Genomic DNA, 57,295 nt, shown 5'->3' on the forward strand with positions numbered 1-57,295 from the left:
TCAAACCAACCAGATGCGCCAGATCCTCTCTTAGCTCAGGCAGCCATCTGTCCCAAAATCCCTGACAACGGACAATCCACAATTGTTGGGTCGTCAGCATTCTGCGGCCCAAGCGGTGAATCGAGCGCGCGATATATAGTCATCCGAGACACACCCAAATCGCGTGCGATCTGGGCCTTTGATAACCCGCTAGCCGCAAGAGATCGAATTTGTGCGTCATCTACTTGTTTTCGTCTGCCACGATAGACACCTCTTTCTTTGGCGGCATCAATACCGGCTCTCTGTCTGTCGCGGATGAATTTCAGTTCCATATCAGCGACCATGCCGAGCACTGTTACCACCATTCGACCTATGTCACCGGCTGTACTCACTTCCGGTTCAAGAACCCGCAGAGAAGCGCCTTTGGCATCCAGTTCATGCACCAGGTTCAAAACATCCCGTGTAGAACGACCAAGGCGATCAAGTCGATGCACAACCAGTTCATCGCCTTCGCGTAAGAATTCGAAGATGGTTTCCAGTTCCGCGCGCCCATCACGCGATGCGCCTGATCCGGTCTCAGACCGTACGATCTCGCACCCAGCTTTCTTCAGTGCTGCAGTTTGAATGTCGAGATCTTGGCTCGTGGTGCTGACTCTGGCGTATCCGATGCGGGGCATTTGGTATCTATCACATTAGGGTAGGGGTGATTTTCAATCTGTCACATAGTTGAATTGACCACCCTAACGGGACGGTGGATCGCGTCACATTTGGGTGTCGTTTTGTGGTGTACCCAATTGTTACATACGGATGTGCAAGCTATCGAAAACGAGGGCACCTTTCTGACAGGGTAGGATGTTTGACTTTTCATGCTCGCCACGTCTTTGCGGATCGCGCGTAGGCGTCCGTTAGTTCAGCTGGTGACAGTTTGTTCAGGTGGCTCTCGTCAAACACAACCACGTCGTTGGATAGAAACTGGTCGATGTTCATTTGTTCCCTGGCTTCGAGGATGAACGGATGTTCAACCGCCAATGCTGCCAGCATGCTTCCCGTTTCGATATGCGCAGCTAAATCTCGCTGTACCGCCTGAAAGCTCAACGTGCGGCCGCCACTGTCGGTACCGGCGACAAAAACTGGGGAGATGAAGCCCATATCGCAAAGATCATTTGCGCCATCTACGTCGACACATCCGTGGAGTTCGAGATTTACGAGGGCCAAGCCGCGTTGTGGGGTGATGTATTCTGGGAAAGCCGTATCCTCTCTTCTGGTTTGTCAATTTGAAGTTTGTACTGGCACACGGACTCCGCGAGTCATTTTCCTGTGGATTTTGTCAGTCGGCAAATCGAATGTGACATGAGACATCGTCATAGCGCGGACCACGATGTTATAGTATTGTCGCCAAAACCTTTTAATAACAAATGGTTGACTCGAATCCACTGACAGCTTTCACTTTGCACAGAAGCTTCGAGATTTCAAGATGAACAACTCATATTCCAAACTGAAAGCCGATCTTGCCGCCGCTGGTGTGACTCTCAGATCCATAGCGAGGGATCTCGAGGTTTCCCACACGGCAGTCACAGACGTAGCTAGGGGAGCTAGGCGCTCCAAGCGTATAGAGCAGGCAATAGCCATCCGTTTGAAAACGACTCCCGCCGCACTTTGGCCTGATCGATATGGGCAAGAGGGAGGTGCGACATGACCTAACGTAGAAAAGCAAAAACCTATGTGCGCCAACACATAGGCTTTCACAAAGATCGAATGGCTTCTCTCAACCGTCATTTCGATCTTCTCCAATCCAATCTCAAAGTCAAGGCTGTCACTCGATTTTTCGAGCCTGTCAGTGTGCCTTGCTACAAGGAGGCGACTATGTCGAAGATCGACGATGCTCGCGATGAACGCGAGTGGGCTAGGGCGTTTGCGCTTCGCAGAGACCTTGCCCCATATCTTCAAATTGGATTTCAGACCAAAGCGGCGGTGCAAGACTTTTGCAGGGCGCACAGTCTTTCGAGATCCGCGGCATACAGGCTACTAAAACGAGCGCAACTTGATGACCGGGCTGCTGCGTTGCTACGTTCCAAACCCGGTCCCAAAAAAATGAGCACCAGGCTCATCAGTGAGCAAGAGGACGTTATCAGTAATTACCTTCGAAAGGAATTTCTCACTAGGAACAAGATATCTCTGAAAAAAGCGGTTAAAGACATCAACCGTGAACTAGCTGCACTTGGTTACCCAGTGATTTCAAAGTCAGCTTTGATCCGCAGGATCGATACGATGCCGGATCGGTTACTCAAGCTGAAACGCGAAGGGGGCAGGGCAGCGCGGCAGGCCTATCAGATCGTTCGAGGCAAATATCTTGTAAAGGATCCGCTAGAGGTTGTTCAGATTGATCATACGAAACTGGACTTGATGGTCATCGATCCAATCACAGGAGAATGCATAGGACGACCATATCTAACGGTTCTGCTGGATATCGCAACGAGGATGCCGACCGGAATATACCTATCGATGGAAGCGCCATCGGCCATCAATCTCATGAAAGCCTTTCATCGATCCGTTTTTCCAAAGGCAGAATACCTTTCGGAAATGGGTATTCCGTATGAATGGCCGGTGTATGGGCTGCCCCTCGTGATCAGCAGTGACAACGGGACCGACCTTAAATCCAAAGCCTTCAATTGGGGGCTGGAACAATACGGCGTCGAGCACATATTTCGCCCCGTGGCGCGGCCGCATCTCGGTGGGCACGTCGAGCGTTTCATAGGAACAATCCAGGCCTTCGTTCAGACCCTTCCTGGAACCACTTTTTCAAACACCGAAAAGAAGGGAACCTATCAACCCGAAAAGCAGGCGAGGCTTGCCTTGTTTGACGTTGAGAGACTCCTGCTCGAGTTCATCCTCCGCGACTACGTCCATGATAAGAGCCGTCGACTGCTGACATCGCCGATGAACGCCTGGAATTTCAGCTGGCGCGAAAGTGAGGCCGGTCCGCGTCTGCCGATGGATCCGGATCGGTTTCGCCTTGATTTTCTCCCGTTTGAGAGACGCAACATCCAGCGGGAGGGTTTGGAATTGTTCGGGATGTTCTATCGCTCAGAACAACTACAAAAGATGAAAAACTGCGGCGTGAAAAGCGTCATGCTCAAGTATGATCCCACTGACATTCGTACAGTACACATCAGTGCCGACGACGAAATCTTTCACGAAGCCCGAAGTGAGTTTTTCCCGCGCGATCCAATGTCCCTCGAAGAATGGAATGAACACAACAAACGGAAGGAAAAAAGGCTGCAAGCGGCAATGGACGCACCTGACCCTGCCGTGGTTCACGATCATCGGAAACAGATCCTGGCGGAAGCAAACCGGCGCAAAAAGGCGACCAGCCATTTCGACAGACACCCTCAAACGCATGGTCGCGACATTCGCGATCTTGGTGACCCACTAAGCTTCTCGGTGCCGAGGAAGTTGTCATGAACAAAACTCCATCTCAACACTTCCCAGATATGTCACAGGCATCGGTTCCAGAGCGTATTCGTTATGTTCGGAACGGCGCGTATTTTGAGACATCAGCCATTCGCGCCCTTCGAAACCGATTGAATGAACTGCTCAATGAGCCGCTGGATTGCGAAAACAAGCTTGTTTTCTTGACCGCCCCGGCTGGAATGGGGCTGACCCGCATTATCAAACAGTTTGCGGCCCAACACCCACCCGCGACTAAGGGACAAAGTGGTCAGCAAACAGTCCCGGTCGTAAACCAACTCATCCATCCAAGCGGCAACTTTATTGACTACTGTGATGCACTTCGTGCGCAGCTTGGCATCCCGGGCTATGGCCCAATGACACGCCGGTCTTCCTACCCCAAAACGCTCGAGTTACTGAGACATCTGAATACGAGACTCGTCATTTTAGAGGACTTTCACCGCACCTATAGCTTTCAGAAACACCAACGAATTTCCTATCAAAACTACGTCCACTACCTGATTTCCGAATACGATATCAGGGTCGTTCTGACGGGTGCTCCACGTATTTGGCGATGGGCGCTGGAAGATGAGCAAACCCTGGGGCGAGCAGTACATTATCAGTATCGTGCCTGGACATCCCGCGAGGATGATTTCATCGAGTTTCTAGGCGGGTTTGAACGATGGTGCCCCGTACAGGAGAAGGGGGCACTGACCCGCGATCCAAAGCTACGCAAGGCCATCATCAGGAAGTCGAATGGTATCTGCAAAAATGTGATGCAGGTGCTCACTGGTTTCGCGATCTATGCGATTGTGTCTGGCAGTGAGCGCTTGGATTTCGACACCTGGGTAAGCCATCGCAGTTAGGAATGGCCGTTATGAACGTCACACCCTATGCGATGGAAAGCCTGAATTCGTTCGTAGGTCGCGCGGCTTCGATGAATTCGACAGATCCCTTATCCTACCTTCGGGAGCTGTTCCCATTAGCGAGACATCAGAGTTTCACTAGACTTCCCGAGGATCTGGATGCACTGGATCATGGTGTCATTTTGGCTGGCTTGAACGATGCACTGGACCCGGAAAAACGCAGGCTGGAACTGCTGACCTTACCAGGCACCAGCCCTAGCGTTCACACAAAGTGGCTGAGGCGGGCAGGGGGGAAACACTTGGGCTCGGACCGCTTCAGCAAGGCGCCTTCGTTTGCGTGGTGCCCGCGTTGCCTGCTTCGCGACCAGCTCAACGGCCATGACCAATTCATGCGGCTGGCTTGGAGGATGACCGCCCGCACATTCTGTGTGGCTCACAGGAGGCCGCTTACCACCCATTGCATGAAATGCCATGATCGTGAAGCCGAACCGGCATTCGTATTTAACGGTAGCAATGTCGTTCTCGCATGTAGTGCTTGCGGCTCACTCTATTCGACGCAGCTTGGACTACCCGACATGTCTTCTTCGACCGTCTTGGAGCTGCGCGACAACCATAATGTGCAGATAGCCTGGAATGAGGTAATCCAACTGGAATTGGCGTTTGAAAAGAGCCTGTCGGAGCGATCAAATACCAAGAACAAAAGCGAATTCAGAGACTTCGCTATGGCATTTGCAAATGTTCTGATGAAATCAATCCGACTCGAACGCGCACCTATAGACCTCTTTTCTAGCGTCGCGTTTCCGGCGCAACCAAACCCTCGCTGCATCACCTCAATGGATCGGCCTTACCGCGCTTCTTCGATCGCTGTACGCCGAAAAACTCACGGTCTGATCGCAACCATTCTAAAACGCCGAACGAACCTGTTTTCAATCAAACGCGTGCACGAGAAGCGTTGGGGCAGGGTGCCTTCGATGCAAGAACTAAGGTCCGAGCTCGAGCCGGAGCAAAACAATGAACTCGACCGGCTATTGCTACGGTTCCCGGCAAAGTGGTTTTGAAACCAGGGCGGAAAGCGGTCTTTCGCTGCTCCTGCAAAAAAACCATTCACAGTCTCGGTAAGCGGCCATTCAACAGCGCTTGCCATAAATTGACTTTTGGTGTGAAGGAAGCTTTTGCTTGGATCTATGTTAGCTACTTGAGCGCTCTAATACGGAAAGCGCGAGACGATTTTCCCCCGACATTCTCAGTAGGACGTACGATTGCCGACTTCGAGGCTTTGAATACCATTTCGCGATCAAGACTCAACTCGGCCGCAACATATTCGAGAGTTTTCAATGGCTTTTATCAATAAGTCGGAAGTCATTAAGGTGCTGTTTTATATACATAGTATCTTCAAATGCAGAGAACTCAATGGTGTTTTCGAATAAGTATTCTTGCTAATTATACAAATTTCGAGCTCATTTTGCGGTGCTATGTTAGCGTTATCGCTTTGAGATTGACGCTTGATCCCACCGGTTAACCGGCATCCAGCACAATTTGCGAAGCAGTTCGTGCTGTCGACCCAAGCGGTCCGGCAGCCAAGGAACATACACTGGAGGAATTATGTCCCTATTGCAGACCATTACCCGTAGAGCTGCCCTGCTTTCTGTTGCCGCTGTCGCATTGACCGCGGGAACCGCAAATGCGGGCGATGTAAAAATTGGGTTCCTGCTGAAAACCATGCAGGAAGAACGCTACAAGCGTGACCGCGCTGCATTTACTGCGAAAGCAGAGGAGTTGGGCGCTGAAGTTATCTTTGATTCAGCAAACAATGATGAACTGACCCAGCTGGCGAAATTCGAAAACATGCTTGCCAAGGGTGCAGAGGTTATTGTGTTGCAGCCTGTGAATACTGGTACTGCCGGAAGCATGGTCAGCATGGCCAACAGCGAGGGCGTCCGCGTCGTTGGGTATGACTCAATGCTGGTGGATGGGCCGTTGGATGCGATGGTTATGCAGGACAGCTGGGCTGTCGGTCGCTTGCAGGGCGAAGCCATGGTTGAATGGCTCACCGACAAGAACGGAGAGGTTTCCGGAAAGATCGCTCTAATTCAAGGCCAGCCTGGCGACTCCAACGCTATTGCCATGAGCAGCGGCGTTCTGGAAATCGTTGAGGCCAATCCAGGATTGGAACTGGTGACCAACCAGGCACACGAAGGGTGGTCGTCGGAAAAGGCCATGGCAACTGCTGAAAACACGCTGACCTCAAACAGCAACGGCATTGATGCCTTTATCGCCAACAACAGTGGCATGGCACGAGGTGTTATCGCGGCGCTGGAAGCACAGGGTCTGGCGTCATCTGATAAGGTGTTTGTCGCTGGTTCTGACGCCGATCTGGCCAATATCCAATACGTTGCGCAAGGCAAGCAGGCGGTTGAAATTTGGAAGCAGATCGATCCGCTGGCCGAAACTGCGGCAGAAGTGGCCGTGGCACTCGCAAAGGACCCGGATACAGCCCCGGCTGATTTGGTTGAAGTCGACAAGGTTATCAACAACGGCTTCGCCGACGTGCCGACGATTGTCACTCCGATCACGCTTGTGACGCAGGACAACATCGATGACACGATCATCGCTGGCGGCTTCTATTCCAAGGAAGAAGTCTACGGGAACTGATCCCCGGGTCTGTTTCCTGAAGGAGGGCGTTTCGCCATTTAGCTCCCAATGCGTGTACTCCCCGCGCGCAGCTAAATGGTGCCCTCCTTCCTTAGATACCTCGGGCAAAATTGCCGCGCAGGGTGGGGATTGTCTGAAACACCTTTCTGAATGTGATGGGAAAAAGCATGTCTGAAGTCGTCCTGAAAATGCAGGGTATCATCAAGGATTTTCCCGGTGTTCGCGCCCTGAACAATGTCAATTTTGAAGCCCGTTCGGGCGAACTTCTGGCGTTGATGGGAGAAAACGGAGCAGGCAAATCCACGTTGATGAAAGTGCTCAGTGGGGTTTGGCCCTATCCAACCTACGAAGGCGATATCTATTTGCGGGGGGAGAGGGTTCGTTTTGCCAACACTAAGGAAGCCGAGGCCGCCGGAATTGGCATCATCTATCAGGAACTCAATCTGATCCCCGGCTTATCCGTTGCGGAAAATATATTTCTTGATCGCCAGTTCACTGATTCCAAAGGCCGGATAAATTGGAACCAGACTTTTGCGGAAACACAGAAGCTGCTGACCGAGTTGGGTATCAATGACATTCGACCGACCGATTTGGTGCAGAACATCACCGTGGGCAAGCAGCAAATGGTCGAGATCGCCAAGGCTCTGTCCCTAAAAGCGGAAATTCTTGTGCTGGATGAGCCGACCTCTGCCCTTACGGACAAGGAAGTCAAAGACCTTTTCCGTATCATCCGCAAGCTGAAGGCAGATGGTGTCTGCATGTGCTACATCTCGCACAAAATGGAAGAGATTGAGCAGATTGCCGACCGGATTGCAGTTCTGCGTGATGGTCAAACCATCGGTGAAGTTACTCCGATCGCAGATATCACTCTTGATCAAATCATCGCCCGAATGGTTGGCCGCGATATCAAAGACATGTTCCCCAAGATCGATTTCACCCCAGGTGAAGTGACCCTGGAAGTTAACGATCTGTCTGTCACGAACCCCGATATGCCGGGGAGTTATTTGGTTAAGAATGCCAGCTTTGTTGCCCGCAAGGGTGAAATTCTGGGTATCTCGGGGCTGATGGGTGCGGGTCGGACCGAATTGGTTGGTGGCGTGTTCGGAGCCTACCCGGACCAGACAACAGGCGAGGTTAAGCTGAACGGGCAGAAGCTGGAGATCAAATCGCCGAAAGACGCGATTGAAGCCGGCATTGCCTTGCTGACCGAAGATCGCAAGGCACTGGGTCTGTTTCTGGACAAGTCCATTTCGTTCAACACGACGATTTCGTCGCTTGAGACGATCAGCTCGAAAGTTCTGGGCATCATCAACACCCAGCAAGAGCGCAAGGTCGTTAAGGAATACGTCGATCAGCTCGGTGTGAAAACGCCGTCAATTGACACGGTTATCGGCACGCTCAGCGGGGGTAATCAGCAAAAGGTCATTCTGGGTAAATGGCTGAATTCCAGGCCGGATGTGTTCATTCTGGATGAACCCACGCGCGGGATCGATATCGGCGCCAAGGTCGAGATTTACAAGCTGCTGAACGAGTTGGTTCAGCAAGGCGTGACCGTCATCATGATCTCATCTGAGCTGCCTGAGGTTTTGGGCATGTGCGACCGGATTCTGGTGATGTGCGAAGGCGAGATTGTGTCGAACTTTGAACGGGACGACGCAAAGAAAGAAGCAATCATGGCGTATGCCACCGGCAGCGCATAAGGGAGGAAGCAAAATGAGTGCTGACAGCAACGTTGCAGGTGTTGGCGTCAACGGCGCCAAGGAAAACCACCTGATAAACTTCGTCAAGGACAACGCGACGCTGATTGCGCTGATCGTGCTGGTCATCGGGCTTAGCTTTGCCGACGATGCGTTCTTTACCGCGCGCAACCTCAGCAACCTGTCCCGTCAGGTGACCATCATCGGGATCATTGCCGTAGGTATGACCATGGTCATCCTCATTGCCGGTATAGACCTTTCCGTGGGCTCTGTCGTCGGCTTATCGGCTGTGGTGTGCACACTGATGATGCAATACGGAGTGCCAACAGTTCTGGCGGTTCCTGCGACGCTTTTGGTCGTTGGCGTTGGTATCGGCGCGTGGAACGGGTTCTGGATAGCCAAGTTCAACATACCACCCTTCATCATAACCCTTGGCATGCTGACCATTGCACGTGGTTTGGCACTGACCTTGACCAACGGCAGTTCTGTACCGGTAACAAGTGACGTGTTTCCGCTAATTGGTGGCGCTTATATCCCGCCGATGATGTCCAGCATCGTTTTGATCGTGTGTGCTGCGCTTGCTGTTTATTCGATCTTCCGGGATGTGCAGCAAAGCCGGGCGCATGGCGTAGAAGTGAACATGCAGGAATTGCTGGTCAATGGTGCCGTTATGATCGGTGGTTTTGCTTTGGCTTTCCACGTGTTCACCAGCTACAAGGGTATCCCTGTTCCCGTTGCGATCTTTGCAGTCATAGCGTTTGCCGGGATCTACACGCTCAATAGCACCCGCTTTGGCCGCCGCCTCTACGCACTTGGCGGAAACGAAGATGCGGCACGCTTGTCCGGTATCAATGTCGTTCGCACCAAGATGATCGTTTACACAGTCATCTCGGTACTGTCGGCACTGGCCGGAATTATCCTTGCCTCGCGTTTGAATGGTGCATCCCCCAACCTGGGTACCATGTTCGAACTGGACGCGATTGCCGCAGTTGTCATTGGCGGCACAAGTCTGGCGGGTGGCTCGGGCAGGGTGAGCGGAACCATCATCGGTGCTTTGCTGATCGGCGTTCTGAACAACGGCATGAGCCTGCTGGGAGTGGTGACGTTCTATCAGCTGATCATCAAAGGCCTGATCATCATCCTCGCTGTGTGGTTCGATGTGATGCAGAAAAAGAAATGAGGTGGAACAGCCCCTGGTTAGCGTACCGGGGGCACCGCCAAAATCCCCGAAATCCTGAATGACAATTGGGAGGTGAGCGATGGTACCGTCCATTACAGCAACCTTACGCACAAATGGCCTTAGAGCGTTGGGCTTGGCCGGCCTTCTATCGGCATCTTTTCCTACGATTGTGGCAGCACAAGACGACGTTACAATCGGTTTTCTGCTCAAGACCATGCAGGAAGATAGATATCAGACTGACAAATCTTTGTTCACTGCACGTGCGGAATCCCAAGGGGCAAACGTGATATTCGACAGCAGCGGCAATGATCCATTGCGCCAGTTGCAGCAGGTCGAGGAAATGCTGGATCTCGGAGTGGACGTCTTGGTTCTGCAACCCGTCAACACCGCGACTGCCGGAGCCCTTGTTGATCTGGCCCATGATCAGGGGGTCAAAGTTGTCGGATATGACTCGATGCTTCAGGGCGGTCCACTTGATGTCATGGTTATGCAGGACAGCTGGGCGGTAGGACAGTTGCAGGCCGAGGCCATGGTTGACTGGTTGAATGAAACACGTGGCGGGGTGGCAGGTCGCATCGCCCTGATCCGGGGTCAACCTGGCGACGCCAATGCTGAAGCACTGAGCAGCGGCGTGCTTAAGGTCATTGCGGATTACCCGGGGTTAGAACTTGTCGCTGATCGCAGCCACGTTGACTGGTCTTCAGATATGGCGCGAGACACCACCGAGAATCTACTGGTCGAATATGACAACGATATCGATGCCTTTATCGCAAATAACAGCGGACTTGCATTCGGTGTTCTGGCGGCATTGTCAGACGAGGATCTGGCATCAACGGAACAGGTTTTTGTCGCCGGATCAGATGCTGACTTGAGAAATGTCAGGCTGGTCGCCACCGACGTACAGGCGCTGGAAATTTGGAAGCAGATAAAACCGTTGGCTTATCGGGCGGCTGATATCGCCGTCAATATCGCGCAATCTCCAGACGCGGAAATCACTGACCTGATTGGTGAACATACACTGATAGACAACGGCTTCGCGGAAATCCCGACGGTAATCACCCCTGTCCTTGCAGTAACGAAAGATACGATCGATGCCACCGTAATCGAAGGTGGGTTCTATACCAGCGAGCAAATCTATCAGAACTGAAGCTGCTATAGTGGCGTTGGCGTCAGTCGGAAAAGCAGAGCAAACGTGTAAGGGACCGAAATGTCGGACAAGATCAATGTCGCAGTACTTGGCCCGATCCCAAGGGACAAGATCACCAGCTACCAAGGTGAGAAATTCGAAAAGTTTGGCTGCGCGGTGTACACGGCGGTCTGCATGTCCTCACTGGCTGGTCACGGATCAAAAATAAATGTGGTCAGCCACGTACGAGAAACAGACGTCGAAAATATCCGGGGCTTACTGTCCGAATTTCGCCATCTTGATGTTAGCCATATTACCGGAGATGCGGATCAGGGCGCAGTGATTGATCTGGTCTATGTCGACCAGAACCGGCGCAACGAGAAGCAAACGGGTTTCATGAATCCAATCTTGCCAGAGGATATTGAAGACCTGATGGATTGCGATGCCTTCGTTTTCGTTCCGATAACCGACTTTGAAGTACCGCTGGAGACAATCCGTTACATCAAGACTAACAGCGATGGTCTGGTTGTGTTTGATGCGCATGGCCCCACCAGCGGCTGCTCGGCGCATGGCGAGCGGTATCACAAATTCTGGATCGACCGAGATCGGTGGCTTCCACATATCGATCTGCTGAAGATGAACCTGGAAGAAGCTCAATGCAGTTGGTTCAAGGGTGAATACGGTTCAGATGAGCTGCAAGACATAAGCGAACTAACGATGGACCAGCTGCCCAAGTTTGCGCGGCACTGCTTGGATCTTGGTGTCAAAGCGCTTTACGTCACGCTGGATCAGCATGGGTGCGCCGTCTACCACAAAGACGAGACCGGCCGGATGCGTGAGCACTTGGTCAAGCGCGTGCTTGTCGAGGATGTAGTCGACACCACTGGCTGCGGCGATAGCTTTGCTGGTGGCTTGGCCTTTGGCTACCTCAAGACCCGCGATTTCGTCAAAGCCTGTCAGTTCGGCAACTGTGCCGGGGCGCAGCGCTGCTCGAGCAGCGAGTTGGACGTCTACGGATCATTGGCAGAAACCGAACGTCAGATTGCCGAAACCTACGGCGACTGAACTTTCCGAAACATCACCGAATGGAGCCTGACATGCAGATAATGCTGAGCAGTCGCGATTGGCTGATCGAAGAAACGCAATTCAGTTTAGACGATGCGAACTTCAAAGAGACCATTTTCACGGTCGGCAACGGTTATCAGGGCACACGCGGATCGCTGGAAGAGGGCCACAAAGGAGAGCTGTCTGGCACCTATCTGGCAGGTGTATACGATCACCATGACTCGACTGTGATCGATCAGGTCAATGTTCCTACCTGGTTGCCACTTCGGGTTCGTGTGGAAGGTGAGGCTCTGGATGTCCAAACGTGCAAAGTTGTCGAACATAAGCGCGTATTGGATCTGCAGACCGGTTTTTTGCATCGCGATACCGTTTTTGAAGACAGTACGGGCCGTCGCACTCGCATTAACAGCATCCGGTTTGCCAGTTTTGCCGATCAGCACATCTGCGGCATTCGTCTGATCGTCACGCCAGAGAACCATTCGTCCGAGATCACTGTCGAAAGCGCGCTTGATGCTCATCGATACAATCTGGACCGCCTGCCAGCATATCAGAGAAACCCTGTCTTCCATCCCGAGGTCAAATGGGAGAAGTGGGCCAAAAGCCGACACCTGAAGGTCACTCAGTCACATGCAAGCAGCGATGCGTCCTATATCGAAGCTCTGACTCTGGACACCGGCATTACGATTGGCATGGCGTCTGCCTTGGATAGTCCTTCCTTCAGCGAGTTCAAAGTCGCAAACCGTGATTATGAACAGGTTTCGCAAGCCGTTTCAGTTGATGCGCTCAACGGACAAAGTCTGACTTTCGAAAAGCTGGTGTCGATTTTCACGTCACGAGACCTGAACGGTGCAGAGGTGGCGGCAAAATGCGAAGCGTTGCTGGAGACAGCACAGGCCAAGGGGTTCTCAACTTGTCTGAGCGAAAGCGCAGCAGCTTGGCGAGCGAAATGGGACGCCTGTGATTGCGTGGTGACGGGTGATCCTGAAGCGACGCGAGCAATGCGTTTCAATATCTATCATCTGTTGATTGCCGCCAACGAAAACGACCCGCGCGCGAACATCGGCGCCAAGTCCATGTCTGGCGAAGGGTATAAAGGCCACGTCTTCTGGGACACCGAAATTTTCCTGCTACCGTTTTACATCTTCACACAGCCGGAGACGGCCAAAGCGCTTCTGAAATACCGTTGCAACACTTTGAAGGGCGCGATTGAAAATGCCCGAATGAACGGATTCGAGGGTGCCCAATACGCTTGGGAATCCGCTGATACCGGGGTGGAGACAACGCCAAAATGGACGGCGGACGGCGCGAACCGGATTTGGACCGGAGAAGAAGAGATCCACGTCACCGCTTGTGTCGCTTATGGGATCCTCAGCTACGTTGCGGCGACGGGTGATCACGAATTCCTTCGTGATTTCGGGGCAGAAGTTTTGTATCAGACCAGCCGGTTCTGGATCAGTCGGCTGGAATGGAATGAAAAAAAGGATCGGTATGAGCTTACCAACGTCATCGGGCCGGACGAGTTTCATGAACATGTCGACAACAACACGTTCACCAACCGAATGGCGAAATGGCATCTTGAGCAATCGGCACGTGTTTTCAGAGAACTCAGTGAAAATTCGTCTGCGGTTCATGACGAATTGCGGATTCGGTTGGATCTAACCGGGAAGGAAGTGGATCAGTGGTTGGAAATGGCCGAAAAAATCTATGTCCCATTTGATCCGTCCCGCAATCTGATCGAACAGTTTGAGGGTTATTTCCAGCTCAAGGATATTCCCATTACCGAATGGGACAATAACCATATGCCCGTCTATCCCGAAGGGCATGACCACTTCTCACTGAATGGTTCAATGCTGCTCAAGCAACCAGACGTGATCATGTTGAACTATCTCTTGCCTGACGAGTTTTCAGACGACGTCAAAGCAGCAAATTATGCGTTTTACGAAAAACGTACGATGCACAAATCGTCTCTCAGCCCGGCCATTCATTCAATCATGGGGATCGAAGTCGGCGACATTTCTTCTGCCCATCGCTATTTTGAGCGTTCAGCTTATGTTGATCTGGTTAACAATCAGGGCAACACGCAGGATGGAATGCACATTGCCTCAGCAGGTGGCACCTGGCAGACGCTTGTGTGCGGCTTTGGCGGTTTTCGGGTCAAGCATGGCAAGATGACATTCAAACCCTGGCTACCCGAGGCATGGTCCGGCATCCGGTTTAACCTGAAATGGCAGGGGAATGATGTTGAGGTTACGATTTCTCATGACGAATGTCGCTTTCGGTTCATTGCCCCATCCGGCAGCCGAGAAGGGATCGAAGTAATGGGACGCCCTGTTATTTTGGTCGCCGGAGAGGACGTTGTCTTCGCGCCACAGCCAGCGTAACGATTACCGTTTTGAGTCAGGCGGTAGTAGCCGACCAAGCCGAGGTGATGCGGTCAGTCCGTAAGTGCCTCTGCAACTCGACGATGCAACTGTTCAGCGGCGGCATGATCTATGAGCAATTCGTTTACAAGACCTCTGGAGACTAGTTCAAACACCGTATCACCACGTTCTTTTTGAATTGCGACGACGACGACACCACTTTGATTGGGATCGTCAAAAGCCCGATCTGCTATTGCCTTTACGTGCTCTGTTTTGATCCCGGTCCATAGCCCGTTCAATTCGTCAATCAGGTCCATCTTGATTTGGGATATTCCCGTTCTCGGAATTAAAATGCCACCAAGGTCACCCACAACCAGATGCCTGAGGTCATCTGCCCTCAAACCGCCTGCCTGAACCAATTCTTCGAAACTACCCAGAACCGGCGTGCTTGAAGACCCTACGCTGGAGATCAGCATGTCCATTTTGTCAATCAACGCGTCGGGTCCCGAAAACACGCGGTGAAATCCCGGCGTGTCAGAGATATACTGCCAAATGGAGCGGCGCATGGTCTCGTCGTAGTGGCGGGGAATGTAAGCCGGGAAGCCGGTCAGTTGGGGGCTTTCCTCCTGCTTTTCGTTAAACAGCTCATCAAACGTTCCGGCAAGCCGGCTGGCAGAGTATCCGTGCTGCGCCAACGACACCAATTCGGCGCAAACCGCCGCGAATTCAGTCTTGCGCGATTTATCTATGGGCTGCCTTGAGGCGGCGATCCCCTCCGCCAAAGACTTGATTGTCCGTCCCCAAGCAACGCCGATAACGTCTGATTTTTCGATCAGTTCTGTCAATCTTCCGGAGGCGGTTCGTCCGAATCTGGTACGGCGCTGTGCCAGGGCCGCCTCGGTGTTTCCCGGGCCGCTTTCGAAAACTCCAAGTCGAGGTGGCCTGAGTTTGTTCTTGTCGCAAAACTCTTTCAGGTCTGAATTCAGCCCTGAAGGAGCCAGTAATTCGTCCATCTGGCGGATCCACTCATCCGAGAATTGCTCTTTGACGAAGCGCTGTTCGATGACGAGGTAGTTTTGCCGCTCAGCATGTTTCAGCAATCGCGACACTTGCGGTTGAGACAGGCCACCAAGAACGGTGCCGATCTCCACCTGTGACATGTTGTGCGTTGCACGCATATAAGCAGCGCACTGGGCACGATCTTCAAAGGGCAGCTTCTTTACGTCAATCATTTGGCCCAACATTGTCCGGTAAGTGGATCCTGGCGGTAGGAATAACTATGCCAGATAAACATTCACATGCCAGCCAATTGAAGAAAAATCCCGACATGCTACGTGTTTCTGACACAGGCTCGAACCAGGAGGCTCAGCATGCCGACCAAAGGACTAATCTTCGACCTCGATGGTGTTTTGGTCGACACCGTGCCGGCGCATTTTGCGGCCTGGAAACGTATGTTTGAAGAACACGGGTATGAGTTTGGCAAGCCTGAATATCGACGCCTTGTCGACGGTCGCCCCCGCTACGACGGAGCTCGTGCGGTCATGACACGGCATTCGGAAAACGAAGTCAGAACCGCCGCCGACAAAAAAAATGACTACTATGTTGAAATGATCGAGCGAGGAGAGTTCCGGGTTTTCGATGCAGCGGTTCAACTTGTCAGGCAATGCCAGTCCGAGGGTTACGGGCTGGCCGCTGCTTCCAGCAGCGCCAACGTTCGATCCGTTCTTGAAAAAGCCGGGCTGTTGGATGCCTTCCCGATTGTAATCGGAGGCGACGATGTCGAAAATGGGAAACCCAGCCCGGATATTTTCCTCGCCGCAGCCAGCGGACTTGGTCTGACGGTGGACGAATGTGTTGTGATTGAGGATTCTACGTCCGGGATCGAAGCGGCAAAGAATGGTGGTTTCTATTGTATCGGTCTTCTTCACGAAGAACACGAAAGTGAATTAACTGCCGCAGATTATGTCATTTCTTCTCTGGCTGAGATTGACATTGAGCGGTTAGATGAATCGAGGTCCGAGGTGCATGCTTGATTGCTGTTTGGCTAAATTGAATTGGATTTTTTGAGGCAGTATGAGAATTTGCTCTAAGCGTTAGTACCGCATGTCCGATCTCTTGCAGTCGCGGCAAAGGTCCGGGTTGGCAGTGCTGACAGCAGCTCAGTGATGCTTTCTCTACGACCGCAATGGGCCGTTCACAGACTTCTCGATTTAGACGTAGAATTTTGAGATATTCCCTGCCAAATCGACCTGAAGACGTCGAAGCACGCAATCAGCATGGCGCCTTACATAGCCTCCAACGTGTGAGCGAGGCCATTTCGGATATGATCTTCCAACAGCTTCTTAGCCGTGTCCGCGTCTCTGACCAATGCGGCATCGAACATGCCCTTGTGCTCCTTGACTGCCTCTTCGCCGCGATAGGTCAGCACGAGCATCTGATACCGCAGATACTTGTCGTAGATGATTGAGTGCAGAGACAGAAGGTTCTTGGAGTTGCAGGCCGCGATCATCGCTTGGTGAAACTCCCAATCATATCGTTTCCAGGTTTCTTTCTCGGACTCGTCGCCCTTGAGAAGCTGTTGTTCCATAAGGTGCAGTTTGTGGTGTGCGGCAACCAGGTTTCCTTCCCAATCCGTGTCGCCGTTCGCAATGGACAACTCCAACGCGTGGCATTCCAACAGAACGCGCAGTTCTGAAATCTCGGTCAGGTCTTCTCGTGAAACTGGCGTAACCAGGAAACCCCGTTGCTCGGGAGCTTCGACAAATCCGTCGCTGGCGAGCCTGTTCAGCGTTTCACGAAGTGTCGAAAGGCTTGCCGAGTAGCGTTCCTTCAAGGCGTCCAGCTTCAGTTTGGAGCCGGGCTGCAACTCTCCAAAGATGATATCCCGCTTGATGCGCTGATAGGTGCTTGCACCTATCGTAGACGGCTGTTTCGCCATGCTTTTCACCCGATATTTTTAGATTCCTCCTTCAAATACCACTTTACAGAGTTATCAGCAATCCAATGTGATGTATGGTAGAAATAAAAATATCATACATTATTGTGGAATCGCAAAAACCCCAATACGGTCGAGTTCAAGTTGGGCAATGCAGCTCAGTCGCAAATATTGGTTTCGGAGTTTCCGAACCCTCTGGAAGGAAGCAAAGTGTCAATGAACTTTCGCATTGCCATCGTTGGCATTGGTCTTGTTGGGCGCCGCCACGCAGACGCGATCCGCGCGTTGCGTCATGTCGATCTTGTCGCGGTTGTTGATCCCAGTGACGAAGGGCGCACCTACGCCGCGGAGCATGGCGTTGCGTGTTACGAGACCCTCGAGGACATGTTTGCAAATCAGACACCGGACGGAGCTGTGCTCGCGACCCCTACCACGCTTCATGTCGAACAAGGCCTCACGTGTGTTCGGCATGGTTGTCCCGTTCTCGTCGAAAAACCGATCGCCGTGGAAGCTATCGCTGCACTGGAGCTTGTCCAAGAAGCGGAGAAGGCCAATGTGCCACTGATGGTCGGACATCATCGTCGGCACAATCCTCTGATCAAGTCAGCGAAGGAAGCCATTGTCGATGGGAAGATTGGAGATGTGCGCGCTGTCCATGCGAATTGCTGGTTCTATAAGCCCGACGAATACTTTGATGCCGCGCCCTGGCGAAAGAAACCTGGTGCAGGGCCCATCTCGGTCAATCTTGTCCATGATGTGGATCTTCTGCGGTATCTGGCCGGAGAGGTCGTGACCGTACAGGCGCAGTCGGCTGCATCGCAGCGCGGTTATGACAACGAAGATGTCGCCGGAGCGCTGTTGACGTTTGAAACCGGAGCGATAGGCACCATAAGCGTGTCCGACAGCATCGTTGCTCCATGGAGTTGGGAGATGACGTCTCAGGAATATCCAATCTATCCGTCGACCACTGAGAGTAGCTACATGATCGGTGGCTCTCATGGGTCGTTGTCTGTCCCCGATCTTAGACTATGGACCTACCAGAGTGAGGAAAGGGATTGGTGGATTCCAATTTCGTCAACCGCGCTGAAGAAGGGTTCCTCTGACCCACTGGTCAATCAACTCGGGCACTTTGTTGAAGTTGCTCGGCACGAAGCAGATCCGATTGTGTCCGGCTGGGAAGGCTTCAGAACACTTCAAGTCATTGAAGCCATTCAGAATTCCTGCAGGACTGGCGAGACTGTCAGGATAAGAAACCTTCAGGAAATGCAACAACAGAAATTACAGGTAATGAAAAATATCTGATATTTTGCAAAAAATCTTGCAAAAAGTCCAAAATAGGGCAAAACTCAGAATCGGAAAAATGCATCATGATGTCTCAGGGAGGAGCAAAGTGATTACCAAACTTACCCGCAGGGCTGCAGTGTCGGCCCTGGTCGCAACCGGTGTTCTAATTGGCGCAACAAGTAGTGCGCTGGCAGAAGACAAAGTTCAACTTCGCCTCGCAACATCAGGATCGGAGACCGATCAGCGTTCGGTCGCCATGGCCGAGGTTTTCGCGCCCATGGTCGCCGATTTTGCAAGCTATGAGCCCAGCTATAATGGCACCATCTTCGCACAGGGCACCGAGCTTGACGCCATCAGCCGGGGCAACCTGGAAATGTCGATCACCTCGGCGCAGGAACTGGCACAGTTCTTCCCGGAGTTTTCGATCTTTACCGCTGGCTACGTCCATCAGGATGCGGCGCATCAGGTAGCTGTCTTCAACGATTCCTTGATGGATGCCTTCAAGCAAAAGGCTGAAGAAGAGCTGGGCGTCAAACTCTTGTCGGTCATGTATCTGGGTCGTCGCCAGGTGAACCTGCGTCAGCCCAAAGATGAGCTGACAGTAACCACGCCAGCAGATTTGGAAGGGGTGAACCTTCGGATGCCTGGCACCGATGCGTGGCAGTTCCTCGGGAAGGCACTGGGTGCCGCCCCGACACCAATGGCGTTCTCTGAGGTCTATACAGCGCTGTCGACCGGTGCCGTTGACGGTCAGGACAACCCGTTGCCGACCGTGGTGGATGCCAAATTTTACGAAGTGACCAATCAGATCGTCCTGACATCGCATCTTGTTGACCTGAACTACATCGCGATTGGCAAGGAGGTTTGGGATGGGTTGACACCCGAGCAGCAGGCCAAGGTTCAGGAAGCGGCCGACGCAGCTGCTGAAGCGGGCCGTCAGAAACAGCTGCAGAAGGAAGAGGACCTCGTCAGCTTCCTTAAGGAACAGGGCATGGAGGTCTACGAACCCGATCTCGCAGCGTTCCGTGATCAGGTACAGACCATGTATCTGGAAAGCGAATTTGCCGGGTCATGGCCGGATGGCGTTCTGGAGCAGATCAACGCTCTGGGCAACTAAACCTGAGTAGTTTGGGAGGGAGAACCACAATGAAAGGCTTCATAAAGGGGTTCTCCCGACTGACCGAAGCGATTGCCGGCGGGATGCTGGCGGCAATCTTCCTGATCTTCCTCCTGCAAATTCTTCTGCGGTACTTCTTTACCCCCGCTGGCTGGACGCTTGAACTGATCGGCATCCTCTGGGTCTGGGTGATCTTCTTCAGCTGCGCGTTCATCGTGCGCGAACGGGATCACGTGAAGTTCGACATCATCTATTTGTCTGTGCCCCGACGCGTGCGCCAGGTCTTTGCGATGCTTGCGGCCGCAGCGATCGTGGTAGGGATGCTCTACAGTTTCCTGCCGACGTGGGACTACATCGACTGGATGAAGATCCGCAAGACCGCCACGGTGCGAAATCCGTTCTCAGGTGAGAAGATACCGCTGCGCACCGTGTTTTCGATCTATGCCGTGTTCATGCTGGTTGTCGCCGCGCGGTATGCATGGCTGTTCTTTGACATCATGCGCAACGGCCCACCAAAAACCGAACTTGAAATGGTCGTGGGATACAACGTGGTCGACGAACGTCCCCGCGTTGATGTGGAAGACGACGAGGACGCAAGCAAATGAGTTTTGAACTTCTTTCCTGCCTGCTCACACTCTTTGTTCTGGCAGGCATCGGGACCCCTATCGGCTATTCCATCCTGCTGGCGTCACTGATGTATCTGGGTGTCGCCGGTCTGGACGTTGCACTGGCGGGTGAAAAAATCCTGCAGGGTTTCTACAAAAGCACGATCCTGCTTGCCGTGCCTTTGTTCATCGTCGCCGCCAATATCATGAACGCGGGGTCGATCACCGACCGCTTGCTGAACTTCTGCGTCGCTGCGGTCGGGCGGTTCAAGGGCGGCCTCGGGCACGTCAACGTGGTTGCGTCGTTGATTTTCTCCGGCATGTCCGGCTCTGCCGTCGCGGATGCTGCAGGGATCGGCAAGATCATCATTGAGATGATGACCAAGGATGGCCGCTACAGCCGAGGTTATGCTGCTGCTATTACCGCGGCGTCGGCGACGATCGGCCCGATCATTCCGCCCTCGATCCCAATGGTCCTTTACGCGCTGGTGTCGAAGGCCTCTATTGGATCCTTGTTCCTGGCTGGCATTCTGCCCGGCCTGATCATGGGCGTCGTACTTATGGCGATGAACTATTATCTGGCCGGAAAGCGGAACTTTGCATTGGAAGAACCTGTTCCGCTGCGCGAATTGCCGGCTAAAACCGCCAACGCGTTCCCGGCACTGCTGATGCCCGCAATTCTGCTGTACGGTATTTATGGCGGCGTCACTACTCCGACAGAGGCCGCCGCAGTTGCTGCATTCTACGCCCTACTACTGGCAGCGTTGTTCTACCGCGCACTGACCTTCCGTGGCCTTTATCAAGTGTTCGTCGACAGCGCACGCTCTTCCGCCGCCGTCGGGGTGGTCATTGGTGGCGCGTTCATTCTGAACTTCATCGTCATTCAGGAACAGATTCCACAGTCGATCTCGGCCTTGCTGGAAGGATCGGATGTCAGCCCGATTGTGTTCCTGATCCTCGTAAACCTGCTGATCCTCGCGCTGGGATGCGTATTGGACGCGACGACGATCATTCTGGTGATCGTGCCCCTGTTCATTCCAACCTGCGAAGCGCTTGGGATTGATCTGGTGCATTTCGGAGTGCTGGTCGTCGTGAACTCGATGATCGGTCTGATCACGCCGCCCTATGGCATTCTACTCTTTGTGATCAACGCTGTGACGGACATTCCGCTGCGCGAAATCATCTCGGAAATCTGGGCCTTCCTCGCGGTTCTCATCTTCGCTCTGGTTATCATGATGCTGATGCCGGATCTGGTCCTGTGGTTGCCACGTATGTTTGGATATCAGGGATAATGTGCCTCTCGGTTTCGACAACGTCGATCCCCGGTGATCTGGCCGAAAAACTGAGCGCTATCGCTCACGCGGGATTCGGGGGTGTCGAATTACACGAACCGGATTTGACCGCTTTTGACGGGCCGCCATCGCAAATTCGGAACATTGCATCAGATCTCGGCCTGAAGATTTGCCTGCTACAACCCTTCCATAACCTTGAAGGCCAGGCCGACGCCGGACGGGAGCGCGCCTTTGATCGGCTGAAGCGCAAACTCGACCTGATGAGCGAGTTGGGAACGGAATTGCTGTTAATCGGGTCTGCCTTCGAGGTCGATACCGCTGCAACCGAAGAACAGGTAATCGCAGATCTTGGCGAGGCGGCCCAGATCGCTAAAGAAATGGGGTTGCGTCTGGCCTATATGAGCTTGCCATGGTCGGGTCTTATTCATTCGGATAAGCTGGCGTTAGGCGTCGTTGAAGCAATTGACAACCCTCATTTGGGGCTGGCCTTGAATTCCTTCTTCTCGCTTGCCGACGGGTCCAAACCAGCCCGCCTTCGGGACATTCCCGGAGAGCGGCTGTTCCATGTGCAACTGTCCGATGCACCCCGGTTTGAGATGGATATACGTCGGCTCAAACGGCACTTTGGGCTTCTGCCGGGGCTTGGGTCGCTGAACCTTGCTGGCTTCGTACGCGTGTTGTCCCGCGCCGGGTACAAGGGGCCTTGGTCCATTGCGCGCGTCAACGAAGCAGCTCCTCAACCCGGCGGCCGAACACTGGCCCGAGACAGCTACAGGGCACTGGTGAACCTCCTGGATGAGGTATCCCGAACCGAGCCGGGAACCGATTTCGGCATCCCGGACCTGCCGGAACGCGTCTATGCGTCAGGCTTTGAGTTCGTCGAATTTACAGCTGATGAGGTAAGCGGCGCGCAACTGGCAGATATGCTGTCAGCAATGTGTTTTCGAATGGAGCGAAAGCATGTGAGCAAGTCCGTCGAGTTGTGGCGGCAGGGCGCGATAAACATCGTTGTGAATACCGAAAAGGGAGGTTTTTCCCATTCGGCGTTCCTGGGCCACGGCCCCTCGGTTTGTGACATGGGGTTGCGTGTCAGGGATGCGGATCAGACGGTTCAGCGGGCGACCGCGTTGGGCGCTCCGAATTTCTCGCAGCCAGTGGGAACGGGAGAGCTGGATATCCCGGCCATTCGTGGTGTTGGCGGCAATGTTGTTCATTTCATCGATGAGAAATCCGATCTGCATCGGGTGTGGGATATCGAGTTCGAGCCGGTTGCGAAAACCAAAGCGACCCAGCCTGCCGGTCTGCGCCGTATCGATCATTTGGCGCAGACGATGCGTCACGATGAGATGCAAAGCTGGCTGCTCTACTACATTTCTACTTTTGAGATGGCGAAGTCGCCAATCGTAAACGTTGCAGACCCGTCCGGCGTCGTGCAAAGCCAAGCCATTGAAAGCCCCGAGGGCGAAGTGCGCCTGAACCTGAACGGGGCCGTTGGGCGCCGAACACTGGCGGCGTCATTCCTTGAAGATGGCTTTGGGGCCGGTGTTCAGCACATTGCCTTCCAGTCGGATGATATTTTTGAAACCTCAGCCCAGTTGCTCAAGTCCAACTTTCCCAGCCTGTCCATTCCTGAAAACTACTACGCTGATCTGCAAGCGACATTCGGATTGGATGACGATTTGGTTGCCCAACTGCGCCGAGGCAACATTCTCTACGATCGGGCAGCGGGTTCCGAGTATTTTCAGATATACAGCCGCCCCATCTTTAATGGCTTCTTCTTCGAAATTGTTGAACGCCGCATGGGCTATGCCGGTTACGGTGCGCGTAACGCGCCCATTCGCCTCGCCGCGCAAAGCAAAACCCAGACGCTCAAAGAGGTGCAGACTCAATGACCGTGCTGGATGAAAACATGACAATGGATGAGCGCGCCGTTCGTCAATGGTGGCGTACCTCCCTCATCGACATGAAGCCCGGCCAGATCGCTTTTCGCGGCAACGCCATAGAGGACCTGATCGGGAACGTATCTTTCCCGCAGATGATCTGGCTGATGGTGCGGGGCGATCTGCCCAGCGACGCGCAAGCGCGCCTGTTCGAGGCCGCTTTGGTCGCAGGCGTGGATCACGGCCCGCAGGCCCCCTCGATAGCGGCCGCGCGTATGGCCGCCACCTGTGGAGTTGGTCTCAATAACGCGATGGCGACTGCGGTGAACATGCTGGGCGACGTGCATGGTGGGGCAGGAGAGCAGTGTGCAGAGCTGTACTATGATCTCGCGGTCCGCATGGATGCGGGAGCTTCGCTGAATGACGCTGTTCGGGATGGCTTGGACAGCTGGCGCGAGACTTACGGCAAGATCGTATCGGGCTTTGGTCACAGGTTTCACAAGCCCGTCGACCCACGCGCACCACGATTGATGCAACTTGTTCGTGATGCGGCGGCAGAAGGCACAGTTTTTGGCCGGTTTGCCGATATCGGAGAAGAGGTTCAAGCCGAACTCGGTCGTCAACGCGGCGGTCGGCCAATTGCCATGAATATCGACGGCGCGACAGCTGTGATCTTCTGCGAACTTGGTTTTCCTGCGCCCTTGTCGCGAGGGCTGTTTTGCCTGTCCCGCTCGGTCGGAATACTCGCCCACGCCTGGGAGCAGATGGGTCAGGGCGGTCGCAACAAAGGGCCCATGCCCCCGAATTACTTACCTTTTTACGAAGACAGGAATGATGACACGTGAGACATCGAAACCCTTCCGGGTCGGCCTTGTTGGCTGTGGTTGCATCAGCGATATCTATCTGAAAACACTATCAAAATACTCAAACGTCGAGGTTGTGGCCTGCGCCAGCCTTGATCTTCAGGAGAGCCGCGCCAAGGCGGATCAATTTGGCATCGCCAAGGCCTGCACGCCGGATGACATGTTCGATGATCCAGCGGTTGACTGCGTTCTGAACCTGACAATTCCGGCCGCGCATTCCGAGATCAGTCTGTGCGCGCTGGGAGCAGGCAAGCACGTTTATTCGGAAAAACCGCTGGTCATGGACCGAACGGACGGCAAGGCGATCTTGCACGCGGCGTCCGAAAAGGGGCTGCTGGTCGGCTGCGCGCCCGACACGTTTCTGGGCGGTCGTTGGCAGACGGTTCGGCGTTTGATTGATGAAGGCGCGATCGGGAAACCAGCAGGGGTTTTTGCCCATGTGGGAACGCACGGCACGGAACGCCATCATCCAAACCCGGATTTCTACTATCAGGCCGGTGGTGGGCCGTTGCTGGACCTTGGGCCTTACTACCTGACAGCGATGATCTGTTGTCTTGGGCCTGTTGACCGGGTCGCCGGAATGGCTCGACGCACGTTCGACAAACGGATGATCGAAAACGGCCCGCGCAATGGTGAGTGGATGGATGTCGAGGTCGACACGCATTCCCTGAGCCTATTGCAGTTCTCATCCGGTGCCATTGGGTCAATGACCATGAGTTTCGACGTCTGGGACAGCGAAACTCCGCGGTTCGAGATCTATGGCGAAGACGGGACCATCAGTATTCCTGACCCTGACCCGGTTCATGGTGCTAACATTTTTCAGGGGGATGTCTGGCTGAAAACGCGGGACACCTCGCGCTGGTCTCATCAGCCCCGCCCAACCGGTCGTGAAGACTGGCAGGTGGTCGAAAACAAACACGGATTTAATGAAGACAGCCGCGGCCTCGGCCTTTTGGACCTCGCCTTGGCCGCACGGGAAGGGCGCCAGCCTCGTGCAAGTGGAGCGCTTGCCTACCATGTGTTCGAGGTCATGGACGCGATTGAACGGGCACCGAAATTCGGCGCCTACCAGACAATAGAAAGCCGATGCGCGATGCCTGCGCCTCTGCCGATTAATTTCCTGCAGGATGAAAGGAAGGAGCTGGTCCATGCCGATTGAGACACTCGAATTTGCCCAGCCATTTTTTCGCGTCCAGCACATCACCGATGAAGACAGAGTATCGGTTGAGGGTCGCGCCATTGTTCTGAACCTTGGGGGGAGGGACCTCGCGGTCGAGGATCAGACCGTCGCGGCGCTTTCGTCTGTGATCGTGCAAGACAGCACGCTTAACGGCGCAGAACGCGCAGTCATTGTCTACGGTTTCGACGCCCATACCGATGAGAACGAGTTGTTCGCATGGGTGAAAGATACATGGCCATCTGCTTTTGATGTTCGCCAAGAGGAGCGTCTGCGCGGCGTCAGCCACTATATGTCGCCAAAGGTCTTCGTGGGTAACGTTGGGCTGACCATGTACCATTCCGGTTCGGTTCCACTGAATGTCGGATTGCACAAAGATCATCCATTCTGCCCGGTACCGGGGTTCCGCGAAGTGCATACGCAAATCGTAGGCTTTGGCAAAATGCAGCAATGCCGCGAAAGGGACGTTGAAACCCTTTACCTCGAAGAATTCATGGCTCCGGGCGCGACGCACAAGCCGATGTATGACGCCGAAGGCAACTATCCCTGGCATCAATACGAGACGATTACCCCCAGCATCTTCATGGCGGTGGAAATGCTGCCGGAAGGCGTTCGGGGCCCGGAAATGGAGGTTCAGAATGGCTGAGAGACTTTTACCCGAAAACCTGAACTTTGATGGTCCTTTCCCTCGCTTGTCTCGCCGTTTGAGGTTGGGCGTTGTTGGCGGTGGACGTATCTCTGTCACGCAAGCAACGGCCGCGCGGATGACCGACCGGTGGGAGGTCACCGCAGGCGCGCTCAGTTCTGACGCTGCGCGCAGCAAGGCGCGTGGGGCCGAGTGGTATCTGCCAGCAGACAGGTGCTATGCGTCATTCGACGAGATGGCAAAGGCCGAGGCGGCGCGCCTGGATGGCGTGGATGCCGTGATGATCACTACCCCGAACCACGTTCATTTCGAAGCGGCCAAAGCGTTTCTGGAGGCGGGCATTGACGTGTTGTGCGACAAGCCTTTGACCAATGAAGTCGCCGAGGCCGAGGGGCTTGAGGAGATTAACGCGCGTACGGGGCAGGTCTTTGTTGTCGGGTATACAATGTCGTGTTTTCCAGTGATCCGACAGGCCAAACAAATTGTTGCCGAAGGCAGTATCGGCAAGATCAACCAAATCCATGTTGAGTTCATGCAAGACTGGATGACGCCCGATGATGTGGCTGATGCGCCCCATGTCAAATGGCGGCTGGACCCAAAGATTTCTGGTCCGACCAGCTGTGTCGGCGATATCGGCACCCATGCCGCGCATCTCGCCAGTTTTGTCTCGGGCTTGCCGATGACCGACCTGAGGGCCGAGTTCCATGTTTGCGGCGCGCCAAAGCCTTTGGAAGACACGGTGTTCATGTTCACCCGTTACCAAAATGAAGTCCCCGGAACCTTGATGGCAACACGCCTTGCCCCCGGAAATCGGGGTGGGTTGCGGATGCGGATATTCGGGAACGAAGGAGGTCTCGAGTGGGACTTGGAGAATTCGGAACAGCTGAAGTTCAATCGGTTCGGTGAGCCGGATCGTATCATCAGCCGAGGTCACGGGCATGGTATCGGACCCGGTGCGGAACGTCTGATCCGCACCGCGCGCGGCTTCCCTGAAGGGATTATCGAAGCCTGGGCCAACCTATATACGGAATTTGCCATGGCCGTAGCCGCGCGCCGGGATGGCGTCACCGTTCCGGCCGATTGGCTTACTTATCCCAGTGTCAATCAAGGCGCAGACGGCGTCCGATTCATAGATGCCTCTGTGCGCTCTCACCAGTCCGGAGGGGACTGGGTCACTCTCTAAGGCCTTGCTAACACGAATGTAAAACACGCCCGGGCCGTCGCCCGGGCGTTTTCATTTCCTGCTCAGTATTAAAAGTTGATATTTTTAAAAATATCAGATATTTTTTACTACGTGTGATGAAATTGAGATTCGCAGACACACGGAGCTGTCGTTCATGGTGAAACCCGAAGAGGCCGGCGCAAGCCCCTCTCTCTATTCCTTGGCGCATCTGACGCTGATTGGCTGTACGCCGCCAGAGTTGGTCTATATCGCCGCCCGGGCCGGTTACGATGCCGTTAGCCCCCGGTTTATTCCGATGCATGTGCCTGGTGAATTCACCCAATCTCCCATCGACAGGGCACAGGTGCAGGCCACCAAAACTGCTCTCTCTACCACCGGCTTGAAAGTCCTCGATGTCGAACTTGCGCGCATCACGGAAGATGTCGATCCGCGCAGTTTTGAGCCTTCTCTGGAGATCGGCGGGGAACTGGGCGCTAAACGCATGATCATGAGCGCGTGGACCAATACCCGCGATGATCGTGATTTTCTGATCGAAGTCTATTCTGAAACCTGCGAACTGGCCGCGCCCTACGGGTTAACGGTGGACTTAGAGTTCCCAAGCTTCTCTCGCTTGCGCACTCTGGATGAGACGCTGGATATTGTCCGCGCCTCTGATCAGCCGAATGGCGGTATTCTGGTCGATACGCTTTATCTGCACCTCAGCCGCGTAGATCTTGGAGAGCTTTTGCACGTCCCCTCGGACCTGTTTCACTTCCTGCATATCTCTGATTGCCTGCCCGGCATCGCCGATACGCGCGAGGGCATGATCCAGCTGGCCCGTGATGCAAGGTTGTACCCCGGCGAAGGCTGGATCGATTTCACCGGCATCATCGAACGGATGCCACCCGTCGACTATTCTATCGAACTGCCCAACCAAAGCCGCGTCGCCGAGTTGGGATATGAAGAACACGCGCGTCGCTGTCTCAGCCACGCCAAGCGAACATTCGGCGAGGCGCGGTCACAGCGTCGTATGACCGATGCAGCAATTTCAAAACACCAAGAGGATCATCATGGGCAAAGAGCTCACTGAGAACGACCGCAACATGGCGGCCGATATGCTGGCGCGCGCCCGCGCAGCCATGGCCGAAATCGAGGATTGGGATCAGGACAGGCTGAACCGCCTGTCCCAAGCCATTGCGTGGTACGCGGGGAACGAGAAAACCTTCACGCGTCTGGCCCAGCAAGGTGTGGATGAAAGCGGTATCGGAGATCGCGAAGGGCGCCCTGCGAAGCGGTTCAAAATCCATATGGTTCTGCGTGATGTCCTGCGTACGCCCTCGACGGGGATCGTCGAAGTCAACGAAGAAAAGGGTCTGGTAAAATATGCCAAGCCCGCCGGTGTGATCGCGTCTTTGATCCCGATGACCAATCCAGCAATGACACCACCGGTGACCGGTGTTTCCGCTGCGAACGCCCGGAATGCCGTCATCTTTAGCCCGCACCCGCGAACCGCCCATACTACCTTTGAGATGGTCGAGGTCATGCGCGCAGCCTGTCGAGCAGCAGGCGCGCCTGAAGATCTGTTTCAGTCAATCCGCAAACCTTCGATCCCATTGACGCAACATCTGATGGAGATCTGCGATCTGACGCTGGCGACTGGCGGCAAGCCCATGGTCAAAGCGGCGTACAGTTCAGGGCGCCCAGCCTATGGTGTCGGCGCGGGCAATTCATCCATTGTCATCGATGAGACAGCCGATCTGGACATCGCCGCTCAGAACACACGCATTTCAAAGACGTCCGACTTTGGCTCGGGTTGTTCGGCTGACGGTAACATCATAATCCAGCGCTCGATTTACGACGATATGATCAAAGCACTTCAGGCCGAAGGCGGGTACCTGTGTTCGGACGAAGAGAAGGCTATGCTCGAAGCCGCCATGTGGGATGAGAAGTGCAACCGCACCTTCCCGACCATCGCTTGTCCACCTCAGCAAACGGCCAAAGTCGCTGGTTTTAGCATCCCCGAAGATCGCAAGTTTCTGATGGTTGAAAATCAGGGGCAAATCGGGCCGCAGCATAAGTTCTCCAAGGAAAAACTGACCACGCTGATGGCGCTTTATCACTTCGACACGTTCGATGACGCGCTGGAAACGGTCAGTCAGATCTATAACACGGGCGGCAAAGGCCATTCCTGTGGCATCTACAGCCACAATGACGATCATATCGATCGGCTCGCGCGTCTGGCCCCGGTCAGCCGCATGATGGTGCGACAGCCTCAGTCCAAGGCCAATGCAGGTGCCTGGACCAATGGCATGCCCATGACCAGCAGCCTCGGCTGCGGCATCTGGGGTGGGAACATCACCAATGAAAACGTCACCATGAAACACATGATGAACTACACCTGGGTCAGCCGTCCGATCCCCGAGGACCGCCCCTCGGAGCCGGACCTGTTCGGTGAGTTCTACGGACAGGAGGTCGCGTGATGGACGGAGCGAAGCTTGAAGGCAAAACCGTTGCCGAACATATCGTCGACTTCCTCGAACGCCGTGAGGTCAAGCACGTGTTCGGCCTGTGCGGCCACACGAATATCGCGGTTCTGGCCGCGCTGGCGGAAAGCCCCATCGATTTCGTCACCGTACGGCACGAACAAATCGCCAGCCACGCGGCGGATGCATATGCTCGCGTGACGGGCAAGGCCTCGGTAGTACTGTCCCATCTCTCCCCGGGGCTGACCAATTGTGCCACCGGGGTCGCCAATGCCGCATTGGATTGTATCCCGATGGTGGTGATCGCGGGCGATATTCCTACGCATTACTACGGCAAACATCCGCATCAGGAAGTGAACCTGCATGCAGACGCCGCCCAGTGGGAGATCTATCGCCCCTTCGTGAAACGCGCTTGGCGGGTGGACCGGGCAGACCTGATGGCTGAAATTCTGGAAAAGGCGTTCCATCTGGCCGAAAGTGGCCAACCCGGGCCGGTGCTGGTCAATGTCCCCATGGACATTTTTTCAGAAGTGATCCCATCGGACAGCTTCGACCGTATCCGCGACAACACGCGCGCGCTCAAGAAGCCGTCGATTGACGATGAGACTGCGCGTGAAATCATTGAGGCACTGGCGCAGGCCGAAAACCCGGTCGCTTATGTCGGCGGCGGTATCCTTTTGGCACAAGCCAGTGAGGAGTTGCGCGCGTTCGTTGAACATATGGGCTTGCCCGTCGCACATTCCCTGATGGGCAAGGGCGCGTTGCGGGACGACCATCCGCTTGTGCTGGGAATGACCGGGTTTTGGGGTACCGAATTGGTCAACCAATCCTGTCTGAATGCCGACTATATCTTTGCCGTGGGCACTCGGTTCAAAGAGGCCGATTGTTCCAGTTGGTATCCCGGCTACACGTTCAACATTCCCGGATCGAAGGTCATTCACATCGACATCGAGCCGCAAGAGATCGGTCGGAACTATCCGACCGAGATCGGTGTTGTTGCGGATGCCAAGGCTGCGCTGCGCGTCCTCAACCGGGTTGCCCGAGAGATGTATCCGGACGGGTTCAAGCGCCCCGCGCTGGAACAGCAGATCACGGATTTTCGGACAGAATTTAAAGCGCGCAACGTGGAAATGGCGACCTCGTCGGCCTTTCCGATGATGCCCGAGCGTATTCTGGCAGATACCCGAAAGGCACTGCCTGAGGATGCTATCATCACCACGGACGTTGGGTGGAACAAGAACGGAGTCGGGCAACAGTTCGATATCCTGACGCCCGGTTCGATCCTGACCCCGGGCGGGTTCGCGACGATGGGTTTTGGCCCTCCGAGCGCGATCGGCGCGAAGCTCGCAGCACCTGATCGTGTAGTGATCAGTCTGGTTGGCGATGGTGGCTTCGGTCAAAATCCGTCGATGCTGGCAACGGCCGTCGAACTTGATCTGGGCATAATCTGGCTGGTCATGAATAATAACGCCTTCGGAACTATCGCAGGGCTGCAAAAGGCGCATTACGGTCTGACCTACGGGACTACGTTCCCTGGATCAGCCGCAGCTCCCGCGAACGGACCGGGTTATGCAGACATTGCACGAGCTTATGGCGCGGAAGGGCACAGGCTCAGCGCTGCTGACGAGTTGTTGCCCGCATTGGAAGCGGCAATCGCCAGCGGCAAACCAACTGTGCTTGATGTGCCAATGATCAACAACCCAACACCAACGACCGGACATTGGAACATCTTGGACATATACTCGCCGGACAAAGAGGTATCTCACGTCGCGACTTGACGAAACTGGGCGCGTTCAGACGCGCCCAGTTTCTTGTGTCAATACTCATCCGTGTTCGAGCAAACATCAACAGCTCCGTCGCGGCGCAGTCATCGTTGTTGTGTATCTGAACTTTTTGTTGGTTAGTTATTTTCACCGAAGCACGTGAGATAACGTCAAATTGCAGTAACATTGACTGAGATATGTGCGTTCATAGCGTTCAAGTATTCGCACCCGCAGCGAATGACCGGTTTGGAGAGCCGCGCTGCAGCAACTATTGAGTGGGCTAAATGGCAGGTTTGGGCCGTCCAATGAAGATGAATGAAGGAGCAGCCTGGGGCTATGGTGTTCTCTCTGCAACTACTATCCTTGCTTTGCCTGCTGGAGAATCGTGAGCGTCCGCTCGAATGTGTCTCCGAAAAAAGGATGCGTGGCGGCAGGTTGGAAAGTTTACCGAAGCTTTACATGGGGAGCTGATGAAGATTGGCCAAGAGGAGTTTTCTGGTGACCGGGGCAAACAAGGGCATTGGGTTTGCCATCGCTGAACGGATTCTCGAAGAGGCCGACGATACGTTCGTGTTCCTCGGCTCAAGAGATCCCGATCGAGGTGCGGTCGCTGTTGAAAGTCTTCGGCAGGGCGGGATAGGTCGAACCGGCCGGGTCCAAACCGTCGAGCTCGACGTAGCGAGCGATGAATCTGTTGGTCGGGCGGCACAGAAGGTGCGAGAGGCATGTGGCCGCGAGAAGCTCTTTGGCATCGTCAACAACGCAGGCATCGGCTTTGGCTCCAACGATCTGGGTAATGTGCTCAACGTGAACACACGGGGTGTCCAGCGGGTATGCACCACGTTCATTCCACTTCTCGCGGATGGTGGGCGGATCGTGAATATCACGTCCGCTGCCGGCCCGAACTTTGTGGCCACATGTAGCCGGGAACAACAAACCTTCTTCACGCGCCCGGATGTGACTTGGGACGAGATCGAGACGCTGATGGAAGAGTGCATTGCCATTGCCGATGATGCGAAAGCGTTCTCATCTCGAGGATTAGGCACCGGCTCGGCCTATGGATTGTCAAAGGCCTGCGCCAACGCCTATACGATCCACCTGGCGCGGGAGTGCCCTCAGTTTGTCATTAATGCCTGTACGCCCGGTTTCATCGCGACGGATCTGACCCGTCAATATGTTAAGGGCAGGGGAAAACCTCCTGAGGAGCTGGGCATGAAATCCCCGCGAGATGGCGCCAACTCGGCGATTTTCCTTTTGTTTGGAAAGCCGGAGGGTAGCGGGCATTACTACGGAAGTGACGCCAAACGCAGCCCATTGGATCGCTACCGAGCACCGGGAAGCCCTCCACATGCAGACAATTGAGAGGTGTGTGGCTCACTTCTACCATACCAAACTCCGCTTCTGTGAAGCCTCACCGTCACGACAGATTTGTCGTTCGATGTCTCTTCTGGCCCACCCGGGCAGTTAGATCGATGACCAACACGGGGCAATGCTGCAACGTCTCCGAGGTCGGCTGTGAGCCCACTTGCACCGATGCTGCAGGTTAGATGAACGGCTGCAAGGGTGCACTTTGGGCTTGCAGGAACTGTTCAACACCCAACCCAGTCGGTACGATCTTCTATCGATAGAGGAGATCATGAATGACGCGCGCCGCAGAGGAAGCATTGGTCCGCTCGGTCGTTCATTATCTGGGCCAAGCCGAACACCTTTTGACCATTTTGGAGCACGAACCTGAGGCAGGGGAGTTGATGGCAATTCGGCTTGCCCCTGACAGCTTCGACACCGGGTTCCATCTCGCTGTTGCGATCCAATTCGCCGCCCGTGCGCTGTGTTTGCCAGCAGCCACGGAAGTGCCTGAGATAGTAGAGCCGTACAGTCTTGCATCATTGCGCGCGTTGCATGTAGCCGTGGCCACCAGCATCAATGAAGCCCAGGGGTCTGATTGGACGGCGCAAGTGGAACACGTAGCTGGGGAGGCGCGACTTGAACAATCCGCTGCCGACTACATCGCCGTCTTCGCGTTGCCGAACATGCTATTCCACCTGATCATGGCTTATGCCGGACTGCGCCACGGCGGCGTCGCGCTTGGAAAGGCGGATTTTGACGGGCTGCACGAATACTGAGTTGATGCTACGATGTAACGATCCCGCCTGATCGAAAGTAGATACTGGCGCAGCGTCAACGAATTCATGCTTCGTCCGTGCTCGGTGAGTTCGCTTTCCCAACGATTTAGGATGCTTAACTGCGTGGTTCGTCCCTTGCAGGCATCCTTGTGAGCAGATCCATGTCGAAAAAGCTTGGCCGCAACGGTCGCCGAAGTGCATCCGATTTCCTGATCCGCTGAGTAAAGTGAAGTGGTTTGAATTATCGCGTCGCCTACTTTCCGATCACGATGCCAGTTGAGGTCTTAGCGGCTCTTTGTACGTCAGGTCATGAGCAAAACTCTTCCAGCGCCACGGGCTCCAGTAACCTGATCCTCTTGTAGGCGACATCGATCCACCCTTTTGATGCAAATTTCTTGAGAGTTCGATTGACCACGTCTCTCGCGGCATTGGCCAACTCACCAATCTGCTCCTGCGTTAACCCAGAAATGACAGCCGTGCCGTGTTGTCCCGAGTCATGTGTCAGACCGATGCGTAGCAGCGTAGAGGCAATGCGCTGTTGGACATTAGGTATTAGAAGATCGGAGACGGTCGCGATTGCAATGTCCATGCCTTGGGACGCGACCTTGGTCAGGGCCCGGTGATATCTCGGATCGGACGCAGCTATTTGGTCCAGCGCGACCAGCGGGACGTGGAACGCAATTGAGGGTTCGACCGCCACGAATGCCAGGTTCCGGTGGCGCCGACTGAGCGAGGCATCATATCCGAACCACACGCCGCTTCGGCAAATATGAGCGAGCCTGTCTTCGCCGCCGCGTCGCGGAACCTTAATTCCAAAAGCCCCTCCCGCAACTCCAAAGATGCCGCCGCGAAAATCGCCGATATCGAAGACTCGGCAACCGACTGCAAACGTCCGAAGCGTGGCCCTTTCCAAGACGACGGCCTGGAATGCCTTGTCTTGTTCGGCAAGCCACCCGCACCTGAGAACCGCGCGCTTCGCCTCAGTAATATCCAATTGCGGTTTGGCTGATTCCTCTTGAGCACGTCCTCTACCCGCGGGGAGAACGTCACGACGCCTGCGTTTAGCTGGTTCAATCAAGTTTTTATCTTGGCCCATGCCAACTTTGTCGTGATTGCTACAGATTAGCACTGAATATCAGATAGTATCGATATGAAACACCACTTAGTTTTGATGCAAACCGCCAGTCAGAAGTGGGTTTTCGCAATTGATGCACATTCATCATCGAGCAACTCCAGAATTTAGAAAGACGCCACATCAGGAGGTCATCTATGAACATCATCCCGCTGACAAAAACCGTTGCCCGGACCGTTGTTGCGCTGATCGCATCTGCTTCAGTGGCATGGGCTTGTACCGGCATCATGCTGACCGGTTCGGACGGAAGCATCATTCGCGCAAGGACCGCCGAATGGGGGCCATTCGATCTCGAAACCAAGATCAACATCATCCCGAGGGGATATTCCTACAGTGCCGGCGAGATGCCGGACAGAAAGCAGGGAGCGACATGGACCGGAAAATACGGCATGGTCGGCATTAGTATGCTGGACCACGGCGCTCCTGCCGACGGGATCAACGAGGCGGGACTGACCGCAGGGTTATTCTACCTGCCGGGCTTCACCGAATATCAGGCGTACATGCCTGAACTTGCGGACAACACGATCCCCGGTGATTTGCTGGCAAGCTATGTCCTGTCGAATTTCGAAACGGTTGAAGAGGCGAAGGCCGGGCTCGAGAATATTCGTGTCGTGGGAGTGGTGGATGAGACGCTTGGTTTCCCATTTCCATTCCACATGCTGGTAGCGGACCGTTTAGGTGGACGGATGGTCATCGAATATATCGACGGCGAGCTGACGGTATTCGATGCCCCGCTTGGCGTAATTACCAATTCCCCAAACTATGACTGGCACATGACGAACCTCAACAATTACGTCAATCTGACTGCTATCGGCGTGCCCCAGGTCGAAGTCAGCGGCGTTACCTTTGCTCCGCTTGGTGCTGGCAGCGGCATGATCGGCCTGCCAGGCGACTTCACACCTCCGTCACGCTTTGTCCGTGCCGTTGCGTTCTCGCAAACGGCACGTGAAACGCAGGGCGGCTACGATACTGTACGAGAAGCTTTCCGGATCCTCGACAATTTCAACATTCCGGCCGATGCCGCCGAGGGTGCCCAGGACGACGTCCAATCGGAAGACTTACTTTACAGTGCCACGCAGGTCACCACTGCCAGCGACTCCCAGAACCTCACCTACTACTATCACACGATGTACGACCGGACCGTGCACAAGGTCGATCTCAAGCAGATCGATTTCGGAGCGATGGGCGATGAGATGGTGGTCTTTCCGACCAGTGGTAATCGTGAACCCACAATAGTCGATATGACACCGAGCAACTGACGAATTTGCCAGTCGGGGTTTTTCGAAGAGAACGAGTCCTTGAACCCCGGTCATTTCCAAACCTTCGCGTCGATGCGACTTGGCAATCGCATCACCGAGATGCGGAGGTCGAGGAAAGGGGAGGGGACGGCGGCGCTACGATCTCCGCGCCAGGCGAAGTAGGTCCTCAGCGTGTCTGCAGAACGTAAGCCATACGGAAGCTGGCTTTCGCGTTCCCGGCGAATGGCCGCTGTGTGGGCTGCGACCGCAGCATCTTCAAGGCAGGGTCAATGGCAGCTCAGGGCCGGAGATCGCTTTTGCAACAAGTCCATCTTCTCGTCTATTTCGTGATCATTAGTCGCTCAGCAACCCAGGGGAGAACGAGGTTTTCCAAACGTTCGCTTACTTGCTCACGATGGTCTCCTGCATAGACATCCAAACGGTGTGGGATACGTTCCATGCCAAACTGTTGCGACAATTCAAGTGTTCCCTTTGGGATATGCAAGAATTGATCATTCAGACCGACATCCATTGCCAACCCCCTCAGTTGGCGGAGATTGTCGCGGGCTGCGTGGACTTGCCGAACAGGCATTTCATCCAGGTATTGGTCAAACACCGTGTTGTTCAGAATGACCTCTCCGCGCACGACCTCAAACGGAAACTCTCCGTAGATCGGCTCTGCCTCTACATCGGGGCTGAATGCCGTCACAATCCCGAGGATAGCGATTGGGTAGAAATCGCGGCTATCAATAAGGTTCTGAAGATCCTCCGGCCCACTGATCAATGCAGCACGCTGCCAAGCATCATTGCCAAAGCTCAAGTCGTCGTTGGCGGCAAGGCAACAAGGGCTAAGTGCCCAAACCACGGAAAAAACTCCCGGACGCGTCATGGCGAGGTGAAGCGCGCCATAGCCACCCATGGAATGACCCACAACGGCGCGGCCTGCGTCATTCGGGATGGTCCGGAACCGCGCATCGATTGCCCCGACCAGATCGTCCGCAATGTAATCGGCCCAGTTCCCGCTAACGAGAGAGTTGCGGTAGAACCCGCCGCCGTATTTGTTTCCGCCATTGGGCATCACCACGATCACCTCGGGAATCTGCCCGGCCGCGATGAGACGATCCAAGATTGCTGGCACCTCAAAGTTTTCGGTCCAGACCACGTAATCGTCGAAGATGCCATGAAGTAGATAGACCACCGGGAAGTGACCATCCGGCTGCCGGTCGTAGCTGGGTGGAAGATAGATGGCAGCGGCCTGAACGCTGGGGCTGCCAAGAAGATTGCCCTCGAGCCCGGGTGCTGCAAACTCGGCCTCGATGACGCGCCCAGTGGCTTCGATGCCGGATTGAGCAAACGATTGTGTCGGGGCAAATGCAAGGATGACCGCACAAGCCAGAACCCAATCTCGAATAGTCTGCATCGCGCAACCTCCATGTAAATACTGTTTACATTTAGAGATTACTGAGCACTACGCAAGGGGGTGGCCCTCGACTCGTCGATTCGCTTGACGACGTAGCGAATGTCCGCAAAGCGGGCCGCGACCGCAGCATTCGAACGAGGTGCTGAGTGTCTGGTTAGGGCCGTTCGTACTTTACGTCATTTTAGCTTCAGGGATGGAGCTGCCAATTTGTTTGCTGTGACGGGAATTTTGTACGCAGTCGCTATTTGGACACTTAACAAGATTTCTGTTATCATTGCTAAGTCTGTTACGGCGATCGGTCTCGATATTTTTGCTGTGTCGGGTAAAAGATCATGGCTATTAAGCTGGATATTCAATCTTCTGAACTGGACGATGAAGCTCTGTCGAAATTTGTGGCGCTGCTTGATCGTGACTTGAACAATGCGACCGGGGTCAGGTCTGCTCGCGCAAAGCGCAAACCCGCACCTGGAGAGCGCGCTTTTGAGTTATTGCTTGACCCCCAGCTCTGGATCGAAGTTGGACAATCAGCCGCTGTGTCGTCGTTAATCCAAGTTTTGAAAGCTTACATTGTACGAGAAAAATCCGTCAAATTCGCATTGCGTACAGAAGACGGCGCAGAGATCGCATTTGACGCTAAAAACTTCAGTGAAGAGCAGGTATTCAACGTCCTATCAAAGCTTGCCCCGGATGCCTCGCAAACTTCGTCTCAATCTGTTGCTGAAACTGATCAATTAGACGTTACAATCGAGCTTTTCGATCCCCCTCAGAAGCAAACTGAACACAGTCAAACAAAGCGGAAGACTGCAATTGTCGTCGGAATGGACAATTTCGAAGACCCTGAATTGGACGATCTAAGCTATGCACGTAACGACGCTACAGCGCTTCACAACCTGCTGCAGGGTGAGACTGGAGAACAATTTGATCATGTCGAATTGATAACCCAAGGCAACCATTCTGATGCGCTGACAACGATTGAACGGATAACCACCGAGACACAGCGCAGCGATCTATTACTGATCTATTACGCGGGTCACGGTTTAGTGCGAAACCAGAAGTTACATTTGGCATTTGCCAACACGCGCTCAGATCTCGTCCATTCAACAGCTTTGAAATACGGCAACCTGCTCGATGTTGTTGAGCAAGCAGCGGCGCGCTTCCGATTGGTAATACTCGATTGCTGCTACGCGGGTGCAGCTGGGGAGGATGCCTCTCGTTCGGCGCTGAGCGAGCAACTCAAAATGGAGCTTGGAGCGAACAGCCGCACGTTGGTGATGACTTCTGCCACCAGCACACAAGTCGCTCGGGAAGCAAAAAGCTATCGACACGGCGTGTTCACCAAGCACCTCTTGGATGGATTGAAGGGTGCGGCTGACAGAAATGGTGATGGTTCAGTCGATACTCGCGAGCTTTTTGATTACCTCGAAGAGATGATGCAGGTTGAACACCATCAGCGCCCGCAAAAATTCAACTTTTCAGGCAGTGGTGCCGTCACCCTACGAAAAACCGGTTTGCAACCACATCGAGACCTCGCTCGGCGTCTACGAAAGCAGGTCAACGACTTACAACATGAAGGACTTCTATCGGAAAGCCAAGCGGATCAACTGACCGGATTGTTAAAACTGAATCTCGACCAAATGGACCCGGTGCGGCGTCGCCGTTTTCGACTTTTAGAAGCTCATTTAATTGACGATTTCAAACCAGGATTGTTTTTCGATGAATGGGAACGGTTGAGTGTAAGCAAAACTTCTACGCCGCGAAAGCAGTCGAAGCAGCCACCGCCTGAAACTTCAAATGCAGTGAAATTCGGCGAGAAATGGGCTCATCTCAAGTCTGGTGCAAACGAGGCAATTTCCTCGGCCAAGCAGCGCGCGCGTGAAACAAAGGACACCTTGCAAAACAAAATGTCTGATTCAGAAACTCAAACCTCCGCAACACCGAAAAAAAGGCCATGGAAGTCACTGACTGCGTGGGACAAGTTCATGCGTGTCTGCAGTTATATTGGTCTGTTGTTTGTAGTTTTAATTGTGTTTTTGTTCATCGTAGCGTCGGGCATGTGAAGATACCGACTCGTATAGGTCGGGAAGTTCTACGATTCAGTCACCTGACGTATCGAAATGCGTACAGAGAATGAATGTCCGGTTCAGGAAAGCTGCAGTGCAGCGTTCTTGCCAGCGCTCAAGTTCCGCTATGGGCCGGTATCGATTCGGGCCATGAGACATCGCAGCATAGCGTGCAGGTCTTCTGGCAGGTCGGGCGCGCGGTAGTTGGCGCTGTCTCTATCAACCTGGCCCGACTGCTTTAGCTGCTTGTCCAGCTGAGCGAGCGAGTCGCGTTGCGCCAGTTGACCGCAGATGCGCATTTCCGGCCGGATTTCGGGTTTTGGGGGTGCGGTTCCGCTGTTTTGCGCCGAGGTGCTGGAAGTAAAAAAAAGTGTGAGCGCCGCAAGGCCGGTCAGCAGAATATGCGTCATTTGTGTCATGGTAATATCGCCGTGTTGATGCTGTCGCTGTTGTCGTCCTCAATCAATTCCGCCTCGCCAGCCCGGACCGACGCGGTGTTCTCGACAAACGCAAAGGCCGGGGAACCTGTCGCGCCCGCGGCGGCAACGCCCCAGAACCGAATGCTGCGCACCGACCCGGGGGCGATGTCGCCGATATCGAATTCCGCTGCGGATTCGGTTTGCGACAGGGTTTCGATCGAGATCAGCGACCCTGTCGGCGGCAGATCGAGCGGAAACGGAAGAAGCGCTGCCGCGCCATCCGCGTTCAGCAGGTTCAGGGCCATGGTGTCACTAACCCGGACATTGCCGGCAACCGCCGGTCCGGCATTGGCGACGTCAACCGTGTAGAGGATGAAATGGAGCAAACGGTCGCCGAAAGGCCAGGTGAAATCCTCGGCCGATTTGGTGACCGAAAGGTCGACGCCCAAGCCGTGTTCAGAAATCTGCTCCACGTCGATCGAGTGGGCTCCGGTCACGTTGCCTTCAGGCCCCAGCGTCGCCGCGGAGTAAACCGCTGTGACGTCTAGTTGTTCGGTGCTCTGAACAACGACCCAACCTTCGTAATAGGTTTCGCCCTCGGGTGGTGCGCCACCGAGCGCATTCAGTTCCAGATCGGCGCAATCCGTCTTCACCGCCTGGTCATAGCCGAGTGTGTCCTCGCCAATCTCGTGAATTCGTCCCGGCCGCTGTTCAACCGGCGGAAACGCGAGTGCAAGCTTTTTGAAAACCAGCGCCTCGTTGCCGCCCGGATTGTGAATGTTGACGGTTGTCGCGTAGCGTCCCGGCACCAGACGCCCGTTCTCGGGGTCGGGCTGTGAGCCGCACACCACCTTGGCCGAATACTGCCAGGCGAATGGGCGAATATCGATCTCGAGCTCGTAATCGGCCCCCGAGCCGTCCTCCGGGTCCGAAACCGCGACATAGAACCGACCCGGGGGCACGGTGAGCACCATTTCCTCGATCCCGCCCGGACCCCAGCCTGCGCGGTCAGGGTTGAGCATCTGTAGGCCCTCGTTCAGCAGATATACGTCAAGGTCTTCAAAAGCCTGAGCCGCCTCGAGCCGGATGAACACCCTGGCCCGTGTTTCGCTCTGGAACCGGTAGATGTCCTCGACCGGATCGCCGCGCACTGCGACGGTGGGGGCCTCGACTACCGATATCGTGCCGGAAACGATGGTCGGTGGCGTCACGGCATGGTGCTCGGCAAGCCCGTCATTTGGCTCTGCCTCGCCGACCGCACCCGAGGGTGTCGGCGGATTCAATTCGATGGTATCGGGTATTGGCAGGATGTCGCCTAGCACCTGTCGGCTGTGGAAAATGACATTCGTTTGCAGCATGCCATCCAGCATCACGTTGCTGAACCCGATCGGCAGTCCGTCGTCGTTGTTCAGGCTCGGTCCGTCCATCAGCTGAAAATGCAGATGTGGCCCGCTGCTGTTACCGGAATTGCCGACCATGCCGATCACGTCACCTTGTTCGACGCTGCAGACCTGCCCCATTCCGCAGGATCCGATCATTCCGAAATTCGCAGGAACGGAGCCCGGGATCATGTGGTAGTAGTTCGAGACCGTTCCGTTCGAATGCTGGATCGAGATGAAATTCCCGGGCGCCGGGACACTCGCTAGGCGTGGACCCGGGCGCGGGTTGCTCGGCTGGCTATTGTCGAGGCCGACGATGTCGCCATCGGCGATCGCGATCACCGGCTGGCCCCAGATGTAACTGTCGGTGTTCTGCAGGTTGTCGATACCCTCGCACGCATCGTCGAGGGGGCGGGACAGGTTTCCGTCGGCATCCGTGACGCCGATATCATAGGCGTAGCGCTGGTTGTTGGTCGCGCTCGGGTTATTCAGGCTGTTCACGAAATGCCGGTGATGTGTTTCGATATCGCCAAAGCGAAGCTCATGCGCAACATTGATCCGGTAGTTCAGAACCGGCGGATCGGGCGCTGTCTCGTCGTCACCGTCGTCATTGTCGTCAAGCGCCGCACAGGCGTCGTCGTCGGGAAGCGAGACAAACAGTTGCGGCGGCGAAAGCGGGAAGACGTAGGTCGATCCGTCGGTGAACGGAACCGGTGCGAATGTCGGCGTGGGAATCTCGTTGAACGAAAGCGTCCATTCCTCGTCAGTGTCGACTTCGCGCACGTCAAGCTCGACATCCACGCTTGCGGGCGGGTCGCCCGCAAAGGGCAACAACCGGTCGTCATCCGCCAGCGCCTCGTCCGGGAAGGCAACGATGACGCGGGTTGCTGGCGGGATTTGTGTGGCGTTGGAATCCAGCAGACCATCCTCCCTCAGCCGCATCAATGCAAAATTCCCCTCGCCCGAAGCGCTGGTGGCGCAGCCGCCCAAAACCACGCGGTTGCCTGATGCGATCGCGACCGACGTGGATCGCGTGCCGGTCTGGTCAGGCGTGTCCGGATGTCCCAGTGCGACAATGCCGTTCTGGTTGAAATCCTGGTCCAGGTCGCCATCATCGAGTAGACGGACGGCCGCGAACATGTCGGAGGTGAATATGGAGACAACGATCCTGTCCTCCGCATCGATCGCAACATCGCCCGCGCCGACAAGGCCGGGAAATCCAAAGTCCCTCACCATGATTCCCGTGCCGGCTTCAGCCGGGGCAAGCGCGTCGTCAAGTTCGCCGGAGGATGTCATTCGAACGATGGCGGCCTGGGCCGAGATGCCCGGACCCGGTGACACGGTGCCGACAGTGACGATCCGGTCGTCACCGTCAATGGCCATAGCCAAAGGTGCGGCCCGGTCGACCCCTGGAAAGGCGACATCGACTCGGCCTGCCGTGCCGAAATCCTCGTCGAGCATGCCGTCGGACAGAAACCGCGCGACGAACCATGTCCGGTCTTCGAGTTCGTCGTCTTCATCGACAATCAGTTCCTGCAGCGGACCGAACCAGCCGGCGACGTAAATGCGATCCTCGTCGTCCAATGCGACTGCGCTGTATGTCGACACCATGTCATCGGGCAGGAAATCCTCGACCATGATCTCGGCATCATTTGCACTGATGATGCCAAGCGTCGCCCGTGGCCGGTCCTCGACCTCGGTGGAGCCGACGGCGATCATGCTGCCTGACAGCAAAACGAGATCGGCTATTCTGCCGTTGTCCGTCTCGGGAAACAGAATCTGAGTGCCGAAAAACGGCTCTACCGCGCCATTCGTATCGACCCGCATGACGGACCACCACGACAGCAGGTCGTCATCGGACGGAACATCCAGCAGCCACGCCTCGCCGCCAGCCCAGATATTGCCTAGAGCATCGACCGCGATGGCGTTCACGCCATGTCTGATCGTCCCGTTTTCAACGATCGAATTTGCGATCGACAACGCTTCCAACCCGTTGGCCGAGAAGGCGTCGTCATTGTCTCCGTCCTCGGTATAGCGCGACAAGAGCGATCCGTTCGGCAGAGCGGACGGCGATGCGAATGGGATGAGCGGCTCGCCGCCATCGTCGGCGAATAGCGTCGAATTGGTCCCTGACCCTCCGGCGTAGAGCAGACCATTGGAGTCTATCACGATATCCGCAACGCATTGATCGCCGAATGAGCCGAAATCGTCGAGCCTTCCACCGGTTTCATCAAATGCCGGAGGCAGGGCCGCTCCGGCTGTGTCGGTCCGGCTGAGTACCGCAAAGGACAGGTCGCGCTGTCCCACGGTCGCGGTTCCCAGTTCCATGCCATCGGCATCCCTGTAGGTGACACGCGCCTCGAGCATCTCAATAGCTTCGGTGCCGCTGGTGAAGTCGAGGTCGAAATTCAGCCAGTTGCCATCGTCATAGGGCTCCCAAGTCCCCATGAAGTTTGCGGGAAAGGCGTTGTTCAGTGGCTGGGCACGCATCGTTGTTTCCGAGATGCCGGACGCCATTGGCGCGTCAACATCCTGGCCGGACGCGGTTGACGCCACGATGCCCGCTAAAAGCGTGATCCCAATAGCAAAACGAAGTCTGTGCTTAAAACGATTTTGGCCCATAACAATAAACCTGTTCGAAATTAAGTGCGCAATACTACCATAAAATGTATCTTTTTGCACGCGTCACGCCTTAACGCGACTCTGGGTGTAAAGTCTCTGTCATCAAATGAAGTGGTCCGATTGAGCTGACAGCGTTCGGATTGGCCCAGCTCATTGATTACCCGTGGTGCTGCGCGATCGATTGAGGTCCGCTTCGACGGGCTGCGTTGCAGCAACGAAGTGGCTTGATGAAAGGCAGGAAAGGGCCGCTCCGTGCCAGTTATTTGCGGGGCAGGGGGCTTTGCTGCACCGGCACCGAGGTCAGCATCGAGCCCAGAGTGCAAATTGCTGCACCGTACATCAATGTCGGCAGTGCACAGAAAGCTGACTTTTCAAACTTCGGCGGACGATCATAGCAAACGTTTGCCGAGACCTTTTGGAGCAACCGCTATTAGGAACTGGCTGGACACGCTATTGATCACAATTTGCTGTTCTGCCGAAATCTCGCGCCTGTTGCAGGTCGCTTTGATTTCAAAGTCAGGCGATGGTCATTGTCCCGAATTGGTTTTCGCTATACTGCAAAGCAGATCAACATGTTGATCCAACCAATCTTCGTCCAGTATCTCGTGACGAATGAGTTTGCGGAAATAAAGTGCAGCCACTGCTAGTTCTATGAGTTGGTCAACCGGAACATCCGCGGTGATTTCACCGCGGCCTATTGCAGCTGCAAATACTGCTTCAACACTTGCGAACCTGTCTTTCATAAATTCAGTGATCACCAACCGCGCTTCTGCATCGTTGGACGCAGCAGCGACCACCTGTGGCGCGATTTGGCCCCATGGTGTGTCGTTCAAGGCTCCCATCAGTACAACGAGTAACCAGCGCAGGTCAGATCGCAGCGGGCCATCGGTTTTGGGAGGTATGTTCGGCGGTGTTGCGATGCGCCTGAACGCTGCATCACGCAGACAACGCGCATCTGGCCAGTGCCTGTAAAGTGTGCTGCGCGAAATGCCCGTTGCCTTTGAAACCGCGCCATGAGTGACGTGCAACACGCCCTCATCCATCAATATCCTTTGCGCCGCATCAAGTGCGGCCTGTTGTGTGGCGATCAGCCTGGGATCTTCTTTCAAGCGCCCCTCCTATAGAACATCTTGTTGCGTTGTGGAACATTTTGTACTATAAGTATGGCCGGCTAAAACTAAAGCTCAATACTCGATTCCACGAACACGTCTTGTCAAAATGGGAGCGTATCAATGTTCAAAGTGGCAGCAACCCCGCTGGCGGTACTCTTATCGATGGGCGCGACAACCGCATTGTCCGAGAGCGGCACTTACGAGCTGGATCCTGGACACAGTCAGGTATTGTTCAGCTACAACCACATCGGGTTCTCAGAAACGTTTGGAATGTTCTCAGGTTTTAGCGGCGAGATAGAGTTCAACGAAGATGATCCGTCTGCGTCATCTGTCACAGTGTCTATGCCTATAAAATCTATGATCACGGGCTGGGATGCCCGTCTGCAACACTTCATGTCTGACGATTTCTTCAGCGCGAGTGAAGGTGATGTGGTCACATTCGCCTCGACCAGCATCGAAGTCACCGGGGACAATACCGCGAGTATTTCTGGCGACCTGACCATGAATGGCGTCACCAAACCTGTTGTTCTGGAAACAACGCTTAACAAGTCAGCGCCATACCCGTTTGGCGAAAAGGAGGGCACGCCGACCTTGGGGCTGGCAGCCACGGCGACTATCGTGCGGTCTGAATTCGGACTTGGGGCGTTTGCACCTGCGGTGAGCGACGAAATAGAGCTCTTGATCAATATCGAAGCGTTAAAGGCTGAATGATGTGTGTAAGTACGCTGATACTGCACGGAGTGCTCTTTCTTAACTTTTGACGGGGTTGCCAACAGTATGGATGTTTTCCTGAAAATATTTGCTGTTTTCGCAGTGGCGGTGGTCACGAGCCCATTGGCATATGCGCAAGAGCACGCTTTCCCGGAGCGCACCTCGCCTCGTCCTGAAACGACAAGCGGCGTACCGCATACTCAGATTGGTGTCGAAATTGATGCCGATTTGGCCCAGCTATTGCTGGAGCGAGTTGCGCAATTCCCTGGGGTCACACTTGGCCCCACACGCATATCACTTCCTGGCGCGATTGGCTTTCAGCTTGATCCTGACATGTTGTTATCTCAACCGAGCTCCATCGTCGGTGGGTTTGAGTTTGCGCATATGCATCCTGATGGCAGTTTGCACGCTTCGCTGCACCCCTCATTGGCGCGACAGGCAATTGAGGCTGGCTGGGCCGTAGCTCACCCTTGGGCCAAGCAACGTCCTGGGTGGAGCGGCTTTGTCATGATATATACACCGACTACACCAGAAGAGTTGGATGTCGTCATCGATCTGGTCGAACGTTCGTACACCTTCATCACCGGCAACACCTTGGGTTAAGCCTGTTTTGCCCGAAAGTGTGCGGTGACGCCTGCTTCCTTTAAAAGTGCTGTTTCAGCCGCCTTGCTTTTAGCGGTCAAATTCTTTCTTACATTATCGTCGTGGCGAAGCGCTCGATACGTTCAAGCCATTCGCATCAATGGTAGCTCCCGTCCCGCGCAGTTGAATCCGAGCAAAAATCAGAAGGCTCCGCGCACTTGAGAAAGAACTGAACCGGATTTCAAAAGGTTGTAGTGGAGATGGGGTGTCAGAGCACTACTACGTGCTTGCTTCACTCGCCGATCATGAGCTGTGCCGCAACGAGCACTGAACTTTTGAAGCCGGGATTGACTCTAACCGCTGCACGAACTGCCCTCTTGAATTGGCGGACATGGGACAGTTGCGTAGGAACAAAAAACACAGCAATCGCCTTCTAGTGGCTTCAAGACTGCCTTGCATGATTTGCATTCATAAAACCACTGGCACGTGTCGGTTGGCATTTTCTCGGTTTCAACGTGCCCACACCGAGGGCAGGTCAAAGTGCTATCCAGCACCACAGTTTGTTTTGTCATTGTCTCACATCTGCATGATTAGATAATCGTTGATTTGAGCCTCATTGAACACGATGACCCATGCCAGCGCGGTGATCGCTGAGCTTCCAACAAGCCACAATTTCAGATTTGCCATCGTCCCGTTTCGATGCGCTACGATCCATGAAACCGCGACCAGCGCTGTTGAGATGGCGAGAACATAGTAGCTTGCTGCCGCTATTCTTCCGAATATCGCCAACCAACTGCCACCCAAGCCGAGCAACATCATGGCCATTGGAAGAACACAGCATGTCGCGACCCCCAGAGCTGAAACCGATCCCAAGTAGCTGAGGCTCAAATATTTCTTCATCTTTTGCTCCCGAGGTACTCTATTTGATTGTGTTGAGGCACCGGCATTCAGAGCGTATAACTCCTGTAGTAACTACAGGATCAAGTGGAGGCACTTCACATGATTGCGATTGGTGAGGCTTCCCGGCAAAGCGGGGTCGGCATAGAAACTATCCGCTACTACGAACGCGAAGGTATCGTACCAAGACCCGCACGAGCTCTGAACAATCGTCGCCTCTATTCAGCAAACGATGTGGGAAGACTTCGATTTTTGAAGAAGTGCCGAGACCTGGGGTTTCCTCTATCTGACGCAAAGGTGCTTTTAGAGCTGTCAGAAGGAAGTGCTGAAGATTGCCGGTCAGTGAAAGAATTGGCCGAGGCACACATTGCCAGCGTTCGAAGCAAGATTGATGAGCTCAGACAACTGGAGCACGCCTTGAGTGAGCTTACGGCCAATTGTGATAGCGGTAACGTTCACTGCCCGATGCTGCAAAGACTGAGAACGATGGATGATATCTGACTCCGGCCACTGGGCAGAAGCTCAGTATCCGAGATTTAGCCAGATCACGTCAGACCAAGGTCCGTGGTGCGATAACAGATTGTAGTTCATAGTCGATTTCACGATGAGAGCGAAAGTAGCTGACCTGATGATTGGCAATTGGTCGTTGTCGCGAGTCTTTCTTGCGACCAGCATTTTCGTGATGGGCACCGCGACCGCAATCGTCGGGGTCTGGGTGTCTAATCGAATCCAGAACGCAGTCGTGCAAAACTCCGCCAACTCCGCGGCGCTGTATATGGAAAGCGTAGTATCCCCGCTCAGCCAGGAATTGGCACATGGCTACCGCCTTTCCGAGCAGGCGAGCCTAGCGCTGGACGAGATTTTCATGAGCCAGCCAATGCGTGACCGCATTGTTTCCTACAAATTCTGGAAGCAAGGCGGCGTGATTGCACATGCCTCGGATACAGACATCATAGGAAACCGTTTCAATCCAACGGATGATCTGAAACGAGCATGGGGTGGAAATATCTCCGGCTCTTTTGAAGAGCTTGATCATGCCGAAAGCGCTGCCGAGGCAGCACTGGGGATACCACTACTTGAAGTTTACAGCCCTATCCGCGAACTCTGGTCCGGCGAAATCATCGCGGTCGCGGAGTTCTACGAAAGCGCTGACCAGCTGGAGTTAGACTTAGCCAAGGCCAGGCGAACGAGTTGGTTGGTCGTCGGTTCCGCATTTCTTGCAAGTACGATTGTCTTGTATTCCATCGTCGCAATTGGCGACAAAACAATTCGACGACAGGGGACTCTTCTTAAACAGCGCTTGACAGAAAGTGAAAGGATGGCTGAGCAGAATGCCCTGCTGCGGTCGCGTGTGGTCGAGGCGTCAGAAAGATATGCCACGCAAACAGATCGATTTCTCAAGAAGCTTGGTGCCGAACTACATGACGGTCCTGCGCAATACCTGTCGCTCGCCGCCCTTAGACTGGAAGCGGCGTTTTCCAAAGAGTCCAAAAAGCCTAAAGAGGCAGAGGAAATTCAGCAGTCTTTGCAAAAATCTCTGGCTGAAATTCGTGCAATATCGCGAGGGCTGTCCGCTCCGGACATCGACAGCCTGTCACTCGTCGATGTTGTGAAGAGAGCCGTAGAGGATCATGCCGAACACAGCCCGTTGCGACCGGATATATCATTCCTGGGTAGCCAGGCCCCAGAGTTGTCATTGTCCGACAAGCTGTGCGTTTTTCGGTTCCTCCAGGAAACGCTTTCCAATGCCGCTAGGTATGCTCCAGCTTCCAAGTGCACTGTTATCTCTGAGGCGCAGAGCGACCGCATAGTTGTGAAGGTCAAAGACGACGGACCTGGATTTGACAGGTCAGAAGAAACCACGTTGCGAGATGATGGTGGCCAGGGGCTTATGGGCTTGCGAGATCGTGTCGAGAGTATTGGCGGCGAATTCGAAGTTTTGTCGAGCCTTGGCGAAGGCACCACCATCGCTATGACACTCTTTCCCAGAAACTTGGATACGTCATGACTAAGTCTATCGTAATAGCCGATGATCATCCAATTTTCAGGGATGGTTTGCAGCGCACGTTGGATGAAGCTGATGGCTTCGAAGTTTTAGCTGCTGGGTCCAGCGCTGAAGAGGCAGTATCGCTGGTCGGCACGCATCAGCCGGACATAGCCATTCTTGACCTCTCGATGCCCGGTGGCGGGATAAGCGCGACACGTACAATTGCGGCAATGGACAATCCACCGTTCATCGCAATCTTGACGGTCTCAGAGAACAGCAGTGACGTCGCGGACGCCTTGGAGGCGGGCGCGATTGGGTACATTGTGAAGGGAGTAACCGCGAGCGAACTAACCGCTTCCTTACGCAGCATCGCCGCGGGTGAAGGGTTCGTTTCTCCGGGCTTGGCTTCGCGGGTACTTCTTCAAATCAACGCTGACACCGGCATGTCTGTTAACAGCAGCATCCTAGATGACCTTACACATCGTGAGGAAGAAATACTGAGACGTGTGGCCAAAGGACTGAGTAATCGTGAAATCGCTGACGAGTTAGACCTTCAGGAAAAAACCGTGAAGCACTACATGACGGCAATCCTGTCCAAGCTTCATGCGCGCAATCGGGTAGAGGCCGCGCTTATTGCACATGATGTTTGGAACAAGGGAGATTAACAGCAGTCTCTTTAACGACGATGGCGGCCCCTCTCAAATCAGAAGCCGCCAACGGATTATCGACTGGTGTTGCTGTTCAGTTGGTAACCGACTGTAACCTACGGCGATCAGAGGCCGTTGCGTTTCTCTCGACAACAGTCCGGTTGTACGGGTCTTTCAACTCGTAGCGCCCAAACTCGATCTCCTCTTTCCAACCATTGGCATAGTTCACTTCGATGTTGTTGCCCTGGCGTTCGATTTTCGTGGGCCGACTTCCAGCAGTGCCGCCTTGCCCTGAAGAGCGCACGTTGTCGATTGAGATGCCATTTGCCAAAGACCGAAGCCTTGAGACGTCAGCACCGGTCGCGGGGCGCTCCTCAACAGTTCGGTTCTGAGCATTCTTTCTCTCATACCGCCCGTTTTCGATCTCCTCCTTGGTTCCGTCGGCGTAACGCACTTCAATGCCGTTAGCGTTTGTTTCGACCTTTGTTATCCCAGCCGAACCCGACGGCTTGCCCCCTGCTTGAGATCGATCCTTCTTTCCGCTGCCTTTGTTGGAGCGTTTGGAGTCATCATCATCATCATCATCATCGTCATCGTCGTCGCGACCACTTTTTCCTGATCCCGAATTGTCGTCACGATCATCATCTCGGTCGTCGTCGCGGTCATCGTCCCGGTCACCACCACGGCCGCTATTACCCGACCCCGAGTTGTCGTCACGATCATCATCCCGATCATCGTCGCGACCATCCCCGTCTTTCCCCTTGCCGCTCTTGGCAAAGGCATAGGACGGTTCAAAATGTAGGCGACCATCGGCATCAAACGCTGGCACATAAGGCGTAGCCGCAATCAACGAAGCCAACGCCGCGGTACTAAGAAGTTGACCCAGCTTTCTTTGAATTTTCATTTTCGCCTCCATTTCTGAGCGTCACGCTTCGTGACGTTGGAGACAGGTTACTTCTGGTTCGGCTTTTCCACATCGGGCTTAGGTCTGACGAATTTCAAGCCGAACGTCTTAGTCAGATCAGTCAAACCAATAGAGTTTTTGCTGAGCCATGTGACCAGTTTAGTGGGAACTGACCCCGTCACCCTTCAACTCCTCATCAGGTTCGAGGTGAATGACAAAGACGGAACCCGGATACAAACGATCCAATTCTTCCTCGATGTCATTGCAAATATCATGCGCCGCGCTGACTGGCATTGTGCCGTCCACAACAAGGTGAAACTCCACGAAGATGACATTTGCGGACCTGCGCCCTTTTAGGTCGTGGTATTCTAAGGCTGCGCCGAGGTTTGCTTCGATTGCTTTAGAAACGGTCTGCAAGTCATGCTCCGACAGTGTCACATCCATCAGACCATCGACGGAAGCCCGAATAACTTTCCATCCCTCCCACAAGATGTTCAGCGCAACAAGAATTGCCAGGATTGGGTCGAGGATCAACCAGCCGGTGACAAGCGCCAGTATCAGACCTGCGATGACACCAACTGAAGTCATGACATCTGTAAAAATGTGCCGGGAGCTTGCCTCCAATGCAGGCGAACCCTCGCGCCTGCCGATTTTGAGCAATAGGTAAGCCCATGCGCCATTCACACCAGTTGCAATGACATTGACGACGATTCCAAGAAGTGGCGCATCCTCAAGATGCGGGTTCGGGAGTGCCAGCACAGCTTCTCTGATGATCAAGAACGCCGCCAGCACAATCAGTACGCCCTCGGCCACGGCGGAAAGATACTCAGCTTTTTTGTGACCAAACGGGTGGTTTTCATCAGGGGGTTTATTGGCAACCCGAACCGCAAAGTATGCCAGCAACGCCGCAACGACATTCACGGTAGATTCCATTGCGTCTGACAACAACGCCACCGAGCCTGTCAGCCACCAAGCCAGCAGTTTCAGGGCCAGTACCGCAATGGAAATCGGAATGGACCAAAGAGCAAATTTTTGTGTCATTCGGTCACGACCCTCAGTCAATCGTTACAAGAGATCCTGGGAACAGATGAGCTATCGTGCTTAACACGTAAGACAGGATTAGTGTAAAGATGAACAGGGCCACAGGGTCGGTCATGCTCGACCGGCTGTAGTGAATGGCGCTGGCACCACAGTGTCATACATCTGTTACTCGGATGGACCCGATTGTTACATACGGCTAGCATCAGTGATCACACAGCATGAAGGGACACAAACATGTCGAAGTTCACCAAACGAAAAACTGCCCACGGGGTTGTTGCACTCGTAATCTGCTGTATCGCGGCGACCGCACAGGCGCAATCGGCAGGCGAGGAGATGTCGTTCTTCATCACTAGTGTGGGCAAGGGTGACGGTGCCAACCTAGGTGGACTCGAAGGCGCCGATGCTCATTGCAACGCGCTTGCTTCCGCGACCGGTTCTTCCAAGACTTTCGCGGCCTATCTGAGCACCTCAATGTCCATTGATCGCAGCACCGACCCGATGACAATCACCAATGGCGTTTCTGCACGCGACCGGATCGGATCGGGTCCGTGGCATAATGCCGATGGAGAGCTCATCGCCAACAATGTTGAGGACCTGCACAGCGACAACGTGAATATTAACCTTCAGACCGCGCTCGACGAAAATGGTAACCCTATCAATGGGCGTGGCAGTCAGCCGAACAAACATGACATTTTGACGGGCTCCGATTCCGCCGGACATTTCTCAACGGCAGGTGGCGATACGACATGCAGCAACTGGACTTCGAATAGTGAAGATGGGTCTGCGATTGTCGGACACCATGACCGTGTAGGTCTCAACGATGCCCGAAACATGGTGTCCTGGAACTCATCGCACGGCTCGCGCGGTTGCGGGGAGGAACATCTGCCACGTTCTGGCGGGGCGGGTCTGTTTTATTGCTTCGCAACTGACTAATCGGGCAGCATTGGTACGCGTGTCGCCCGCATTGAACCTGACATTGCCAAGTCAGTTTGGCGGATCGCGTTCTGAAAGCGGTTTTTGGGAGGAAATAGTCTAAATTCCGCTTCGTTGCGTGTTTACTAAGTTACAAAGATTGGTTGAAGAGGTCCGCTTTGGGCTGCCCCAGTCCTAGACACGGGAGGCAGCGAAGGTCGACTACGAGTTCATACTTTCGCCTTGCGCATACCAACCGAATGGCGGCAAACAGACCTTCAAATCGGTAAACGATAGCATCTCTCAGTTCAGAATATCGGCGATTGCCCCTATCAGGTTCAGCACTTCATGCGTTTCACGGTTTACTTCGTAAACGTAATCTCCGGCTCGCACGTAGTATCCGTTGCGCCGTAATCCCCAACGGCTGGGATCATCGATACGGACATACCCGTCATAGATGTAGTCCCCACGACGGTATTTTTTAACCTGCCCAGGCGGTACGCACGGGATCGCCTTTTTCGCCAAACCTGGCGGACAATGTCCGGACTTGGATTTCACATACATTGGCTCGGTGGGGCTAACGCCGCGACCTTGCCCTATGTTATGGCTCCATAAACTGTGTTTTGCAGTTGCAATTGACGCGCCTTGCACGGTCAAGGCCACCGCTAAAATTCCAACAGTTTTCTTCATACTCAACGCCTTCTTCAGTTTCATCACCGAGGTATGCCCCATAATGGCATTGACGAATTCACAGGCGGGGAGCCGCCTGCCGGTGCAGAAATTAATCCACAGGGTGCCAGATATGCTTGTGGGGACTGTCTCACAACAACCTGCTCAAAATCGCGGGTTCAGATACACCCAGTTCGCCGAGCCTTCATCTCATGCGTTTGTCTTTATTTCGCGAACAACATTAACCGAACGTGAACAATGTATTCTCAGAGTGTTCAAACAAGCTGAGGCATAGTGGTGATGTTGGATCAAACGGGTTGGTGCTTCGTTTGATCGTGGACAAGGGGAAAAGCATGATCAAGTCTGCCTTTGTGACTGAAGAATCCAGCACAACAGCTGTGATGCAAACCTCCGGCAAAATCGCCGAAGAACGTTTGCCAACCACGACCAAATCGAGCAGTGGTCGCTTCCCTCCTATCGAAAATGCACTGACAGAGATCGTTAAAAACAAGCGGCTTTCTGAGGCACATAACAACGTCTGAAGGCAGTTCAGCAGACCCCCAAACAATTCCCGGTATTCGTCCTAGATATTGGAATTGAAAACTGAATCCCGCTCCAATAGTGGAGCGGGGTTTCTTTTTTTCTGTGCGCCCTCAGAAAAAATGAGCGTAACCTTTGATGTATGTGAATAAATACGGGCCAGCCGCTTCCCATCCTGTGACGCATTTGGCTGGCCCAGCTTTCAGTACTTCCGTGAGTGGTCAACACTGAGGGCTGATTGACGCGAAGAGGCCGTGATCTTTCGTTACAGGCCCAACAGCGCCTTAACCTCTTCTTCAACGGCGTCAGTGACGGGTTTGTTGGCCGCCGCTTCCAAGGCTTCCCGCTCGGTCAATTCCTGTTCTTCAACCAGGTCAGCCAGTTCCTGCACTTGTTCGGTCGCTTCTTCGTATTCGACGGCAGCCTGTCGTTCATCGTTCAGGTCCTGAGCTTCTTCAACTGAAGCATCTAAATCCGCACGCGCTTCTTCCAGCTGTTCCTCAATCTCGGGGTCAGTTCCGCCGGCGTCTTCAAGTGCCTGTTCAAGGTCTTCGACCCTCTCTCGATTCTCCTGCACATCGTCCAGTGTGGTGCGCAGGTCTTCTTCGATCTCGGGAATTGTCCGCTCCGGAGGCTCCAATCCAGTGAGTTCTTCCAATTGTTCCGCAAGCTCCTCGCGCAGCGGTTCCCCAGCCAGAACGGTATCGCGATAATTTGCAATTCGGCCAACGCGGGAATTGGGTGCTGCGTTAGCCAATGCAGTTGGGCTGGCGTTGGCCGCGTTCAAGGCACCCAACTCAGACGGGTGGGCGCCAAGAAGTGCCGCCATCCTATTCCCCTTGGTCCGGACGACTGGGCGAATGGACTCTTCAACAATTACGGCTTTCGAAGACTTCTTGTGCGCCCTTGGCTTTTGTTTGTTGCCGTTGGTGGTCGAGCCTTTCTTGGAGGTGGCAACCGTTCGCGGTTTACCTTTGCCGCTAAAGATGTCCTTCAAGGAAAAACGACCGCCCTTGCCCGAAGCGGAGCGCGAAGATTTTGACTTCGAGTTGCCGACAGAGGACTTCCCGGCACTTCGGCCACCACGGCTTTTGTCTGCACCTTTCTTCCCGGCTTTGTTACCGGCGGAACTGTGGTCACCACGTTCTCCGCTGGCAGAGTTCCCTTTGCCACCGCTATTGCCGTTACCGCCGCCGTTGCCTCCACTGTTTCCGTTATCGCCGCCCTTGCCGTTACCTCCACCGTTACCTTTTCCGCCGCCATTGCCTTTGCCTTCCTTTGCAACGGCAACATCCGGCACAGCGACGGTTGCAACAATGGCCGTGGATCCCAGCATTGCAATTGCTAGGGTAGATGCTTTTAGCAGTCCCAAACCGGTAGTTTTCATATGGACCTCCTCAGTGGAAATCAGCGGGTATCAGTTTTCTGAACCAACTCGCTGTATTCAATCGTCTCGATCCGCGCACGAATCTTCAAAGCTCGTTGCCATTTAACTTGAGGGTGCTTGAACACAGGGCTAACTGATTGTTCATCATCGGTTCATGTCGAAAAACGTAGCCTCTAGCCGCTAAATACGAGGACTTTCATGCGTGCGAAGCTGATCTTGGTGGTTGCAAACCTGCTGGTTGCTTTGCCCATTGGGGAAGCGGCTGCCCAGACACGCGAACTCAAGCAAGCTGAACTGCGCAAAGCGACGCTGACTGGTGACACCATTCGGCTGAAGCGGGTTATCAAAGGTGTCGAGAAAGCCTATGGCGGCATCCCCGTCGATGCGCGCGCGTTTCAGGCGGATCAGATTTACTACCGCATTCTTGTCAAAAAAACTGATGGAAAAATCATCAGTGTAATTGTGAATGCCCAGACCGGCACTGTCGTTTCCAATCGATCCAGCATTGGTCGTCAAATATCGAAAGCAGCCCGTTCGAACCCCACCAACGCCAAAAACAGTCGCAATACCAACGGCAACCGTGGCGCCTCTGCGAGCCGTGGAAACAACGGAAACAATGGCAACAGCGGTGGTAACGGCAACAGCGGTGGTAACGGCAACGGTGGAGGTAACGGCAACGGTGGAGGTAACGGAAACGGTGGGGGTAACGGAAACGGCAACGGCAATGGCAATGGCAATGGCAATGGTGGTAACGGGAACGGCAATGGCAATGGCAATGGCAATGGCAATGGTGGTAACGGGAACGGCAATGGCAACGGTAAAAAATAGTGCTTAAACCAAACCCGTTGTGACTGTAGTTTTTGAATATGAGAGTACTTCTGGCCGAAGATGAGCCGCAGCTATGCGAGCAGATTAAGAAACTTCTAAGTACAGAAGGTCGCGTGGTAGATGTGGCCAGTAATGGAACGGACGCCCAACACCTGGGTGCGACCGAACCTTACGATATGATCATCCTCGACATTGGTTTACCAGAACGCGACGGCATTTCCGTCCTGCGTGAATGGCGCAGTGCGGGCGTTAAGACACCTGTATTGATTCTGACGGCCCGTGATGGGTGGAGCGAGCGCGTGGATGGCCTGGATGCTGGAGCGGATGACTACATGACCAAGCCGTTTCACATGCCCGAGTTGGCGGCGCGTGTACGGGCAATACTGCGTAGACAAAGCGGTCAATTGGAACCCGTGATCGAAATGGGGGATGTCTCGCTCGATACACGAAACGGGCGGGTCAGTGTTGGTGGAATCCCTGTCGATCTGACCGCGCAAGAGATCGCTGTCCTGACCTACCTTGCTCACAACATGGGACGCATGGTGTCGCGCACCGAGTTGTCAGAACACATCTACGAATACGACGGTGACCGGGACTCGAACACCATTGCCGTTTTCATAACCCGGCTGCGTAAGAAACTGGGCTCTGACCTCATTACAACGGTCAGAGGGCGCGGCTACATGATCGATACTGCCTGATGCTATCGCTGCGCCAACGCGCATTGTTTGGCGGTCTTGCCACTGGCGCGCTTTCCGTCGGCGTCGGAACTCTGGTTGTGTTTTCGTACATCAACACCCGTGTCCTGGATCAGTTCGACGAAACGCTGCGCGACAGGCACACGCAACTAATTGTCGGGTTGAGCGCGACCACAGATAACCCCGAAGCGTTACGCGAACTGATGTTCGACCCGGCCTATGGAACGCCTTACTCAGGCAGATACTGGCAGGTCACAGACGGTAGCGGAGCTACATTTACATCAGCCTCGCTCTTTGATGAAACAATTTCCGAACCTGCACGCGTGACGGAAGAGGCAGTCACATGGAACACATCTGGTCCAGACAATGAGGCTGTTCGTGGAGCCTACCAGAAAATCACCTTCGAGGACG

52 protein-coding genes (1 of these 52 cut by a window edge) are annotated in these 57,295 nt (G+C 54.4%); 37 read left to right on the top strand and 15 right to left on the bottom strand.

Translation table 11 applies throughout. From position 1 onward, the window contains the following. Positions 1-35 precede the first annotated feature (35 nt). Both AC2FEE_RS20385 and AC2FEE_RS20390 read right to left on the bottom strand, forming a co-directional pair. A complete protein-coding gene (locus tag AC2FEE_RS20385) occupies positions 36-656 on the bottom strand; it encodes a recombinase family protein (RefSeq protein ID WP_496867156.1) in 621 nt (206 codons plus the stop codon). A 187-nt stretch (positions 657-843) separates the two neighbouring features. Further along, positions 844-1,128 (bottom strand): hypothetical protein, encoded by a 285-nt coding sequence (locus AC2FEE_RS20390; protein ID WP_496867157.1) that lies wholly within the window; start codon positions 1,126-1,128, stop codon positions 844-846. Positions 1,129-1,453: 325 nt separating this feature from the next. Here AC2FEE_RS20390 and AC2FEE_RS20395 point away from each other — a divergent pair, with 325 nt between their 5' ends. From AC2FEE_RS20395 to AC2FEE_RS20440, 10 genes are all read left to right on the top strand, one after another. After that, positions 1,454-1,675, top strand: coding sequence for a helix-turn-helix domain-containing protein (locus AC2FEE_RS20395; protein ID WP_496867158.1), 222 nt, complete (start codon positions 1,454-1,456; stop codon positions 1,673-1,675). 167 nt (positions 1,676-1,842) lie between these two features. Then, positions 1,843-3,441 carry a transposase gene (locus AC2FEE_RS20400; protein ID WP_496867159.1) on the top strand — a complete coding sequence of 533 codons (1,599 nt, stop codon included), beginning with the start codon at positions 1,843-1,845 and terminating at the stop codon, positions 3,439-3,441. Further along, on the top strand, positions 3,438-4,292 hold the full coding sequence (locus AC2FEE_RS20405) for a TniB family NTP-binding protein (RefSeq protein ID WP_496867160.1): 855 nt from the start codon (positions 3,438-3,440) through the stop codon (positions 4,290-4,292). The genes AC2FEE_RS20400 and AC2FEE_RS20405 overlap by 4 nt, the downstream gene beginning before the upstream one ends. Positions 4,293-4,303: 11 nt before the next feature. Further along, positions 4,304-5,350: a TniQ family protein gene (locus tag AC2FEE_RS20410; protein WP_496867161.1), complete on the top strand. Its 1,047-nt coding sequence runs from the start codon at positions 4,304-4,306 to the stop codon at positions 5,348-5,350. A gap of 544 nt (positions 5,351-5,894) precedes the next feature. Next, the gene (locus tag AC2FEE_RS20415) at positions 5,895-6,944 is read left to right on the top strand and encodes a sugar ABC transporter substrate-binding protein (protein ID WP_496867162.1); all 1,050 of its coding nucleotides are present in this window, start codon (positions 5,895-5,897) and stop codon (positions 6,942-6,944) included. A 167-nt stretch (positions 6,945-7,111) separates the two neighbouring features. Next, on the top strand, positions 7,112-8,644 hold the full coding sequence (locus AC2FEE_RS20420) for a sugar ABC transporter ATP-binding protein (RefSeq protein WP_496867163.1): 1,533 nt from the start codon (positions 7,112-7,114) through the stop codon (positions 8,642-8,644). A gap of 13 nt (positions 8,645-8,657) precedes the next feature. Continuing rightward, on the top strand, positions 8,658-9,821 hold the full coding sequence (locus AC2FEE_RS20425) for a sugar ABC transporter permease (RefSeq protein ID WP_496867164.1): 1,164 nt from the start codon (positions 8,658-8,660) through the stop codon (positions 9,819-9,821). Positions 9,822-9,990: 169 nt separating this feature from the next. Further along, positions 9,991-10,968, top strand: coding sequence for a substrate-binding domain-containing protein (locus AC2FEE_RS20430; protein ID WP_496867165.1), 978 nt, complete (start codon positions 9,991-9,993; stop codon positions 10,966-10,968). A gap of 60 nt (positions 10,969-11,028) precedes the next feature. Further along, positions 11,029-12,012, top strand: coding sequence for a carbohydrate kinase family protein (locus AC2FEE_RS20435; RefSeq protein ID WP_496867166.1), 984 nt, complete (start codon positions 11,029-11,031; stop codon positions 12,010-12,012). Between the two features lie 32 nt (positions 12,013-12,044). Then, positions 12,045-14,393 (top strand): glycoside hydrolase family 65 protein, encoded by a 2,349-nt coding sequence (locus AC2FEE_RS20440; protein ID WP_496867167.1) that lies wholly within the window; start codon positions 12,045-12,047, stop codon positions 14,391-14,393. A 53-nt stretch (positions 14,394-14,446) separates the two neighbouring features. On the opposite strand, the gene AC2FEE_RS20445 is transcribed toward AC2FEE_RS20440, so the two are convergent. Beyond that, a complete protein-coding gene (locus AC2FEE_RS20445; RefSeq protein WP_496867168.1) occupies positions 14,447-15,604 on the bottom strand; it encodes a sugar-binding transcriptional regulator in 1,158 nt (385 codons plus the stop codon). 138 nt (positions 15,605-15,742) lie between these two features. Between AC2FEE_RS20445 and AC2FEE_RS20450 the strand changes: the two genes are divergently transcribed. Then, the gene (locus AC2FEE_RS20450) at positions 15,743-16,405 is read left to right on the top strand and encodes an HAD family hydrolase (RefSeq protein ID WP_496867169.1); all 663 of its coding nucleotides are present in this window, start codon (positions 15,743-15,745) and stop codon (positions 16,403-16,405) included. Between the two features lie 251 nt (positions 16,406-16,656). Here the strand turns inward: AC2FEE_RS20450 and AC2FEE_RS20455 are convergent, their stop codons facing one another. After that, a complete protein-coding gene (locus AC2FEE_RS20455) occupies positions 16,657-17,310 on the bottom strand; it encodes a GntR family transcriptional regulator (RefSeq protein ID WP_496867170.1) in 654 nt (217 codons plus the stop codon). A gap of 213 nt (positions 17,311-17,523) precedes the next feature. Between AC2FEE_RS20455 and AC2FEE_RS20460 the strand changes: the two genes are divergently transcribed. The 14 genes from AC2FEE_RS20460 to AC2FEE_RS20525 all read left to right on the top strand — a co-directional run bounded on the left by AC2FEE_RS20460 (position 17,524) and on the right by AC2FEE_RS20525 (position 33,702). After that, entirely contained in the window at positions 17,524-18,609 is a 1,086-nt protein-coding gene (locus AC2FEE_RS20460; RefSeq protein WP_496867171.1) for a Gfo/Idh/MocA family protein, read from the top strand. An 88-nt stretch (positions 18,610-18,697) separates the two neighbouring features. Continuing rightward, on the top strand, positions 18,698-19,708 hold the full coding sequence (gene dctP, locus AC2FEE_RS20465) for a TRAP transporter substrate-binding protein DctP (RefSeq protein WP_496867172.1): 1,011 nt from the start codon (positions 18,698-18,700) through the stop codon (positions 19,706-19,708). Positions 19,709-19,737: 29 nt separating this feature from the next. Then, positions 19,738-20,313: a TRAP transporter small permease gene (locus AC2FEE_RS20470; protein WP_496867173.1), complete on the top strand. Its 576-nt coding sequence runs from the start codon at positions 19,738-19,740 to the stop codon at positions 20,311-20,313. After that, the gene (locus tag AC2FEE_RS20475) at positions 20,310-21,605 is read left to right on the top strand and encodes a TRAP transporter large permease (RefSeq protein WP_074736095.1); all 1,296 of its coding nucleotides are present in this window, start codon (positions 20,310-20,312) and stop codon (positions 21,603-21,605) included. The genes AC2FEE_RS20470 and AC2FEE_RS20475 overlap by 4 nt, the downstream gene beginning before the upstream one ends. After that, entirely contained in the window at positions 21,605-23,497 is a 1,893-nt protein-coding gene (locus tag AC2FEE_RS20480) for a bifunctional sugar phosphate isomerase/epimerase/4-hydroxyphenylpyruvate dioxygenase family protein (protein ID WP_496867174.1), read from the top strand. The genes AC2FEE_RS20475 and AC2FEE_RS20480 overlap by 1 nt, the downstream gene beginning before the upstream one ends. Beyond that, positions 23,494-24,330, top strand: coding sequence for a citryl-CoA lyase (locus tag AC2FEE_RS20485; RefSeq protein WP_496867175.1), 837 nt, complete (start codon positions 23,494-23,496; stop codon positions 24,328-24,330). Before AC2FEE_RS20480 ends, AC2FEE_RS20485 begins: the two co-directional genes overlap by 4 nt. Then, on the top strand, positions 24,320-25,507 hold the full coding sequence (locus tag AC2FEE_RS20490) for a Gfo/Idh/MocA family protein (protein ID WP_496867176.1): 1,188 nt from the start codon (positions 24,320-24,322) through the stop codon (positions 25,505-25,507). The genes AC2FEE_RS20485 and AC2FEE_RS20490 overlap by 11 nt, the downstream gene beginning before the upstream one ends. Further along, on the top strand, positions 25,497-26,171 hold the full coding sequence (locus AC2FEE_RS20495; protein ID WP_496867177.1) for a hypothetical protein: 675 nt from the start codon (positions 25,497-25,499) through the stop codon (positions 26,169-26,171). The genes AC2FEE_RS20490 and AC2FEE_RS20495 overlap by 11 nt, the downstream gene beginning before the upstream one ends. Next, complete coding sequence (locus AC2FEE_RS20500; protein ID WP_496867178.1) at positions 26,164-27,354, top strand: Gfo/Idh/MocA family protein; 1,191 nt, start codon at positions 26,164-26,166, stop codon at positions 27,352-27,354. Before AC2FEE_RS20495 ends, AC2FEE_RS20500 begins: the two co-directional genes overlap by 8 nt. Before the next feature lie 154 nt (positions 27,355-27,508). Then, on the top strand, positions 27,509-28,423 hold the full coding sequence (locus tag AC2FEE_RS20505; RefSeq protein ID WP_496867179.1) for a sugar phosphate isomerase/epimerase family protein: 915 nt from the start codon (positions 27,509-27,511) through the stop codon (positions 28,421-28,423). Further along, positions 28,404-29,813 carry an aldehyde dehydrogenase family protein gene (locus AC2FEE_RS20510; protein ID WP_496867180.1) on the top strand — a complete coding sequence of 470 codons (1,410 nt, stop codon included), beginning with the start codon at positions 28,404-28,406 and terminating at the stop codon, positions 29,811-29,813. Before AC2FEE_RS20505 ends, AC2FEE_RS20510 begins: the two co-directional genes overlap by 20 nt. Further along, a complete protein-coding gene (locus AC2FEE_RS20515) occupies positions 29,813-31,594 on the top strand; it encodes a thiamine pyrophosphate-binding protein (protein WP_496867181.1) in 1,782 nt (593 codons plus the stop codon). The genes AC2FEE_RS20510 and AC2FEE_RS20515 overlap by 1 nt, the downstream gene beginning before the upstream one ends. A 483-nt stretch (positions 31,595-32,077) precedes the next feature. Beyond that, positions 32,078-32,941, top strand: coding sequence for an SDR family NAD(P)-dependent oxidoreductase (locus AC2FEE_RS20520; protein ID WP_496867182.1), 864 nt, complete (start codon positions 32,078-32,080; stop codon positions 32,939-32,941). Positions 32,942-33,219: 278 nt separating this feature from the next. Beyond that, positions 33,220-33,702 carry a DUF1993 family protein gene (locus AC2FEE_RS20525; RefSeq protein WP_496867183.1) on the top strand — a complete coding sequence of 161 codons (483 nt, stop codon included), beginning with the start codon at positions 33,220-33,222 and terminating at the stop codon, positions 33,700-33,702. Positions 33,703-34,009: 307 nt separating this feature from the next. Here AC2FEE_RS20525 and AC2FEE_RS20530 read toward each other — a convergent pair whose 3' ends face one another. Further along, a complete protein-coding gene (locus AC2FEE_RS20530) occupies positions 34,010-34,798 on the bottom strand; it encodes a Crp/Fnr family transcriptional regulator (RefSeq protein ID WP_496867184.1) in 789 nt (262 codons plus the stop codon). 173 nt (positions 34,799-34,971) lie between these two features. Here AC2FEE_RS20530 and AC2FEE_RS20535 point away from each other — a divergent pair, with 173 nt between their 5' ends. Next, positions 34,972-36,093: a linear amide C-N hydrolase gene (locus AC2FEE_RS20535; RefSeq protein WP_496867185.1), complete on the top strand. Its 1,122-nt coding sequence runs from the start codon at positions 34,972-34,974 to the stop codon at positions 36,091-36,093. A 319-nt stretch (positions 36,094-36,412) separates the two neighbouring features. On the opposite strand, the gene AC2FEE_RS20540 is transcribed toward AC2FEE_RS20535, so the two are convergent. Next, positions 36,413-37,492, bottom strand: a complete 1,080-nt coding sequence (locus tag AC2FEE_RS20540; RefSeq protein ID WP_496867186.1) for an alpha/beta hydrolase — start codon at positions 37,490-37,492, stop codon at positions 36,413-36,415. A gap of 332 nt (positions 37,493-37,824) precedes the next feature. On the opposite strand from AC2FEE_RS20540, the gene AC2FEE_RS20545 reads away from it, so the two are divergent. Continuing rightward, positions 37,825-39,549 (top strand): caspase family protein, encoded by a 1,725-nt coding sequence (locus AC2FEE_RS20545; RefSeq protein ID WP_496867187.1) that lies wholly within the window; start codon positions 37,825-37,827, stop codon positions 39,547-39,549. Positions 39,550-39,677: 128 nt separating this feature from the next. On the opposite strand, the gene AC2FEE_RS20550 is transcribed toward AC2FEE_RS20545, so the two are convergent. From AC2FEE_RS20550 to AC2FEE_RS20560, 3 genes are all read right to left on the bottom strand, one after another. Further along, positions 39,678-39,962, bottom strand: coding sequence for a hypothetical protein (locus AC2FEE_RS20550; protein ID WP_496867188.1), 285 nt, complete (start codon positions 39,960-39,962; stop codon positions 39,678-39,680). 5 nt (positions 39,963-39,967) lie between these two features. Beyond that, positions 39,968-43,906, bottom strand: coding sequence for a peptidoglycan DD-metalloendopeptidase family protein (locus AC2FEE_RS20555; RefSeq protein ID WP_496867189.1), 3,939 nt, complete (start codon positions 43,904-43,906; stop codon positions 39,968-39,970). A gap of 593 nt (positions 43,907-44,499) precedes the next feature. Continuing rightward, the gene (locus AC2FEE_RS20560; protein WP_496867190.1) at positions 44,500-45,081 is read right to left on the bottom strand and encodes a TetR/AcrR family transcriptional regulator; all 582 of its coding nucleotides are present in this window, start codon (positions 45,079-45,081) and stop codon (positions 44,500-44,502) included. 123 nt (positions 45,082-45,204) lie between these two features. Here AC2FEE_RS20560 and AC2FEE_RS20565 point away from each other — a divergent pair, with 123 nt between their 5' ends. Beyond that, complete coding sequence (locus tag AC2FEE_RS20565; RefSeq protein WP_496867191.1) at positions 45,205-45,795, top strand: YceI family protein; 591 nt, start codon at positions 45,205-45,207, stop codon at positions 45,793-45,795. A 66-nt stretch (positions 45,796-45,861) separates the two neighbouring features. Continuing rightward, positions 45,862-46,398 (top strand): luciferase domain-containing protein, encoded by a 537-nt coding sequence (locus AC2FEE_RS20570; RefSeq protein WP_496867192.1) that lies wholly within the window; start codon positions 45,862-45,864, stop codon positions 46,396-46,398. A 332-nt stretch (positions 46,399-46,730) separates the two neighbouring features. On the opposite strand, the gene AC2FEE_RS20575 is transcribed toward AC2FEE_RS20570, so the two are convergent. Together AC2FEE_RS20575 and AC2FEE_RS20580 are read right to left on the bottom strand one after the other, a co-directional pair. Then, entirely contained in the window at positions 46,731-46,949 is a 219-nt protein-coding gene (locus AC2FEE_RS20575) for a GDCCVxC domain-containing (seleno)protein (protein WP_496867193.1), read from the bottom strand. Between the two features lie 4 nt (positions 46,950-46,953). Beyond that, positions 46,954-47,277, bottom strand: a complete 324-nt coding sequence (locus tag AC2FEE_RS20580; RefSeq protein WP_496867194.1) for a hypothetical protein — start codon at positions 47,275-47,277, stop codon at positions 46,954-46,956. A gap of 99 nt (positions 47,278-47,376) precedes the next feature. Between AC2FEE_RS20580 and AC2FEE_RS20585 the strand changes: the two genes are divergently transcribed. The 3 genes from AC2FEE_RS20585 to AC2FEE_RS20595 all read left to right on the top strand — a co-directional run bounded on the left by AC2FEE_RS20585 (position 47,377) and on the right by AC2FEE_RS20595 (position 49,926). After that, entirely contained in the window at positions 47,377-47,775 is a 399-nt protein-coding gene (locus AC2FEE_RS20585) for a MerR family transcriptional regulator (protein ID WP_496867195.1), read from the top strand. 103 nt (positions 47,776-47,878) lie between these two features. Further along, positions 47,879-49,282 (top strand): sensor histidine kinase, encoded by a 1,404-nt coding sequence (locus AC2FEE_RS20590; RefSeq protein ID WP_496867196.1) that lies wholly within the window; start codon positions 47,879-47,881, stop codon positions 49,280-49,282. Continuing rightward, complete coding sequence (locus AC2FEE_RS20595) at positions 49,279-49,926, top strand: response regulator (RefSeq protein ID WP_496867197.1); 648 nt, start codon at positions 49,279-49,281, stop codon at positions 49,924-49,926. Before AC2FEE_RS20590 ends, AC2FEE_RS20595 begins: the two co-directional genes overlap by 4 nt. Before the next feature lie 76 nt (positions 49,927-50,002). On the opposite strand, the gene AC2FEE_RS20600 is transcribed toward AC2FEE_RS20595, so the two are convergent. Continuing rightward, the gene (locus AC2FEE_RS20600; RefSeq protein WP_496867198.1) at positions 50,003-50,812 is read right to left on the bottom strand and encodes a hypothetical protein; all 810 of its coding nucleotides are present in this window, start codon (positions 50,810-50,812) and stop codon (positions 50,003-50,005) included. A 159-nt stretch (positions 50,813-50,971) separates the two neighbouring features. Beyond that, positions 50,972-51,853: a cation diffusion facilitator family transporter gene (locus tag AC2FEE_RS20605; RefSeq protein ID WP_480628424.1), complete on the bottom strand. Its 882-nt coding sequence runs from the start codon at positions 51,851-51,853 to the stop codon at positions 50,972-50,974. A 234-nt stretch (positions 51,854-52,087) separates the two neighbouring features. Between AC2FEE_RS20605 and AC2FEE_RS20610 the strand changes: the two genes are divergently transcribed. After that, positions 52,088-52,786 carry a hypothetical protein gene (locus AC2FEE_RS20610; RefSeq protein WP_496867199.1) on the top strand — a complete coding sequence of 233 codons (699 nt, stop codon included), beginning with the start codon at positions 52,088-52,090 and terminating at the stop codon, positions 52,784-52,786. A gap of 282 nt (positions 52,787-53,068) precedes the next feature. Here the strand turns inward: AC2FEE_RS20610 and AC2FEE_RS20615 are convergent, their stop codons facing one another. Beyond that, on the bottom strand, positions 53,069-53,479 hold the full coding sequence (locus AC2FEE_RS20615) for a hypothetical protein (RefSeq protein ID WP_496867200.1): 411 nt from the start codon (positions 53,477-53,479) through the stop codon (positions 53,069-53,071). A 308-nt stretch (positions 53,480-53,787) separates the two neighbouring features. Between AC2FEE_RS20615 and AC2FEE_RS20620 the strand changes: the two genes are divergently transcribed. After that, positions 53,788-53,976, top strand: a complete 189-nt coding sequence (locus tag AC2FEE_RS20620; protein WP_496867201.1) for a hypothetical protein — start codon at positions 53,788-53,790, stop codon at positions 53,974-53,976. 263 nt (positions 53,977-54,239) lie between these two features. Here the strand turns inward: AC2FEE_RS20620 and AC2FEE_RS20625 are convergent, their stop codons facing one another. Continuing rightward, positions 54,240-55,361: a hypothetical protein gene (locus AC2FEE_RS20625; protein WP_496867202.1), complete on the bottom strand. Its 1,122-nt coding sequence runs from the start codon at positions 55,359-55,361 to the stop codon at positions 54,240-54,242. Between the two features lie 198 nt (positions 55,362-55,559). Here AC2FEE_RS20625 and AC2FEE_RS20630 point away from each other — a divergent pair, with 198 nt between their 5' ends. From AC2FEE_RS20630 to AC2FEE_RS20640, 3 genes are all read left to right on the top strand, one after another. After that, positions 55,560-56,189, top strand: a complete 630-nt coding sequence (locus tag AC2FEE_RS20630; protein WP_496867203.1) for a PepSY domain-containing protein — start codon at positions 55,560-55,562, stop codon at positions 56,187-56,189. Between the two features lie 38 nt (positions 56,190-56,227). Continuing rightward, positions 56,228-56,887: a response regulator gene (locus AC2FEE_RS20635; protein ID WP_496867204.1), complete on the top strand. Its 660-nt coding sequence runs from the start codon at positions 56,228-56,230 to the stop codon at positions 56,885-56,887. Positions 56,888-57,045: 158 nt separating this feature from the next. Further along, positions 57,046-57,295, top strand: partial view of an ATP-binding protein gene (locus tag AC2FEE_RS20640; RefSeq protein ID WP_496867205.1) — the beginning only. 941 nt of this gene lie beyond the right edge of the window; only the first 250 of its 1,191 coding nucleotides appear in the window; the start codon lies at positions 57,046-57,048; its stop codon lies off the right edge, out of view.

It is taken from the genome of Ruegeria sp. YTSC199 (assembly GCF_059609725.1).

What these genes read in the sequence shown, in the direction of transcription:
- AC2FEE_RS20385 (WP_496867156.1), bottom strand. Translation starts at nt 656, where the DNA reads ATGCCCCGCATCGGATACGCCAGAGTCAGCACCACGAGCCAAGATCTC.
- AC2FEE_RS20390 (WP_496867157.1), bottom strand. Translation starts at nt 1,128, where the DNA reads ATGGGCTTCATCTCCCCAGTTTTTGTCGCCGGTACCGACAGTGGCGGC.
- AC2FEE_RS20395 (WP_496867158.1), top strand. Translation starts at nt 1,454, where the DNA reads ATGAACAACTCATATTCCAAACTGAAAGCCGATCTTGCCGCCGCTGGT.
- AC2FEE_RS20400 (WP_496867159.1), top strand. Translation starts at nt 1,843, where the DNA reads ATGTCGAAGATCGACGATGCTCGCGATGAACGCGAGTGGGCTAGGGCG.
- AC2FEE_RS20405 (WP_496867160.1), top strand. Translation starts at nt 3,438, where the DNA reads ATGAACAAAACTCCATCTCAACACTTCCCAGATATGTCACAGGCATCG.
- AC2FEE_RS20410 (WP_496867161.1), top strand. Translation starts at nt 4,304, where the DNA reads ATGAACGTCACACCCTATGCGATGGAAAGCCTGAATTCGTTCGTAGGT.
- AC2FEE_RS20415 (WP_496867162.1), top strand. Translation starts at nt 5,895, where the DNA reads ATGTCCCTATTGCAGACCATTACCCGTAGAGCTGCCCTGCTTTCTGTT.
- AC2FEE_RS20420 (WP_496867163.1), top strand. Translation starts at nt 7,112, where the DNA reads ATGTCTGAAGTCGTCCTGAAAATGCAGGGTATCATCAAGGATTTTCCC.
- AC2FEE_RS20425 (WP_496867164.1), top strand. Translation starts at nt 8,658, where the DNA reads ATGAGTGCTGACAGCAACGTTGCAGGTGTTGGCGTCAACGGCGCCAAG.
- AC2FEE_RS20435 (WP_496867166.1), top strand. Translation starts at nt 11,029, where the DNA reads ATGTCGGACAAGATCAATGTCGCAGTACTTGGCCCGATCCCAAGGGAC.
- AC2FEE_RS20440 (WP_496867167.1), top strand. Translation starts at nt 12,045, where the DNA reads ATGCAGATAATGCTGAGCAGTCGCGATTGGCTGATCGAAGAAACGCAA.
- AC2FEE_RS20445 (WP_496867168.1), bottom strand. Translation starts at nt 15,604, where the DNA reads ATGATTGACGTAAAGAAGCTGCCCTTTGAAGATCGTGCCCAGTGCGCT.
- AC2FEE_RS20450 (WP_496867169.1), top strand. Translation starts at nt 15,743, where the DNA reads ATGCCGACCAAAGGACTAATCTTCGACCTCGATGGTGTTTTGGTCGAC.
- AC2FEE_RS20455 (WP_496867170.1), bottom strand. Translation starts at nt 17,310, where the DNA reads ATGGCGAAACAGCCGTCTACGATAGGTGCAAGCACCTATCAGCGCATC.
- AC2FEE_RS20460 (WP_496867171.1), top strand. Translation starts at nt 17,524, where the DNA reads ATGAACTTTCGCATTGCCATCGTTGGCATTGGTCTTGTTGGGCGCCGC.
- AC2FEE_RS20470 (WP_496867173.1), top strand. Translation starts at nt 19,738, where the DNA reads ATGAAAGGCTTCATAAAGGGGTTCTCCCGACTGACCGAAGCGATTGCC.
- AC2FEE_RS20475 (WP_074736095.1), top strand. Translation starts at nt 20,310, where the DNA reads ATGAGTTTTGAACTTCTTTCCTGCCTGCTCACACTCTTTGTTCTGGCA.
- AC2FEE_RS20480 (WP_496867174.1), top strand. Translation starts at nt 21,605, where the DNA reads ATGTGCCTCTCGGTTTCGACAACGTCGATCCCCGGTGATCTGGCCGAA.
- AC2FEE_RS20485 (WP_496867175.1), top strand. Translation starts at nt 23,494, where the DNA reads ATGACCGTGCTGGATGAAAACATGACAATGGATGAGCGCGCCGTTCGT.
- AC2FEE_RS20490 (WP_496867176.1), top strand. Translation starts at nt 24,320, where the DNA reads ATGACACGTGAGACATCGAAACCCTTCCGGGTCGGCCTTGTTGGCTGT.
- AC2FEE_RS20495 (WP_496867177.1), top strand. Translation starts at nt 25,497, where the DNA reads ATGCCGATTGAGACACTCGAATTTGCCCAGCCATTTTTTCGCGTCCAG.
- AC2FEE_RS20500 (WP_496867178.1), top strand. Translation starts at nt 26,164, where the DNA reads ATGGCTGAGAGACTTTTACCCGAAAACCTGAACTTTGATGGTCCTTTC.
- AC2FEE_RS20505 (WP_496867179.1), top strand. Translation starts at nt 27,509, where the DNA reads ATGGTGAAACCCGAAGAGGCCGGCGCAAGCCCCTCTCTCTATTCCTTG.
- AC2FEE_RS20510 (WP_496867180.1), top strand. Translation starts at nt 28,404, where the DNA reads ATGGGCAAAGAGCTCACTGAGAACGACCGCAACATGGCGGCCGATATG.
- AC2FEE_RS20515 (WP_496867181.1), top strand. Translation starts at nt 29,813, where the DNA reads ATGGACGGAGCGAAGCTTGAAGGCAAAACCGTTGCCGAACATATCGTC.
- AC2FEE_RS20525 (WP_496867183.1), top strand. Translation starts at nt 33,220, where the DNA reads ATGACGCGCGCCGCAGAGGAAGCATTGGTCCGCTCGGTCGTTCATTAT.
- AC2FEE_RS20530 (WP_496867184.1), bottom strand. Translation starts at nt 34,798, where the DNA reads ATGGGCCAAGATAAAAACTTGATTGAACCAGCTAAACGCAGGCGTCGT.
- AC2FEE_RS20535 (WP_496867185.1), top strand. Translation starts at nt 34,972, where the DNA reads ATGAACATCATCCCGCTGACAAAAACCGTTGCCCGGACCGTTGTTGCG.
- AC2FEE_RS20540 (WP_496867186.1), bottom strand. Translation starts at nt 37,492, where the DNA reads ATGCAGACTATTCGAGATTGGGTTCTGGCTTGTGCGGTCATCCTTGCA.
- AC2FEE_RS20545 (WP_496867187.1), top strand. Translation starts at nt 37,825, where the DNA reads ATGGCTATTAAGCTGGATATTCAATCTTCTGAACTGGACGATGAAGCT.
- AC2FEE_RS20550 (WP_496867188.1), bottom strand. Translation starts at nt 39,962, where the DNA reads ATGACGCATATTCTGCTGACCGGCCTTGCGGCGCTCACACTTTTTTTT.
- AC2FEE_RS20565 (WP_496867191.1), top strand. Translation starts at nt 45,205, where the DNA reads ATGTTCAAAGTGGCAGCAACCCCGCTGGCGGTACTCTTATCGATGGGC.
- AC2FEE_RS20570 (WP_496867192.1), top strand. Translation starts at nt 45,862, where the DNA reads ATGGATGTTTTCCTGAAAATATTTGCTGTTTTCGCAGTGGCGGTGGTC.
- AC2FEE_RS20575 (WP_496867193.1), bottom strand. Translation starts at nt 46,949, where the DNA reads ATGACAAAACAAACTGTGGTGCTGGATAGCACTTTGACCTGCCCTCGG.
- AC2FEE_RS20580 (WP_496867194.1), bottom strand. Translation starts at nt 47,277, where the DNA reads ATGAAGAAATATTTGAGCCTCAGCTACTTGGGATCGGTTTCAGCTCTG.
- AC2FEE_RS20585 (WP_496867195.1), top strand. Translation starts at nt 47,377, where the DNA reads ATGATTGCGATTGGTGAGGCTTCCCGGCAAAGCGGGGTCGGCATAGAA.
- AC2FEE_RS20590 (WP_496867196.1), top strand. Translation starts at nt 47,879, where the DNA reads ATGAGAGCGAAAGTAGCTGACCTGATGATTGGCAATTGGTCGTTGTCG.
- AC2FEE_RS20595 (WP_496867197.1), top strand. Translation starts at nt 49,279, where the DNA reads ATGACTAAGTCTATCGTAATAGCCGATGATCATCCAATTTTCAGGGAT.
- AC2FEE_RS20600 (WP_496867198.1), bottom strand. Translation starts at nt 50,812, where the DNA reads ATGAAAATTCAAAGAAAGCTGGGTCAACTTCTTAGTACCGCGGCGTTG.
- AC2FEE_RS20605 (WP_480628424.1), bottom strand. Translation starts at nt 51,853, where the DNA reads ATGACACAAAAATTTGCTCTTTGGTCCATTCCGATTTCCATTGCGGTA.
- AC2FEE_RS20610 (WP_496867199.1), top strand. Translation starts at nt 52,088, where the DNA reads ATGTCGAAGTTCACCAAACGAAAAACTGCCCACGGGGTTGTTGCACTC.
- AC2FEE_RS20615 (WP_496867200.1), bottom strand. Translation starts at nt 53,479, where the DNA reads ATGAAACTGAAGAAGGCGTTGAGTATGAAGAAAACTGTTGGAATTTTA.
- AC2FEE_RS20620 (WP_496867201.1), top strand. Translation starts at nt 53,788, where the DNA reads ATGATCAAGTCTGCCTTTGTGACTGAAGAATCCAGCACAACAGCTGTG.
- AC2FEE_RS20625 (WP_496867202.1), bottom strand. Translation starts at nt 55,361, where the DNA reads ATGAAAACTACCGGTTTGGGACTGCTAAAAGCATCTACCCTAGCAATT.
- AC2FEE_RS20630 (WP_496867203.1), top strand. Translation starts at nt 55,560, where the DNA reads ATGCGTGCGAAGCTGATCTTGGTGGTTGCAAACCTGCTGGTTGCTTTG.
- AC2FEE_RS20635 (WP_496867204.1), top strand. Translation starts at nt 56,228, where the DNA reads ATGAGAGTACTTCTGGCCGAAGATGAGCCGCAGCTATGCGAGCAGATT.